Origin of the sequence: Citrobacter sp. wls619 (assembly GCF_005281345.1) — a bacterium.
Lineage (GTDB): Bacteria > Pseudomonadota > Gammaproteobacteria > Enterobacterales > Enterobacteriaceae > Citrobacter.
The window spans coordinates 1-57,671 of record NZ_SZXJ01000095.1 but is presented as its reverse complement, the minus strand read 5'-3'; the positions used below and the strand labels follow the sequence as shown (position 1 = coordinate 57,671).

The window sequence follows — 57,671 nt, the reverse complement described above, 5'->3', positions numbered from 1 at the left end:
ACCTACTAATCGCCAGGTAAATTTATGGGATTGTAGCGTAAAAAAAGAGAATTTCGCAGTCTTGCGCGGCATTGATTAGTGCGTATGATAGCGTCACTGGAGTTGTGAGTTTCGATTTTTCGCCATTAACCCCAGGAATCCGCACATGCGTATCGAAGAAGATCTGAAGTTAGGTTTCAAAGACGTTCTTATCCGCCCTAAGCGTTCTACTCTCAAAAGTCGTTCCGATGTTGAACTGGAACGTCAATTCACCTTTAAACATTCAGGTCAGACCTGGTCCGGCGTGCCGATTATCGCCGCGAACATGGACACCGTCGGGACGTTTGCCATGGCAACGGCGCTAGCCTCCTTCGACATCCTGACCGCTGTGCATAAACACTATTCTGTTGAAGACTGGGCTGCTTTCATTGCGGATTCCTCTGCCGATGTACTGAAACACGTGATGGTTTCAACCGGGACGTCGGACACTGATTTCGAAAAAACCAAACAGATTCTGGCACTGAATCCAGCGCTGAACTTTATCTGCATTGATGTGGCAAATGGCTATTCAGAGTACTTTGTTCAGTTTGTGTCGAAAGCACGTGCGGCCTGGCCGACAAAAACGATCTGTGCTGGCAACGTAGTCACCGGCGAGATGTGTGAAGAGCTGGTGCTTTCCGGCGCTGATATCGTCAAAGTGGGCATTGGCCCGGGTTCTGTATGTACCACCCGCGTAAAAACCGGCGTTGGCTATCCGCAGCTTTCTGCCGTCATTGAATGTGCTGATGCAGCGCACGGCCTGGGCGGCATGATTGTCAGCGACGGTGGCTGCACAATGCCGGGTGATGTGGCAAAAGCGTTTGGCGGTGGTGCGGACTTCGTGATGCTCGGCGGCATGCTGGCTGGTCATGAAGAAAGCGGCGGTAAAATCGTTGAAGAGAACGGCGAGAAATTCATGCTGTTCTACGGTATGAGCTCTGAGTCTGCTATGACGCGCCATGTTGGTGGTGTTGCTCAGTATCGTGCCGCTGAAGGTAAAACCGTTAAGCTGCCGCTGCGTGGCCCGGTTGATAACACCGCTCGTGATATCCTTGGCGGCCTGCGTTCAGCCTGTACTTATGTCGGTGCATCCCGCCTGAAAGAGCTGACCAAACGTACAACCTTTATTCGCGTACAGGAACAAGAAAACCGCGTTTTCAATAGCCTGTAAGAACAGGTTGTACTGTTAAACGCCTGATGGCGCACAGCTTATCAGGCCTACGCTCATGCTCAGTGTAGGCCTGATCAGGCGTTTATGCAGCCATCCGACATTTGAACTTATCCCACGCCACTCATTGCATCTCCCAGATGAAATATCGGTAAATACATTGCCACAACCAGCGTACCGATAATCAACCCCGTAATGACAAGCAAGGCTGGCTCAAGTAATGCCGCTAAATTTTCGGCCTGAGACAGCGTGTATTCGCTGTGATGTCGGGCGAGATTTTGCAGCATCGCATCCAGAGAGCCGGAAGCTTCACCGGTTCTCACCAGTTGCAAGCACAGTGGACTAAATTCACCGCTATTCTTAAGTGCCAGCCATACCGGCTTCCCGGCGCTGATATCGTGATGCACCTGTGCCAAACGTTGGGACCAATAAGGGCAGTTAAGGGTTTCAGTGACACTTTCCAGACCTTGCAGAAAGGGAATGCCCGCGTTTTGTGTTAATGCCAGTACGGTGAAGATCTGTGTGAGTTTTTGCCCTCTGACCATCGGCCCGATGATGGGGAAGTGCAGCAGTATTTTCTGGCGCAGAATAAGCCAGTAGGGTTTCTGCTTTACCAACCCGTATGTTGTTCCCAGCACCAGGCAGAGCAACCCTGCCAGCCATCCCCATCGACTGCTGTAATGTGACGCGGCCATAATCCACTGAGTGAGCGCCGGTAGCGGGGTGTTGAACGTGCGATAGATGGCGGCAAATTCAGGTAACACAAAATGCAGCATCGCCAGCACGACCATTATCGCCATGGCAAGAATGATAATGGGATAGCGTAGGGCTTTTTTAACTTTATCCGCCAGTTGCTGTTGGTTTTTTTGCTGACGGGCAAGTTCAAAGCAGCAGTCGTCCAGTTTGCCCGTTAGTTCTCCGGTGCGGATCATTGCCTGGTACAGCGGGGGAAATACGTGTTGCCACCGCGAAAGCGAGGCTGACAGCGCAATGCCTTGTTCCATATCGTAAGCCAGCGTGCGCAGTAATGCCTGCCACTGGTTGCTGGGATGCTGTTCTGCGAGCAGAGTTAACCCTGCAGAAAGCGTCAATCCCGCTTTAAGCAATGTCGCCAACTGGCGTATGGCTTCGGCACTGTTTGCTCTGCTCCAGTGCGAGGTTTTAACGCGCATACGGTTAATGCGAATCGGTGTAATTTGCTGTTGTTCGAGCACAAACAGGAGCGATGGCCGGGTATCAGCCCATAGCATCCCTGCTACAGGCTGACCTTCGTGGGTTATTCCTTGCCAGCGCCAGAGGTGTTTAGTTGACATGGGGCGTGCCCAGTACGCGGATCAGTTCTTCAAATGTCGTTAACCCTTGTTCCACAGCCTGACAGCCATCTTCGAAAAGCGTACTCATGCCCGCTTGCTGAGCATCTGATTCCACAACGTCTGCGGATGAGCCATCGGCAATACGTTGTCGCAACGCAGGCGTAATGGGCAGTACTTCAAACAGAGCGGTTCGACCATAAAACCCGTGATAGCAGTGTTGGCAACCGGGTGCCTGCCAATGCGGTAGTGGCGTAGGCCAAAGTGTTGCCGGGAGTGTTATGGGCGTATCAAGTCGTCGCCGACAATGTGGGCATAATTTTCTGACTAATCGCTGCGCAACAATTAACGTCAGCGCGGAGGCAATCATCCAGCGTGCCACCCCCATTTGCTGCAGGCGTATCAGTGTTTCACTGGTGGAATTGGTATGCAGTGTCGAAAGAACCAAATGACCGGTTTGTGCGGCTTTGAGGGCAATCTCAGCTGTTTCGCCGTCGCGGATTTCGCCCACCATAATGATGTCGGGATCCTGGCGCAGTAGTGCACGTAATACACCCTGAAAATTAAGCCCGGCGCGAGGATGAATTTGTGTCTGATTGAGCCCTTCAATGGGGATCTCGACCGGATCTTCTACGCTACAGAGATTCACATCGGGGGTGTTTCGGGTTTGTAGCGCACTGTACAGGGTAACCGTTTTGCCGCTCCCGGTCGGCCCGGTGACCAGAATCAATCCCTGCGGTTGCTGTAATGCTTGTGAAAACGCAGCCAGCTGTGCCTCATGCATGCCCAGTGCGTTGATCTCCAGCGTTTGATTAACCTGGTGAAGCAGGCGTAGCACTACTTTTTCACCCCATCGGCAAGGCAGCGTGGCGATGCGAAACGAAATGGGGTCACCTGAAATCTCCACGGTAAATTGCCCATCTTGCGGGAGTCGGTGCTCGGCAATATCCAGACTACCTAACACCTTTAATCTTGCAGTGAGAGCAATGCCCATCTCTGTGGTGACTTCCGGTAATGTGTGTAGTACGCCATCCACACGTATCCTGATCCGGTAGTGATTCTCCGCAGGTTCAATATGAATATCAGAAGCCCGTTGTGCCAATGCGGATTGAAAAGCATGGTTCAGCAACTCTGCGGCAGTTGCGCTGCTTTCTGTGATGATGGCCGGGAGCATTTTACGCGGTGCGTGCGTGTGGCCCTCCATTTGCTGACGCGTCCAGCACACAATATCGATACGCCTGGTCGTTGCAAAATGCAGTGCATCCAGCAGTTCGTGGGAAGGGGCATCCACAACGGCGATATGCACCACGTCATTGTCTGCATCCAGCAATATTCCCTGATAACGTTGGCAAAGTGCCGTTAGTTGTGTGGTATTCATCTCTTTTCCTTAGTTGGCATCAAAGCGAAAAACGTCTTCACAGGCCTGTTGCAGCGCGCTGTCATTCTGGATAGCGCAGTTGCGATTCCAGCCCGTTATGCCGTTGGCGTTGTCCCAACCGGGCGTCATGGTGATACTTAGCCCATTCAGACTTTCCTGCCCAGTAAGGCTGACGATACCTTTTTCAACGCTCATACCTGAGACATAGCGGGTGGTGGTCACAGAGGGGATCCCATTTGTTCCGGCATCACAGGTTTCTGTTCCGCCGTGCTCCAGCGCGCAGAGTTCGACGGCAGTACGGTAGGGGACAAAGGTTTGCAGCATGTCTGTCAGCGCGGCTTTGCGCAGATAGTTTTGATAAGCCGGGATACCAATAGCGCTGAGGATGGCAATGATGCCAATGACCACCATCAGTTCGATAAGCGTGAAACCTCGTTGTTTGTCCATGGTTGATTTGCTCCTTGAGTTAGCTGGCGCTACTTTGGCAAATCGAAGGGATTTTAGGCGAGGGGCAAAAAATAGAACGAGAAGGCCGGTTCAGATGAATATTACGAAATTACAGAATCAGACAACGTATTTGCGAAGGCGCTCGAATAAACCGCCGAGCGACGGCGTATACGGCTGGGGGCTGTAGGCCCGATACGCGAAGCGCCATCGGGCAGAACAGTCAGCGATTAGCGAAAACGCATCGAGAGATCGAGTGCGCGGACATGTTTGGTCAGTGCCCCCACAGAGATGAAATCTACGCCGGTTTCCGCGAATTCGCGTAGCGTTGCATAGGTGACGTTACCCGATACTTCCAGACGCGCCTGGCCATTGGTACGTTTGACCGCTTCGCGCATTTGGTCGGTTTCGAAGTTATCGAGCATGATGATGTCCGCTCCGGCTTTCAGCGCATCGTCCAGTTCATCCAGACTTTCCACTTCTACCTCAACCGGCACGTCCGGGTGCAGCCAGAAGGCTTTTTCCACGGCCTGTTTCACCGAACCGGAAGCAATAATGTGGTTCTCTTTAATCAGGAAGGCGTCAGAAAGACCTAAACGATGATTCGCACCGCCGCCGCAGAGCACCGCGTATTTCAGCGCCGTACGTAGCCCTGGCAGCGTTTTACGTGTATCCAGCAGTTGGGTTTTTGTCCCGGTCAGCAGGTCGACGTATTTACGCACTTCACTGGCAACGCCAGACAGCGTTTGCACAAAGTTGAGTGCGGTACGTTCGCCGGTCAGCAACACGCGGGAAGGGCCGTCCAGTTCAAACAGCGGTTGGTTAGCCTTGATGCTGTCGCCATCTTCAACATGCCAGTTGATGCTGACATCGTCGCCAGCAAGCTGAATAAAGACCTCTTCCACCCAGCGTTTCCCACAAAAAACACCCTCTTCGCGTGTAATGACGGTGGCATGGGAACGCATATCCTCAGGTAAAAGCTGTGCGGTGATATCGTTATTGGCATCAACTTCTCCGCCTAAATCTTCGCGCAGCGCCTGGGCAACCGCGGCAGGGATATCGAGATTTATGCGTTCCAACAGCGCGTCACGTCGGTAGTCAGGGTTATAGCGGCGAGGCGGCATGATAAAACTCCAAATTGCTAACGAATCATAAGGTAGAAACATGCTACCCTGAACCTGATATGAGCACCACCAATAAGGAGATTCTGCATGTTGTTAGACGAGGGCTGGCTGGCAGAGGCGCGACGCGTTCCCTCTCCTCATTACGATTGCCGCCCGGATGACGAAAGCCCTTCTTTGCTGGTGGTGCATAATATTAGCCTGCCACCCGGTGAATTTGGCGGCCCATGGATAGACGCGTTATTCACTGGAACAATTGATCCCAACGCCCATCCTTTTTTTGCACAAATTGCCCATTTACGCGTTTCTGCCCATTGTCTGATCCGCCGTGACGGTGAGGTCGTGCAATATGTTCCCTTTGACAAACGTGCCTGGCATGCAGGCGTCTCCTGCTATCAGGGGCGTGAACGCTGTAATGATTTTTCAATTGGTATTGAGCTTGAAGGTACGGATACGCTGGCTTATACCGATGCGCAGTACCAGCAATTGGCTGCCGTGACGCAGACGCTGATTCAGCGTTATCCGGCGATTGCCAGCAACATGACTGGGCATTGCAATATTGCGCCCGAACGGAAGACCGATCCTGGGCCATCTTTTGACTGGGCAAGGTTTCGCGCCCTGGTCACCCCCTCGTCACACAAGGAGATGACATGACGCTGTTTACAACATTACTGGTGCTGATTGTTGAGCGCTTGTTTAAGCTGGGTGAGCACTGGCAGCTTGATCACCGGATTGAGGCCTTTTTCCGGCGGGTTAAGCATTTCTCTATGGCGCGAACGTTAGCAATGACCATTATTGCGATGGCGGTGACATTCCTGTTGCTGCGTGCGCTGCATGGGCTGTTATTTAATGTTCCGCTGTTGGTGGTGTGGATTTTAATGGGTTTGCTGTGCATCGGTGCTGGCAAGGTGCGCCTTCATTATCATGCCTACCTGAATGCGGCTTCACGGAATGATGCGCACGCCCGTGAGGCGATGGCCAGCGAACTGACGCTGATTCATGGCGTGCCGCCGGATTGTGATGAACGAGAGTTTCTGCGTGAGCTACAAAATGCGCTGTTATGGAACAACTTCCGTTTTTATCTGGCGCCGTTATTCTGGTTGATCGTCGGTGGTCCATGGGGACCGGTGACGCTGGTCGGCTATGCCTTTTTGCGTGCGTGGCAGTCCTGGCTGGCGCGCTACCAGACACCGCATCAGCGTCTGCAGTCAGGTATTGATGCGATCCTGCATATCCTGGACTGGATTCCGGTACGTCTGGCGGGGGTGGTCTATGCGCTGTTAGGACACGGTGAGAAGGCGTTGCCTGCCTGGTTTGCATCGCTGGCGGATATGCATACTTCCCAGTATCAGGTGTTGACCCGTCTGGCGCAGTTCTCGCTGGCGCGTGAGCCGCATACTGATAAGGTCGAAACGCCGAAAGCAGCCGTTGCAATGGCGAAGAAAACGTCGTTTGTCGTGGTTGTGGTGATTGCGCTGCTGACCATTTATGGCACGCTGATCTAGCGCTTATCCGGCCTACAATGGAAAAAAGTGTAGGCCCGGTAAGCGCAGCGCCACCGGGCAAACATTTTAAAGCGTATCAGCAGGCGGCACGCCAAAATCCGGCATCCCGTTTTCGTCCCAGCGCACGAGCTTCAGTCGGGTGTGGCGATTCGGGTCATACAGCGGATCGCCCTCGATTTCGGTGTAATTCCTTGCGTGATACACCAGTACATCATCCCCTTCCGGCGTTTGCGTAAAGCTGTTGTGCCCGGGCCCATACTGACGGTTTTCATAGCTGGTGGTGAAGACCGGACGCGGTGACTTATGCCAGTTTTCCGGGTTGAGCGGATCGGCGTTGAGGTCAATCCACAGTAAACCCATGCAGTAGTTTTCATCGGTTGCGCTGGCGGAGTAACTGACAAACAATTTGTCTCCGTGCACCACGACGGCTGGACCTTCGTTGACCCAAAATCCCCGACATTCCCAGTCATATTCCGGATGGCTGAGCATCGCCGGCTGACCTTTAATCGTCCAAGGGTTTTCCATCTCGGCGAGATAAATATTGGAGTTCCCGGCAATATCAGGCGATTTCTGTGCCCACAAATACCACTGTTTCCCTTGATGGTTAAACGTGGTGGCATCAAGCGCGAAGGTATCAAACTGGGTTTTAATTTGCCCCTTCTCAACCCACTTACCGCTTAGCGGATCGGCATCTGCGCACTCCAACGCAAACATGCGGTGCTGGAACATACCCAGCGTATCAAGCGCCTGAGTGTGCGTGGCCGCAAAGTAGATATACCACTTACCGGCAATAGCGTGGATCTCGGGGGCCCAGATAAGCTGACTCATTGGGCCGCTGTCCGGTTTGCGCCAGACAACAACAGGTTCCGCGGTGCGCAATCCCTCCAGAGAGTCAGCTCGACGCAGCTCCAGTCGGTCATATTCAGGTACTGAAGCAATGAAATAATAGTGGTTACCGTCTCGCAGGATAAACGGATCGGCACGCTGTTCGATAAAGGGATTCGGCCACTGATTCATCAGGCTTTCCTTACATGTTCAGTCGATTTAACGTCATGGTACTCATTCAATTCACGGTAGTTGGCGCGGCGTTTTTCCAGGTCTGACTGGATTTGCTGCATAAATTCGCGGTCAACTTTCAGTAGACGAACCACGCCAGCCGTAATCAGATAACCGACGCCCGGAATAATCGTGAACAACAGCATAATGCCGTTAATCGCGGAGTCACTTTGCGCTTTAGCGCCTGCGTCGTAACCGTACCAGGAGAGCAGGAATCCCACCATCGCGCCGGCAATCGCCAGCCCCAGCTTCAGGAAGAATAGGTTGCCGGAGAAGCTGATCCCGGTAATACGTTTACCGGTTTTCCACTCGCCGTAGTCATCCACATCCGCCATCAGCGACCAGTGCAGTGGGGAAGGGATCTGATGCAGGATGTTGAGCAGGAAGTAGAGCACCATAATCATCATGGTGGCTTTCGGATCGAAGAAGTAAAACGCGCCGGAGAACACCGCCAGTACGATGTTGGTCCAGAAGAAGACTTTCAGTTTGCACCAGCGGTCAGTTAATACCTTCGCGAGCATACTGCCGATCATCATGCCGACCACGCCAAGGCTGATAAACAACGTTGCGAACTGTGTGCTTTGCTGCATAACCCAGGTGACGTAGTACATGGTGGCAGCCATACGAATAAAGCCCGGACAGACGTTGCACAAGGTTAATAGCAGGATTTTCACCCATTGATCGTTCTTCCACACGTCTTTTAGATCGGCTTTCAAATCGTCGTTCGTGGGTACCGCAGGGCGTACACGTTCGCGCACGGTTGCGAAACAAAACAGGAACATGCACATACCAATGAAAGCCAGCACGGCCATCGCCATCTGATAGCCTTTGGCTTTATCTTCCCCGCCAAACCAGTCAGCCATTGGCAGTAGCGTGAGTGAGAGTAGCAGAGTTGCAATCCCGACCAGCACGAAACGATACGACTGGCAGGCGACGCGTTCTTTCGGATCGTTGGTGATGACGCTACCGAGTGAACAGTAGGGAATGTTGATTGCTGTGTAGGTAATAGAGAGCAGGAAGTAGGTGACAAACGCATAGATAACTTTGCTGTTATACGTCCACTCCGGGGTGGTAAACATCAGTACGCTGAATAATGCGTAGGGGAAAGCCATCCACAGAAGCCATGGACGAAACCGACCATATTTACTGCGAGTACGATCGGCCATTGCCCCCATGATAGGGTCAGTAACAGCATCAATGACGCGTACAGAGAGCAGTAATACGCCGACAAGCGCAGGCGCAAGACCAAAAATATCTGTGTAAAAATAGTTAACAAACAGCATGATAGCGCCGAATATGATGTTGCATCCGGCATCGCCCATTCCATAGCCGATCTTTTCTTTCACCGACAGCTTTCTGGTTTCCATCAAGCGCACTCCATTAATGTGATATGGAGAGAATTATTGTCTGGTGTTGGTATTTTTGCGTTGCAGGATAGCGCCGCTGATATGGACTAAACAGTCATCTGTGGGAAAGTGTGAGGCAGGTAACAACCCCCACCCGATGCAGGTGGGGGAGGGAGAATTAATGCGCTTTCACGGCGCCGGCCGTTTTCTGTTTGCACAGATAGCCGATGCCAAGAATGGCTATCCATACCGGGATCAGGTACACCGAGATCGCCATGCCCGGCGTCATCAGCATAATCACCAGTACCGCAGCCATGAAAATCAGGCAGATCCAGTTACCTAGCGGGTAGAGCAGTGCCGGGAAGCGAGTGGCGACGCCCTGCTGCTGCTTTGCTTTGCGGAACTTGATGTGCGCAAGGCTGATCATTGCCCAGTTGATCACCAGTGCGGAAACCACCAGCGCCATCAGCAGGCCAAACGCAGATTCCGGCGCAAGGTAGTTGATCAGTACGCACAGTGCGGTAACCAGTGCGGAGACCAGAATGGTGTTAACCGGCACGCCGCGTTTATCCACGTTCATCAGCGCTTTTGGCGCGTTACCCTGCTGAGCCAGGCCGAACAGCATACGGCTGTTACAGTATACACAGCTGTTATAGACAGAAAGGGCAGCGGTCAGCACCACGATGTTCAGGGCGTTGGCAACAAAGGTGTCACCCAGCTCGTGGAAGATAAGGACAAACGGGCTGGTATCTGCTGTTACGCGCGTCCATGGCATCAGGGAAAGCAGTACCGCCAGGGAGCCTACATAGAAAATCAGGATACGGTAGATGACCTGATTAGTCGCTTTGGGAATGCTTTGTTCCGGGTTATCGGCTTCTGCTGCGGTGATCCCGACCAGTTCCAGACCGCCGAAAGAGAACATGATGATAGCCATCATCATTACCAGCCCGCTGAAGCCGTGTGGCAGGAATCCACCCTGGCTCCACAAGTTGCTGACGCTGGCCTGTGGGCCGCCGTTGCCGCTAAACAGCAGCCAACCGCCGAACAGGATCATTGCAACCACGGCAATGACTTTAATAATGGCGAACCAGAACTCCATCTCACCGAACACTTTTACGTTGGTCAGGTTGATGGCGTTGATGATCACAAAAAAGGCTGCTGCCGAAGCCCATGTTGGGATCTCCGGATACCAGAATTGAATGTATTTACCTACGGCGGTTAGCTCAGCCATGGCAACCAATACGTACAGTACCCAGTAGTTCCAGCCGGAAGAGAAACCGGCAAAGCTCCCCCAGTATTTGTAGGCAAAGTGACTAAAGGAGCCTGCCACCGGCTCTTCCACCACCATTTCACCTAGCTGACGCATAATCAGAAAAGCGATAAATCCGGCGATAGCGTAACCCAGAATAATCCCCGGCCCTGCAGACTGAATAACGGATGCGCTTCCGAGGAATAACCCGGTACCAATCGCGCCACCCAGCGCGATAAGCTGTATATGGCGGTTTTTAAGGCCGCGCTTTAGCTGATCGCCATGCTGTTGACTTTCCATCATGAAACCTCGTGTGTGGTTTTACTCTTCATCTTTCGAGTACTTATATTTTGAACCACGCAGTGACGCGTGTGTAAGTTTGCAATTCCGTTTGTTGTATTAATTTATTTACAGCAATGAATTATGAAATGTTGCCTAAAGACTTTTGTCTTGATCAGAATAATGTTATGCGAGCGCGAATGCACCTGCTTTATGCGGCGTGAGCGACGAGTTGAATAAAAAGAAACCATTTGTAAGCGCGAGTTTATCTACCACAAAATTTCCAATTTGAATTTTTATTCGAAAATAGTGATTGATAAATCGATAAATAAGCAGGTGAATCGGTTCAGATAATATATTTTTTCGTTTCAATTCGGTTAAAACTACCTCGGGATGGGTAAATTTAACATTTGTGCATAGTTACATGTTTGAAACGTTATTTCTGTAATGTTGTTAAAATATGCCTCCTTTACTGATTTCAATCAAAACCTGTATGGACAGAAGGTGAATACTTTGTTACTTTAGCGTCAAGAACATGAAATTGGTAAGACCAATTGACTCCGGGCAAATGGCTTAAGACAGGAAATCATGGCCTACAGCAAAATCCGCCAACCAAAACTCTCCGATGTGATTGAGCAGCAGCTGGAGTTTTTAATTCTTGAGGGGACACTTCGCCCCGGAGAAAAACTCCCACCGGAACGCGAGCTGGCAAAACAGTTCGACGTTTCCCGCCCCTCCTTACGCGAGGCGATCCAACGCCTTGAAGCGAAGGGCTTACTGCTTCGTCGTCAGGGCGGTGGCACTTTTGTTCAGAGCAGCCTGTGGCAGAGCTTTAGCGACCCACTGGTAGAGTTGCTCTCCGACCATCCTGAATCCCAGTTTGACCTGCTTGAGACGCGCCATGCGCTGGAAGGTATTGCGGCTTATTACGCTGCACTGCGCAGCACGGATGAAGACAAAACGCGTATCCGTGAACTCCATCAGGCGATCGAGCTTGCTCAACAGTCCGGCGATCTTGACGGTGAATCTGATGCCGTACTTCAGTATCAAATTGCTGTCACCGAAGCGGCACATAATGTGGTACTGCTCCATTTGCTAAGGTGTATGGAGCCGATGCTGGCCCAGAACGTTCGGCAAAACTTCGAATTGCTGTATGCGCGTCGCGAGATGCTGCCTCTGGTAAGCAGTCACCGTACCCGTATTTTTGAAGCAATTATCGCCGGGAAGCCGGAGGAGGCGCGTGAAGCGTCGCACCGTCACCTGGCATTTATCGAAGAGATTCTGCTGGACAGAAGCCGTGAGGAAAGTCGTCGTGAACGCGCCTTACGCCGCCTGGAGCAACGAAAGAATTAGTGATTTTTCTGGCAGAACGTTAACCAGAAGATGTTGTAAATCAAGCGCGAATGTAAAGCGCGGCAACTAAACGCAGAACCTGTCTTATTGTGCTCTCGCGAGCGAGAACACAATGGGACAGGTTCCAGATAACTCAACGTATTAGATAGATAAGGAATACCCCCATGTCAGAACGTTTCCCAAATGACGTGGATCCGATCGAAACTCGCGACTGGCTACAGGCGATCGAATCGGTCATCCGTGAAGAAGGTGTTGAGCGCGCTCAGTATCTGATCGACCAACTGCTTTCAGAAGCCCGCAAAGGCGGCGTGAAAGTAGCGGCAGGTGCAGGGGCCAGCAATTATGTAAACACTATTGCCGTTGAAGATGAACCGGAATACCCGGGCAATCTGGAGCTGGAACGTCGTATTCGTTCTGCTATCCGCTGGAACGCCATCATGACCGTACTGCGTGCGTCTAAAAAGGATCTTGAGCTGGGTGGCCATATGGCATCCTTCCAGTCCTCCGCAACGGTATATGATGTTTGCTTCAACCACTTCTTCCGTGCACGCAACGAGCAGGACGGTGGCGATCTGGTGTACTTCCAGGGTCACATCTCCCCGGGCATCTACGCACGCGCATTCCTGGAAGGTCGTCTGACTGAAGAGCAGATGAACAACTTCCGTCAGGAAGTCCATGGCAAAGGCCTGTCTTCCTACCCGCATCCGAAACTGATGCCGGAATTCTGGCAGTTCCCGACCGTATCTATGGGTCTGGGTCCAATCGGTGCTATCTACCAGGCTAAATTCCTGAAATATCTGGAACACCGTGGCCTGAAAGATACCTCTAAACAAACCGTTTACGCCTTCCTGGGCGACGGTGAGATGGATGAGCCAGAATCTAAGGGTGCTATCACCATCGCGACCCGTGAAAAACTGGACAACCTGGTCTTCGTTATCAACTGTAACCTGCAGCGTCTTGACGGCCCGGTCACCGGTAACGGCAAGATTGTCAACGAACTGGAAGGCATCTTCGCGGGCGCTGGCTGGAACGTTATCAAAGTCATGTGGGGCGGTCGTTGGGATGAACTGCTGCGTAAAGACACCAGCGGTAAACTGATCCAGCTGATGAACGAAACCGTTGACGGAGACTACCAGACCTTCAAATCCAAAGATGGCGCATACGTACGTGAGCACTTCTTCGGTAAATACCCGGAAACCGCAGCCCTGGTTGCTGACTGGACTGATGAGCAGATTTGGGCTCTGAACCGTGGTGGTCACGATCCGAAGAAAGTCTACGCTGCACTGAAAAAAGCGCAGGAAACCAAAGGCAAAGCAACCGTAATCCTCGCCCATACCATCAAAGGTTACGGCATGGGTGACACCGCCGAAGGTAAAAACATCGCTCACCAGGTTAAGAAAATGAACATGGACGGCGTGCGTTATATCCGCGACCGTTTCAACGTTCCTGTGACCGATGAGCAGGTTGAAAACCTGTCTTACATTACCTTCCCGGAAGGTTCTGAAGAGCACACTTATCTGCACGCTCAGCGTCAGAAACTGCACGGCTACCTGCCTGCTCGTCAGCCGAACTTCACCGAGAAACTGGAACTGCCGGCGCTGGAAGACTTCGGTGCGCTGCTGGAAGAGCAGAACAAAGAAATCTCCACCACTATCGCTTTCGTTCGTGCCCTGAACGTGATGCTGAAGAACAAATCGATCAAAGATCGTCTGGTTCCAATCATCGCTGACGAAGCGCGTACTTTCGGTATGGAAGGTCTGTTCCGTCAGATTGGTATCTACAGCCCGAACGGTCAGCAGTACACCCCGCAGGACCGTGAGCAGGTTGCTTACTATAAAGAAGACGAGAAAGGTCAGATCCTGCAGGAAGGTATCAACGAACTGGGTGCAGGTGCATCCTGGCTGGCTGCTGCGACTTCTTACAGCACCAACGATCTGCCGATGATCCCGTTCTACATCTACTACTCCATGTTCGGGTTCCAGCGTATTGGTGACCTATGCTGGCAGGCAGGCGACCAACAGGCTCGTGGCTTCCTGATTGGTGGTACTTCCGGTCGTACGACGCTGAACGGTGAAGGTCTGCAGCACGAAGATGGTCACAGCCATATTCAGTCTCTGACTATCCCGAACTGTATCTCTTACGATCCGTCTTACGCGTACGAAGTTGCGGTCATCATGCATGATGGTCTGGAGCGTATGTACGGTGAGAAACAAGAGAACGTTTACTACTACATCACCACGCTGAACGAAAACTACCACATGCCGGCAATGCCAGCAGGTGCCGAGGAAGGTATCCGTAAAGGTATCTACAAACTCGAAACCCTTGAAGGTAAGAAAGGCAAAGTTCAGCTGCTGGGCTCCGGTTCTATCCTGCGTCACGTCCGTGAAGCAGCACAGATCCTGGCGAACGACTACGGTGTAGGTTCTGACGTTTACAGCGTAACGTCCTTCACTGAACTGGCACGTGATGGCCAGGATTGTGAGCGCTGGAACATGCTGCACCCGATGGAAACTCCGCGCGTTCCGTACATCGCTCAGGTGATGAACGACGCTCCGGCAGTAGCATCTACTGACTATATGAAACTGTTTGCCGAACAGGTTCGTACTTATGTACCGGCTGATGATTATCGCGTACTGGGTACTGACGGTTTCGGTCGCTCTGACAGCCGTGAAAACCTGCGTCACCACTTCGAAGTTGATGCTTCCTACGTGGTTGTAGCGGCCCTGGGCGAACTGGCTAAACGTGGCGAAATCGATAAGAAAGTGGTTGCAGATGCAATCATCAAATTCAACATCGATGCAGATAAAGTTAACCCGCGTCTGGCGTAAGAGGTAAAAGAATAATGGCTATCGAAATCAATGTACCGGACATCGGGGCTGATGAAGTTGAAATCACCGAGATCCTGGTCAAAGTGGGCGACAAAGTTGAAGCTGAACAGTCGCTGATCACCGTAGAAGGCGACAAAGCCTCTATGGAAGTTCCGTCTCCTCAGGCTGGTATCGTTAAAGAGATCAAAGTCTCTGTTGGCGACAAAACTGAGACCGGCAAACTGATCATGATTTTCGATTCCGCCGACGGTGCAGCAACTGCTGCACCTGCTCCGGCAGAAGAGAAGAAAGCAGCCGCTCCGGCCGCTGCACCAGCTGCAGCTGCGGCAAAAGACGTACATGTACCAGACATCGGCGGTGACGAAGTTGAAGTTACCGAGATCATGGTTAAAGTGGGCGACACCGTTGCGGCTGAACAGTCTCTGATCACCGTTGAAGGTGACAAAGCGTCAATGGAAGTTCCGGCACCGTTCGCGGGTACCGTTAAAGAGATCAAAATCAACACGGGTGACAAAGTGTCTACCGGTTCCCTGATTATGGTCTTCGAAGTGGCGGGCGCAGCGCCTGCTGCTGCACCGGCTCAGGCGGCTGCTCCAGCAGCAGCGGCAGCTCCGGCGGCAACGGGTTCTAAAGAAGTTAACGTACCGGATATCGGCGGTGACGAAGTTGAAGTCACTGAAGTGATGGTTAAAGTGGGCGATAAAATTGCCGCTGAACAGTCACTGATCACCGTTGAAGGCGATAAAGCGTCGATGGAAGTTCCGGCACCGTTCGCGGGTACCGTGAAAGAAATCAAAATCAGCACCGGCGACAAAGTTAAAACCGGTTCTCTGATTATGGTCTTCGAAGTCGAAGGCGCAGCACCTGCTGCGGCACCGGCACAAGCCGCGGCACCGGCTCCGGCCGCTGCACCTGCACAAGCTGCTCCAGCTCCGGCTGCAAAAGCGGAAAGCAAATCTGACTTCGCAGAAAACGACGCTTACGTCCACGCTACTCCGCTGATCCGTCGCCTGGCGCGCGAATTCGGTGTGAACCTGGCGAAAGTGAAAGGTTCTGGCCGTAAAGGTCGTATCCTGCGTGAAGACGTTCAGGCATACGTGAAAGACGCGGTTAAACGTGCTGAAGCTGCTCCGGCAGCCGCTGCTGGCGGCGGTATCCCGGGCATGCTGCCTTGGCCGAAAGTGGACTTCAGCAAGTTTGGTGAAATCGAAGAAGTGGAACTGGGCCGTATCCAGAAAATCTCTGGTGCTAACCTGAGCCGTAACTGGGTGATGATCCCGCACGTTACGCACTTCGATAAGACCGATATCACCGATCTGGAAGCGTTCCGTAAACAGCAGAACGCCGAAGCTGAAAAACGTAAACTGGACGTGAAATTCACCCCAGTAGTCTTCATCATGAAAGCCGTTGCTGCCGCTCTGGAACAGATGCCGCGCTTCAACAGCTCCCTGTCTGAAGACGGTCAGCGCCTGACCCTGAAGAAATACATCAACATCGGTGTAGCGGTTGATACTCCTAATGGTCTGGTTGTTCCGGTCTTCAAAGACGTGAACAAGAAGAGCATTACCGAGCTGTCTCGTGAACTGACCGTGATCTCCAAGAAAGCGCGTGATGGCAAGCTGACCGCTGGCGAAATGCAGGGCGGTTGCTTCACCATCTCCAGCATCGGTGGCCTGGGTACTACCCACTTTGCACCGATTGTGAACGCGCCGGAAGTGGCTATCCTCGGTGTCTCCAAGTCCTCTATGGAGCCAGTGTGGAACGGTAAAGAGTTTATGCCGCGTCTGATGATGCCGATTTCGCTCTCCTTCGACCACCGTGTCATTGACGGTGCAGATGGTGCGCGCTTTATCACCATCATCAACAACATGCTGTCTGACATTCGCCGCCTGGTGATGTAAGCGAAAAAGCCGGCCCGACGGCCGGCTTTTTTCTGGTAATCTCATGAAGTCAGTGAGGTTATTGTGCGAAAGACAAATCGGTTGCCGTTTGTTGTTTCAAAATTGTTAACAATTTTGTAAAATACGGGCGGATAGAACGACCCGCTGGACGACGGGTATAAATTAAGAGGTCATGATGAGCACTGAAATCAAAACTCAGGTCGTGGTACTTGGGGCAGGCCCTGCAGGTTACTCTGCTGCCTTCCGTTGCGCAGATTTAGGTCTGGAGACCGTCATCGTAGAACGTTACAGCACCCTTGGCGGTGTTTGTCTGAACGTCGGCTGTATCCCTTCTAAAGCGCTGCTGCACGTAGCAAAAGTTATCGAAGAAGCCAAAGCACTGGCTGAACACGGTATCGTTTTCGGCGAACCGAAAACCGATATCGACAAGATTCGTACCTGGAAAGAAAAAGTTATCACTCAGCTGACCGGCGGTCTGGCGGGTATGGCCAAAGGCCGTAAAGTGAAAGTGGTTAACGGTCTGGGTAAATTTACCGGGGCAAACACCCTGGAAGTTGAAGGCGAAAACGGCAAAACCGTGATCAACTTCGACAACGCGATCATCGCGGCGGGTTCCCGTCCGATCGAACTGCCATTCATTCCGCATGAAGATCCGCGCGTGTGGGATTCCACCGATGCACTGGAACTGAAAACTGTTCCTAAGCGCCTGCTGGTAATGGGCGGCGGTATCATCGGTCTGGAAATGGGTACCGTGTACCATGCGCTGGGTTCAGAGATTGACGTGGTTGAAATGTTCGACCAGGTTATCCCGGCTGCCGATAAAGACGTGGTGAAAGTCTTCACCAAACGCATCAGCAAGAAATTCAACCTGATGCTGGAAACTAAAGTGACTGCCGTTGAAGCGAAAGAAGACGGTATTTACGTTTCCATGGAAGGCAAAAAAGCGCCTGCTGAAGCACAGCGTTATGATGCCGTACTGGTTGCTATCGGTCGTGTACCGAATGGTAAAAACCTCGACGCGGGCAAAGCTGGCGTTGAAGTTGATGACCGTGGTTTCATCCGTGTTGACAAACAGCTGCGCACCAACGTGCCGCACATCTTTGCTATCGGCGATATCGTCGGTCAGCCGATGCTGGCGCACAAAGGTGTTCACGAAGGTCACGTTGCCGCTGAAGTTATCGCCGGTAAGAAACACTACTTCGATCCGAAAGTTATCCCATCCATTGCCTACACTGAACCAGAAGTTGCATGGGTTGGCCTGACCGAGAAAGAAGCGAAAGAAAAAGGCATCAGCTACGAAACCGCCACCTTCCCGTGGGCTGCTTCTGGCCGTGCTATCGCTTCCGATTGCGCAGACGGTATGACCAAACTGATTTTCGACAAAGAATCTCATCGTGTTATCGGTGGCGCGATTGTCGGTACCAACGGCGGCGAGCTGCTGGGTGAAATCGGTCTGGCGATCGAAATGGGTTGCGACGCTGAAGATATCGCACTGACCATCCACGCGCACCCGACTCTGCATGAGTCCGTGGGCCTGGCGGCAGAAGTGTTCGAAGGTAGCATTACTGACCTGCCAAACCCGAAAGCGAAGAAAAAGTAATCTTCCCGCTTTTGTGAAAACGCCTCTTTGGAGGCGTTTTTTTTGCCTAAAGCTACCCGTTATTTCAGGCAACATGCCGGGTGGCGCTAGCGCTAACCCGGCCTACGGCTTAACCTCGCTTTACGGTGCTACAGGCTGCCAGTTTTTATCCGGATGGAATGTGGTTAACGCCTGCGCTTTCTGTTGCGATGCTTCGCCAAGGTTGGCCTGATAAACATTGTCATCGCCGCTAATCATAAAGCTCATCACCCCGGTGTGCCCGTAACTAATCGGCCACGCAATCATGGCAAAACCACTGGCTTTGTCCGGCAGTATGCGGAAACGATAACCGTGATAGCCTGTACCGGGTTCTTGTGGGCTGAAGGCGGGTCCCAGAGGGCTTGGCGCTTCGCCTGGTGCGACGGGCCAGTAAAGCCCATCTTTTTTACCTTCGCTACTGACAATTTTTTGCGCATACGATTTGTTCAGCGCGTAATAGCTTTGCTGCGCGTCAACGTAGGCGTGCAGTGCTTCGATGGCAGAAAGCTCGTTGCGGCCGATCGTCCGAGTGAGGATCTCCTCCTGGGCTTCGGTCATATCGAACGCCCAGCCTTTGCTGGTTTTTACCATCGGTATGGGTAACTGCCAGTCATCTTGCCCCACGTTGAGATGCGCCATGTTGTCCTGCAGCACAATGTGATGACTCACCTTCCAGTCGCGATTAAAGCGTGCCACCGCTTCCGGATCGGCCCCTTCTGGTGGCAAAAAATGTCGCCAGTTTTCACCCAGTAGCGCCGTGAGCTGCTCTTCATTTTGCTGCGCCACCGCAGCGGCAAATGCACTGGCCGCGTCTTCGGGGGAGGTGAACGCCTGTTGCGCATAGCTCACCAGCGGCAAGGTGAGCAACAGGGCGCTTAACATAATTTTTTTCATCATCGGCTCCGGTTAACGACGGCGAAATTCGTGGTGCTCAGAAAAATTCTCACGTGCCGCAGCGCGCTGCCCGCTGTTGAGGTTGCCCGCGCGACGGCTTTCCTGCCCACGCAGTTGCTGGGACTGCCACGACGGTGAGCGGCTGTCATTCCCGCTGAAGACGTTTGAATGCGTATTCTGACGGGAGGCCAGACGTTGTTGCGAGTTGGATGATTCAACGCGTTGGCGAGCGGTTTCCCTTTGCTGCTGTGAAACCGGATGCTGCTGAGCTTTTGACTTCAGCTCAGAGCGGTGCTGCTGTTGCGTCGTGGATTTATTCAGCGTCTTCTGTGCTGCTTCACGACGGCTGTTGTTTTGTGTTTCGTCATAGCCACGATAGTTATTGCGCTGGGCTATTTGATTTAGCTGTGAAGAGGCGGCTTTGCGTTGAGCATCCCGCGATGTCTGACCCGACAGGTTTGCCGGGGAGGTCTGGCTACGCTGCTGGAACTGCGTCATTGCGGCCTGACGCTGGCTGTCTCGTGTGGCAGCGGTGGTCGGTGTATGTTGAGTGGCGCTTAATCCCCCGCTAACGTTGGTCTGATGAAAACGTTGTGCGACCGCGTCGTTCTGGTAAGGCACGCCGTTACGGTATGCAGGGTTGTGCTGCCAGGCAATGTTTTGCCCTTTCAGGTTTTGTCCGGAGATATGGTTGAAATTGTTAACATCAATATTGATGTTATCTCCGTTGTGCTGGTAGCCATTACCGCCGTGAGGGCCGTCATGGTCATGATAATCATCATCATGGTGATGGTCGTCGTCATCCCAGTCGATGTTACTGAACAGCGCATAGGTCGTCGCAACGCCCAGACTATAGCCGAAACCTTTGACGAAGCTATCGGCAAACTGCTCGCCCGGAGGGGGCGGCAGATAGACAGGTGGGTAGGCGGTATTAGGCCAACTGCCGTAAACAACGGTTGGATTGTAGTTCGGCACATATACCACCTGTGGATCGGTCGGCTCAATTTTGATAACCGTCGAGGTGGGCGCGCTGCTGGTCACTTTCGTCGTTGATGATGACGGTGTCTGAACCACGGTTGTTTTCTGGGTGTTCGTGACCGTTTGCTGCGGTGTGGATTTTAGCGAGCCTGTTTGCTGAGCCAGCAAACGCAGGCGCTGTACGGCATCCATCACGTCCTGTGGCTGTGCCAGAAACGCATTCCCCAGGTTTTGTACCCAGTCAGGGTTTTCGCCCATCAGGGCCATCAGTTGCGGAAATGCCACCAGCGACTTCACGCTGGGGTCCCATGACTGGCCGGACACTGCCTGAATGGCGGCGTCACCTTGCAGTGTCGGATTATCACGCGACCACTGGACTGCCTGCACCACGTTTGACGGATACGTTGAGGCCATCAGCACTTGAGACAGTAACGGGTCAGGGTAGAGCGCAACAGGGGCAACCCACTGATCGAGTTGAGCGGTGGTATACGTGGTTGGCGCCACCGGGGCGACTGCGGGAGCCGCCGCAACGGGCGGTTGAGGCGCTACTGCCGGGGCTGGCTGCGAGGGGGCTTCTGGTGTGCGGCTGTTTACAAACAGCACGCCCGCACCGACAAATAACCCTGCACTGCACGCCAGAGCAATGATATGGGGCTTAAAGGGCAACGTCATTTTATCTCTCCCGACTCATTAAGAATCGTCATAGTCATTATGCCTGCCGCCAGTGGGTGCAGTGTTCCGTGAGTATAAAGAGACAATAGTTTAATTTTTGACGAATCTTGGGATCGTTAACGCAAGTTTATTATCAGGAAGCTAAATATTGTGACTAAACATTGCGGGCGAAATTGTCATTCCCCTTTGCCATTGCGAAGAGCATTAGACCATCCTTAACGATTCAGCCAATTTTTTATGTTGCTTTTTTGTAAACAGATTAACACCCAACGAAAATCCTGTTATTGTGCCTTTTGCGGTACCGGGCATTTACCCTACTAACTGCTGTCTCACAGGAGCGTGAAGAGAATCGCCCATCTACAAAAGCGCCGCATTATGACAATGAGAGCGAGGAGATATCGTCGTGCTAGAAGAATACCGTAAGCACGTAGCTGAGCGTGCTGCCCAGGGGATTGTGCCGAAACCCTTAGACGCAACCCAAATGGCTGCACTTGTCGAGCTGCTGAAGACCCCGCCTGTGGGCGAAGAAGAATTCCTGTTAGACCTGTTGATTAACCGCGTTCCCCCTGGTGTAGATGAAGCCGCTTACGTTAAAGCCGGTTTTCTCGCCGCTGTCGCTAAAGGTGACACTACCTCTCCGCTGATCACGCCAGAAAAAGCCATCGAACTGCTGGGTACCATGCAGGGCGGTTATAACATTCATCCGCTGATTGATGCGCTGGACGATGCAAAACTGGCGCCGATTGCCGCCAAAGCGCTCTCTTCAACGCTGCTGATGTTTGATAACTTCTACGATGTAGAAGAAAAAGCCAAAGCGGGCAATGAATATGCTAAGCAGGTGATGCAGTCCTGGGCTGATGCCGAATGGTTCCTCAACCGTCCTGCTCTGGCTGAAAAAATCACCGTTACCGTCTTCAAAGTGACGGGTGAAACCAACACTGATGACCTGTCTCCGGCCCCGGACGCGTGGTCTCGCCCTGATATTCCGCTGCACGCCCTGGCGATGCTGAAAAACGCCCGTGAAGGTATCGAGCCGGATCAGCCGGGTGTCGTTGGCCCGATCAAACAGATCGAAGCATTACAGAAAAAAGGTTTCCCGCTGGCCTACGTGGGTGACGTTGTGGGTACCGGTTCTTCGCGTAAATCTGCGACCAACTCCGTACTGTGGTTTATGGGCGATGATATCCCTCATGTACCGAACAAGCGCGGTGGTGGCTTGTGTCTGGGTGGCAAAATTGCACCGATCTTCTTCAACACCATGGAAGATGCGGGCGCGCTGCCAATTGAAGTAGACGTAAGCAACCTGAACATGGGCGACGTGATTGACGTTTACCCGTTCAAGGGCGAAGTGCGTAACCACGAAACCAACGAACTGCTGGCTACCTTCGAACTGAAAACCGATGTACTGGTTGACGAAGTGCGCGCCGGTGGCCGTATTCCGCTGATTATCGGTCGTGGTCTGACTACCAAAGCGCGTGAAGCGCTGGGCCTGCCGCACAGTGATGTATTCCGTCAGGCAAAAGATGTAGCGGAAAGCAGCCGTGGTTTCTCTCTGGCACAGAAAATGGTTGGCCGCGCCTGTGGCGTAACCGGCGTCCGTCCGGGTGCCTACTGCGAACCGAAGATGACTTCCGTCGGCTCTCAGGATACCACTGGCCCAATGACCCGTGATGAACTGAAAGACCTGGCGTGCCTGGGCTTCTCTTCTGACCTGGTGATGCAGTCGTTCTGTCATACCGCTGCGTATCCGAAACCCGTTGACGTGACCACCCACCATACTCTGCCTGACTTCATCATGAACCGTGGCGGCGTGTCGCTGCGTCCGGGTGATGGCGTAATCCACTCCTGGCTGAACCGTATGCTGCTGCCGGATACCGTCGGTACCGGTGGTGACTCCCATACCCGTTTCCCAATCGGTATCTCTTTCCCGGCGGGTTCTGGTCTGGTGGCGTTCGCGGCTGCGACTGGCGTGATGCCGCTGGATATGCCGGAATCTGTTCTGGTGCGTTTCAAAGGCAAAATGCAGCCGGGTATCACCCTGCGTGACCTGGTTCATGCCATCCCGCTGTACGCGATTAAACAAGGTCTGCTGACCGTTGAGAAGAAAGGTAAGAAAAACATCTTCTCTGGCCGCATTCTGGAAATTGAAGGTCTGCCGGATCTGAAAGTTGAGCAGGCATTCGAACTGACCGATGCGTCCGCTGAACGTTCCGCTGCCGGTTGTACCATCAAGCTGAACAAAGAGCCAATCGTTGAATACCTCAGCTCCAATATCGTTCTGCTGAAGTGGATGATCGCCGAAGGCTACGGCGACCGTCGTACGCTGGAGCGTCGCATTCAGGGTATGGAAAAATGGCTGGCGGACCCGCAACTGCTGGAAGCCGATGCTGACGCCGAATACGCGGCAGTGATCGACATCGATCTGGCGGATATCAAAGAGCCGATCCTGTGTGCACCGAACGATCCGGACGACGCGCGTCTGCTGTCTGACGTGCAGGGCGAGAAGATCGACGAAGTGTTCATCGGTTCCTGCATGACTAACATTGGTCACTTCCGTGCCGCGGGTAAACTGCTGGATGCGCATAAAGGCCAGTTGCCGACGCGTCTGTGGGTTGCTCCACCAACGCGTATGGATGCGGCACAGCTCACCGAGGAAGGCTATTACAGCGTCTTTGGTAAGAGCGGTGCGCGTATCGAGATCCCGGGCTGTTCACTGTGCATGGGGAACCAGGCGCGTGTGGCAGACGGTGCGACAGTCGTTTCTACCTCGACCCGTAACTTCCCGAACCGTTTAGGTACGGGGGCGAACGTTTACCTGGCTTCTGCAGAGCTGGCGGCGGTTGCTGCGCTGATCGGTAAACTGCCGACGGCGGAAGAGTATCAGACCTATGTGGCGCAGGTAGATAAAACGGCCGTAGATACTTACCGGTATCTGAACTTTGACCAGCTCTCTCAGTACACCGAGAAAGCAGATAGCGTGATTTTCCAGACTGCGGTTTAATTCGCGACCACATTTAGCGTAAAAACGCATCAATGCCCGAAGAAGCTGACTTCTCCGGGCATTTTTATTTCCATTCCTTATACCCGCTACACTTTTTTTCTGCCGCGCTGCTGCGATAATTACAGCAAGGTGCAATGCGGTATTGGCGCATTGCCGGGAGCAGAGGAAGACATTATGGATTACGAATTTCTGCGCGATGTTACCGGGCGGGTTTTGGTGCGTATGTCCATGGGCCATGAAGTTGTGGGGCACTGGTTTAATGAAGAAGTGAAAGATAACCTGGCCTTGCTTGATGAAGTGGAACAGGCGGCGCGTGCGGTAAAAGGCAGTGAACGTTCCTGGCAGCGAGCAGGGCATGAATACACGCTCTGGCTGGATGGCGAAGAGGTTATGGTTCGCGCCAATCAACTGGAGTTCACGGGCGATGAAATGGAAGAGGGAATGAATTACTACGACGAAGAGAGTTTATCTTTGTGCGGCGTTGAAGATTTCTTGCAGGTGGTTGCCGCGTATCGTGAATTTGTGCAACAGCGTTAATTTGCACTCGCCTCTGCCGGGGGCGCTGTGCTTGCCCGGCCTGGCACCACGATGTCATTCTCCGTTCGTAGGCCCGATAAGCGTAGCGCCATCGGGCACGGTGCCTTATTTGACGTAAGCCAACAGGCTTAAGGAGTCGCGCGCCAGCGCTTTGCATTTTTTCGCGACCGGAATCCCAATACCGCTCAAATCGCGATAGCTGTCTTCACCGAGTGCTTTCATATCGAAGGTATCGTAATTACTGAGGTCCCACTGGTTCTGTTGAGCAAAAAAGACCAGTGCGCGACGTATCTGCCCGTTGGGCAAATTCTGGTAGCCACAGTCATTTTTCAGAAAAACAAAAACTGCCGTTAAATCGGCCATATCTTCGGCTTCGGATTCACTAAGCGCGTAGCTATTTGCGCATACTGCCATCAGGCTGCCGAACAAAACTGTTCTGAAAAACGTCTTCATTGCTTCTACCACTGCATCACGGAAATTAAACGTTAGCATACTGCGAGCGAAGCGACGACCTTTATTATCAGCCGTTCACTTGACCTTCCCGTAGGGGGAGGGCTTATGCTTAAAAGATAGCCTGCTTAAGCTGCTGAATATAAGGAAATGAATATGCAACGTCGTGACTTTTTAAAGTACTCCGTGGCGCTGGGCGTCGCGTCAGCTTTACCTTTGTGGAGCCGCACCGTTTTTGCGGCTGACCGTCCTGCGTTACCCATTCCTGACCTGCTAACTGCGGATGCTTCTAATCGCATACAGCTGATTGTGAAAGCTGGGCAGTCGACGTTTGCCGGGAAAACCGCCACCACCTGGGGATATAACGGTAACGTGCTCGGACCCGCGGTAAAACTGAATAAAGGTCAGGCGGTGAGCGTGGATATCCATAATCAACTGGCCGAAGAGACGACGCTGCATTGGCATGGGCTGGAAATCCCTGGAGAAGTCGATGGCGGGCCGCAAGGCGTTATTCCGGCGGGTGGGAAGCGTTCAGTGACCTTTACCCCTGCGCAACGGGCAGCAACCTGTTGGTTCCATCCACATCAACACGGGAAAACCGGACGTCAGGTTGCGATGGGCCTGGCCGGACTGGTGCTGATTGAAGATGACGAGATCCGCAAACTACTGCTACCGAAGCAGTGGGGTATCGACGATGTGCCGGTGATTATTCAGGACAAACAGTTTTCCGCTGACGGACAAATTAATTACCAGTTGGATATGATGACCGCCGCCGTCGGTTGGTTTGGCGATACGCTGCTAACCAATGGGGCGATTTACCCACAACATGCCGCACCACGCGGCTGGTTGCGCCTGCGTCTGCTGAATGGCTGTAATGCACGCTCGCTTAATATCGCGGCTAGCGATAACCGTCCCCTGTATGTGATTGCCAGTGATGGTGGATTGTTAGCTGAGCCGGTTAAAGTGACCGAACTGCCGATGCTGATGGGTGAGCGTTTTGAAGTATTGGTGGATGTGAGCGACGGAAAAGCCTTTGATTTGGTCACTCTGCCGGTGAGCCAGATGGGGATGGCGATCGCGCCATTTGATAAGCCACATCCGGTGATGCGTATTCAACCGCTGCTTATTACCGCTTCCGGGACGCTGCCGGATACATTGACCACCCTGCCAGCGCTGCCTTCTCTGGATGGACTGACGGTGCGTAAACTGCAACTGTCGATGGACCCGATGCTCGACATGATGGGCATGCAGATGCTGATGCAAAAGTATGGCGATCAGGCGATGGCCGGGATGGATCACGGGCAAATGATGGGCCATATGAACAGCAGCAACATGCGTCACGGCAATATGAATCACGGCAATATGGGCAGCATGAAGCAGGGTGATATGAGCAATATGAAACATGGCGGGTCGTTTGATTTCCATAACGCCAATCGGATTAACGGCCTGCCCTTTGATATGAATAAACCGATGTTTGCCGCGACGAAAGGCCAGCATGAACGCTGGGTCATTTCCGGTCAGGGTGACATGATGCTGCATCCGTTCCATATTCACGGCACGCAGTTCCGCATCTTGTCTGAGAATGGCAAAGCGCCAGCCGCGCATCGCGCAGGCTGGAAGGACACCGTGCGTGTCGAAGGTGGCGTCAGCGAGGTGCTGGTGAAGTTTGACCACGATGCGCCGAAAGAACATGCCTATATGGCGCACTGCCATCTGCTGGAGCACGAAGACACCGGCATGATGCTCGGTTTTACGGTTTAAACAACGACATCTCTACGCTTGCCCGGCCAGCAGGATATTTCTTGTCGGCCGGGTCAGGCACATCCCCTGCATATTCTGCCATTGAACATAAAGTAATCGCCTTTGGGGCCGATAATCATCATGTACCCAATGTGAGTTCAATGGATGAAAAAACGTGATTAAAAATATTCGTGTTATTACCGGTATCCTGCTGGTTCTCGCCATTTTCTGTTTACTGCAGGCCGTTACGGGAAGCCTGTTTTATTCTGCGGTAAACAATGACAGGCATAATTTCCAGAACTCAGGCACCCTCAACGCTCAGCAAGAAAATCTGAGTGACAGCGTCAATACGTTGATTAAAACCCGTGTTACGGTGACGCGCGTCGCCATCCGCTTTTTAAAAAATCAGCGCGATCCCGCCTCGTTGGCCGCGATTAACACGCTGCTCAATACCGCCAGTGATTCAATGAAGAAGGCCGAAGGCTATTTCGCCCAGTATCAGGGATTACCACAGGTTACAGGGCAAGATCCGCAGATCGCCAGTGAAATGGAAAAGCAGTATCGCCAGATGCACGAAGTGATGAAATTATCGATTGAGTATCTGCGAGCGAATAACTATCAGGCTTATGGCGATCTTGATGCCCAGAAAGCGCAGGATGAGATGGAAGCGAGCTATGACCACTGGCGAAACGAGAATAATGCGCTGCTGCAGCACGCTGCTGCGGAGAATCAGCTCAGTTTTTCCCGTATGCAGTGGACGCTGGGAGGCATCGTTCTGGTTGTGCTGATCGTTCTGGGCATGATCTGGAGCGGGTTGCAACACATCCTGCTTAAACCGCTGGCGCAGATTATGGAGCATATTCGCGTCATTACCGGTGGCGACTTAACCCATAAGCTTAATGTTGAAGGTCGCAACGAAATGGGCCGACTGGCGATGGGGTTGGAAGAGATGCAACAGTCGCTGATTTCGACAGTCACAGCCGTGCGCAATAGTTCGGAGTCAATTCATACCGGGGCCGCTGAAATATCCTCGGGCAACAATGACCTTTCTTCGCGCACCGAGCAGCAGGCGGCCTCGCTTGAGGAAACTGCCGCCAGCATGGAGCAGTTGACTGCGACAGTGAAGCAGAATACGGACAATGCGAAACAGGCCACCCAATTGGCGAAAAATGCCTCTGATACTGCCGCTCGCGGCGGTCGTGTTGTTGACACCGTTGTTCATACGATGAGTGAAATAGCGGACAGTTCGCAGCAAATCGCGCAGATCACGAACGTTATCGACAGTATTGCATTCCAGACCAACATTCTGGCGCTGAACGCCGCGGTAGAAGCGGCCAGAGCCGGAGAACAGGGGCGCGGTTTTGCGGTCGTAGCAGGTGAAGTCCGGACTCTGGCAAGCCGTAGTGCCCAGGCAGCAAAAGAGATCAAAGCGCTGATTGATAATTCAACCCACTGTGTAGGCATGGGATCGCAGCAGGTTTCGGATGCCGGTAAAACCATGGCAGAAATTGTCGCGGCGGTGACCCGTGTGACCGATATTATGGGCGAAATTGCGTCTGCTTCTGAAGAGCAGAGTCGGGGGATTGAACAGGTTAGCCTCGCGGTTTCGCAGATGGACAGCGTTACCCAGCAAAACGCCGCGCTGGTAGAGGAGTCTGCGGCGGCGGCGGCCTCACTGGAGCAACAGGCCGAGCAGTTGCGGCAGGCCGTTGCGGTATTTCGTATTACCCGCGAGAAGGCGGTGAGTGGGGTACGAAAACCACCGCAGGACGCTCCGCGCCAGGAGCGCGTTGTCTCTACTACCCAGGATCAACATTGGGAAACGTTCTGACCTGAAAAAGTGCGATTTTGCTCACGCTAAAAGCCGGGTTTGTTGCCCGGCTTTTGTGTATTCAGCGCGCGTTAAAATGCGTGCGCAGGTTCTCTGAGTAACTATCAGAGGAATGCGGTCTCTTTGCTGGTATACTTCACCCACTGAATTGTTTGTATGCTGTCGCAAGTTTTGTGCTTAGTGCGAGCCACCGTCTCTCTGTCGGTGTATCAAGGTAAGTGCTTTCTTTCGATTTGCATGATGTGTTAACTGATAAAAATCAGTGAGTTATTTCTTTTATGAAACATACTGTAGAAGTCATGATCCCGGAAGCGGAGATCAAAGCGCGTATTGCCGAACTGGGACGTCAGATTAACGAGCGTTACAAGGACAGCGGCAGTGATATGGTGCTGGTAGGCCTGTTACGCGGTTCATTTATGTTTATGGCTGACCTGTGCCGTGAAGTGCATGTCTCCCACGAAGTCGATTTCATGACCGCCTCCAGCTACGGCAGCGGAATGTCCACCACGCGTGATGTTAAAATCCTCAAAGACCTGGATGAAGACATTCGCGGCAAAGACGTGCTGATTGTTGAAGACATCATCGACTCCGGCAACACGCTGTCAAAAGTGCGTGAAATCCTGAGCCTGCGTGAACCTAAATCTCTGGCGATTTGTACGTTGCTGGATAAACCTTCTCGCCGTGAAGTGAATGTACCGGTCGAGTTTATCGGTTTCTCCATTCCAGATGAGTTCGTGGTTGGCTACGGCATTGACTATGCGCAACGTTATCGCCATCTGCCGTATGTTGGCAAAGTGGTGTTGCTGGACGAGTAATGGGCTGGAGCGCCAGATGGCGCTTCGCTTATCAGGCCTATGGCGCTGATTTGCAGGCCGGGTAAGGCGTAACCGCCACCCGGCAATATCACCTTACTTATGGTTGCTGTGCTTCTGGCTGAGGTTCGACAACCCCTGTCGGTAGCGTTGTTCCAGTGTTTCGCGGCTGGTGGCCGTGACGTCCAGATCGCGCAGCAGACCATCATGAATACCGTAAGCCCATCCGTGAATCGTCACTTTCTGACCGCGTTTCCAGGCTGAACGCATGATTGTCGAATGGCCCAGGTTATAGACCTGCTCCATGACATTCAGTTCGCACAGGGTGTCCATGCGACGTTCCTGCGGCATTTCGCCCAGCAGTGAGCTGTGTTTAAACCAGATATCGCGGATATGCAGCAACCAGTTATCAATCAGCCCTTGTTCTTTATTTTCAATAGCTGCCTGGACGCCGCCGCATCCATAGTGGCCACAAATAATAATGTGTTCCACTTCCAGCACATCCACCGCATACTGAACCACTGAGAGACAGTTCAGGTCGGTGTGAATAACCAGATTAGCCACATTACGGTGAACAAACAGTTCACCGGGTTCAAGACCGGTTAAACGTTCAGCGGGAACGCGGCTATCGGAACATCCAATCCATAGAAAACGCGGATTTTGTGCATGTGTCAGCGTTTCAAAAAATCCGGGATCCTCTTCTATCAGCATCTTTGACCATAGTGCATTGTTGCTGATGAGTGTATCTATGTCTTTCATGGAGTCGTACAACCCGAAGCCAGATAAATTCGATGGGCTAATATAGGGTAACTCCAGCATTATTTAAACTATATATAAAATGTCAGAACGTAAGGTAAGTAAAAAACCATGACCATTGCTCTGGAACTTCAACAACTTAAAAAAACCTATCCCGGTGGCGTTCAGGCGTTGCGGGGCATAGATTTGCAAGTCGAAGCGGGTGATTTCTATGCGCTGCTAGGTCCCAATGGCGCGGGAAAGTCCACCACCATCGGTATTATCAGCTCGCTGGTGAATAAAACCTCCGGGCGGGTGAGCGTCTTCGGGTACGATCTTGATAAAGATACGGTTAACGCCAAGCGTCAGCTTGGGCTGGTGCCGCAGGAGTTCAACTTTAACCCGTTTGAAACCGTGCAGCAGATTGTGGTAAATCAGGCGGGATATTACGGCGTTGAGTATAAAGAGGCGGTTAAACGCAGCGAAATTTATCTAAAACAGCTCGACCTGTGGGAAAAACGCAATGAGCGTGCGCGTATGCTTTCCGGCGGGATGAAGCGCCGCCTGATGATTGCCCGCGCGCTGATGCATGAGCCAAAGTTGCTTATCCTCGATGAACCTACTGCCGGTGTTGATATTGAATTACGCCGCTCAATGTGGGGCTTTTTGAAGGATTTAAACGATAAAGGTACGACGATTATTCTAACCACCCACTACCTCGAAGAAGCGGAAATGCTGTGCCGGAACATCGGCATTATTCAGCACGGTGAGCTGGTAGAAAATACCTCGATGAAGAATCTGCTCTCCAAGCTCAAATCTGAGACGTTTATTCTCGATCTGGCGGCGAAAAGTCCACTGCCTAAGCTGGAAGGCTATCAATACCGTCTGGTTGATACCTCAACGCTGGAAGTTGAAGTTCTGCGCGAGCAGGGGGTGAACAGCGTGTTCTCGCAGCTGAGCGCTCAGGGTATTCAGGTATTGAGTATGCGGAACAAGGCGAACCGGCTGGAAGAGCTGTTTGTTTCTCTGGTTCATGAAAAACAAGGAGATCGCGCATGATGCAGCTTTACTGGGTCGCGCTGAAAAGCATCTGGGCGAAAGAGATCCACCGCTTTATGCGTATCTGGGTGCAAACCCTGGTGCCGCCCGTCATCACCATGACGCTCTATTTTATTATCTTTGGTAATTTGATTGGCTCACGGATCGGTGAAATGCACGGCTTTAGCTACATGCAGTTTATCGTGCCGGGGCTTATTATGATGGCGGTGATTACCAACTCGTATGCCAACGTGGCATCGTCGTTCTTTAGCGCCAAGTTTCAGCGCAACATTGAAGAACTGTTGGTTGCACCGGTACCGACGCACGTAATCATCGCCGGTTTTGTCGGCGGCGGTGTGGCACGCGGTCTGTGTGTGGGCATTCTGGTCACGGCTATCTCACTGTTCTTTGTTCCGTTCCAGGTGCACTCCTGGGTCTTCGTGGCGCTGACGCTGGTGCTGACGGCGGTGCTGTTCTCGCTGGCGGGCTTGCTGAACGCGGTTTTTGCCAAAACCTTTGACGATATCAGTCTGATCCCGACCTTCGTGTTAACGCCGCTGACCTATCTGGGGGGCGTTTTCTATTCGTTAACGCTGTTACCGCCATTCTGGCAGGGACTGTCGCACCTGAACCCGATTGTCTACATGATTAGCGGCTTCCGTTACGGCTTCCTCGGTATTCACGATGTACCATTGGTGACGACCTTCGGTGTGCTGGTGGTGTTTATCGCCGCGTTTTATTTACTGTGCTGGTATCTGATTCAGCGCGGGCGCGGACTGCGCAGCTAATCCCTTTTCCTCTCCCCGAACGGGAGAGGAAACTTTTGATGTTTATCACCCTTACATATTTATCACCCTGATAAACTACTTGCCTGCTAAGGAGGTAGGCGATGTTAGGTTGGGTAATTACCTGTCATGACGATAAGGCACAGGATATGCTGCAGCGTCTGGAAAAAAAGTACGGTCCACAGGTGCAGTGCCTGGCGGTGAGCTTCTGGCGTGGCCTCAGTTCAAATATGCTAAGCCGTATGATGTGCCATGCCCTGCATGCCACAGACTCCGGTGAGGGCGTTATCTTTCTGACGGATATGGCCGGAGCCGCGCCTTACCGCGTGGCTTCGTTAATGAGCCATAAACATCCCCAGTGTGAAGTGATTTCCGGTATCAGCTATCCATTGCTTGAGCGAATGCTTTCGTCGCGAGAATCGATGAGCAGTTCTGCGTTTCGCGATTGTATCGTCGCGCTTGGCGGGCCCGAAGTTTCTAGCCTCTGGCATCAACAACAAAAAAATCCCCCCTTCGTGTTGAAGCATGATTTGTATGCGTGTTAATCATTGGTATTGATGGCGCTTTTGCTACAATAGCCGGGGTTTCTCGCCTCGGTTATCGTATATGGTGATGCGCGCTCTGTTGGTTCTGTTACTCCTGGTCTCCGGTTGCGTTGCTGCGGCGTTGCCTGCTCGCTATATGCAAACCACTGAAGCGGCTGCCGTTTGGGCGCAGATTGGCAACAAGATGGTGACGGTTGGGAATATTCGCGCCGGTCAAATCCTCTCAGTAGAACCGATAGCCGCTGACTACTATGAATTCTCCTTTGGCTTTGGTACCGGGTTTATCGATAAGGGACACCTGGAGCCTGTTCAGGGCCGGCAGAAGGTTGACGATGGTTTAGGCGACCTCAACAAGCCGCTCAGCAATCAAAGCCTGCTAACCTGGAAAGACACGCCGGTTTATAATGCCCCGGACGTCGGGAGTGCACCGTTTGGCGTACTGGCGGACAACCTGCGCTATCCCATCATTAGTAAGCTCAAAGACCGACTTAATCAGACCTGGTTTCAGATCCGCATTGGTGGCAGGCTGGCTTATATCAGCGCGCTGGATGCGCAGGAAGACCACGGTATTCCCGTGTTGACCTACCATCATATTCTGCGTGATGAAGAGAATACCCGTTTTCGCCACACCTCCACGACGACCTCTGTGCGTGCGTTCAGTAACCAAATGGCCTGGCTAAGGGATCGTGGTTACACCACGTTGACGATGTATCAACTGGAAGGCTACGTGCAGAATAAAATGAACCTGCCTGCACGGGCTGTTGTGCTGACGTTCGACGATGGCCTGAAGTCGGTCAGCCGTTATGCTTATCCTGTCCTCAGGCAGTACGGGATGAAAGCGACAGCATTTATTATTTCGTCGCGTATTAAGCGCCATCCCCAGAAGTGGGATCCGAAATCGCTGCAGTTTATGAGCCTCTCCGAACTGAACGAGATAAGGGACGTGTTCGACTTCCAGTCACATACCCATTTTTTGCACCGGGTAGATGCCAATCACCGGCCGATCCTGCTGAGTCGCAGTTATCACAATATTCTGTTTGATTTTGCGCGTTCGCGGCGGGCGCTTGCTCAGTTTAACCCCCATGTTATTTATCTTTCGTATCCGTTTGGCGGCTATAACGCAATAGCCGTCAATGCGGCAAAAGAGGCAGGGTTCCACATGGCGGTCACGACGGTGAGAGGGAAGGTGAAGCCTGGGGATAATCCGTACTTATTGAAACGCCTCTATATTTTAAGAACGGATTCACTGGAAACGATGTCGCGGCTGATCAGCAATCAGCCGCAGGGGTAGGGCTATCAGGCAACCTGTACTGGAATGGCTTTTGCGGTGCGCTTCATTTCGTTATCGCCTTCAAAGTAAGCCACTTTCGGGCGCCATGTACGGGCTTCTTCATCAGACATGGTGACGAAGCTGGCGATAATCACAATGTCACCCACATCAGCACAGTGTGCAGCCGCACCGTTCACCGAGATGATTTTGGAGCCGCGTTCAGCCGCAATCGCATAGGTTGAGAAACGTTTCCCATTCGTCACGTTCCAGATATCAATAGCTTCGTTTTCCAGAATACCGGAGGCATCAAGGAAATCCTGGTCGATGGCGCAGGAGCCTTCGTAATGCAGGTCCGCCTGCGTGACTTTTACGCGGTGGAGCTTGCCTTGCAGCATGGTGCGAATCATAACGTCTATACCCTGTCGTTTACCTTGGCTAAGCAGGCGCAACAGGCCTGCTTTGAGAAATTTCTCAGGCAGTATTGCCCTATTTTTAACCCCTGTCTACTGGGCTAATGTAACGCTTTGATTATCGATCAGCCGTGCCTGGCCCAGCCATGCAGCGACCAGAATCACTGCACGCTTACTGTTTTCAGTCAGTTCCAGCAGTGTGTCGGCATCGCGGATCTGAATATCGTCGGCGCGGAAACCTTTTTCATTCAGCTCCTGTGCGGCAATAGCAATAATCTCTTCCAGCTCGCGCTCGCCAGCCTGTAATTTTTCGCCAATGCGGCTCATTACTTTGTACAAGCCAGGGGCGATTTTACGCTGCTCTGCCGTCAGATATCCGTTACGTGAACTAAGGGCCAAGCCGTCTTTGGCGCGAATAATAGGCACACCGACGATCTCAATGTCATAACCCATATCCGCAACCATTTTGCGGATCAATGCTAACTGCTGGAAATCTTTTTCGCCAAAGCAAGCAACATCCGGCTGGATCAGATTGAACAGTTTGCTGACGATGGTTGCGACACCACGGAAGTGCCCTGGACGGCTGGCGCCTTCCAGCATAGTAGACAGTCCCGGAACCTCGACATAGGTTTGTGAATCTGTCCCTTGCGGATAGATCTCAAGCGCTGCCGGCGCAAAGACATAATCCACTTTGCGCTTGTTCAGCTTCTCACAATCTTCCTGCAGCGTTCGCGGGTAGCGCACCAGATCGTCCGGTCGGTCAAACTGCATCGGGTTGACGAAAATACTGACGATGACCACATCGGCCTGGGCTTTTGCTTCATCGACCAGCTTCATGTGACCGTCGTGTAGATTGCCCATGGTGGGAACCAGCGCCACACGTTTACCTTCCTGACGCAGACGGCGAATATGCTGGCGCAGCAGCGGCAGGGTTTCAATAATTAGCACACCTTGACTCCTTTAGTTGCCTGAGGGTCTGTAGGCCAGAGAAGCCGTTTGCGCCACCATCCGGCAACGTGCACCGAACCGCCTGATGGCGCCACGCTTATCAGGCCGACATCTCGTCAGAAAAATTAGTGGAAGCTATGTTCTTCGCCCGGGTAAACGCCGGATTCCACCTCAGCAATATACTGCCGCACCGCAGCACGCATGTCGCCTGCTTCGGCAAGGAAATTCTTCGCAAATTTCGGGATATGTCCGCCGGTAATGCCAAACGCATCGTGCATCACTAAAATCTGACCATCAGTCACATTACCTGCGCCAATACCGATCACCGGAATAGATAGCGCTTCGGTGATGCGTTTTGCCAGTTCAACGGGAACGCATTCCAGTACCAGCAATTGAGCGCCAGCCGCTTCCAGTGCCAGTGCGTCATCAAGTAGCGTTTGCCCGGCATCACCGCGGCCTTGCACCTTATAGCCGCCAAAAATGTTGACGGACTGCGGGGTCAGCCCCAGATGACCGCACACCGGGACCGCGCGTTCGGTCAGCATTCTCACCGTATCGACCAGCCATGCGCCGCCTTCAATCTTGACCATATTGGCCCCTGCGCGCATCACAACCGCCGCGTTTGCAAAGGTTTGTTCTGGCGTAGCGTAGGCCATAAACGGGAGATCGGAAAGCAGCAGGCAGTTGGGTGCCCCACGACGTACAGTGCGAGTATGGTAGGCAATATCGTCAACAGTGACCGGCAGGGTAGAGTCATGACCCTGAATCGTCATCCCCAGTGAATCGCCTACCAGCATCACATTGATACCTTCGTCGGCAAAGAGTTTCGCGAAGCTGTAGTCGTAGGCCGTAATCGTCGCGAAGCGTTTCTTCTCTTGCTTGTATTTTTGCAGCAATGAGATGGTTGTCGGTTTCATAACATTTCCTGATGGTGAAAGTCATATTTAACGGCATTCTAGCAGTCACATTCAGGGGGGCAATTGATTTAAGCAATCGTTTGGCGCGAAAGCAGTAAACGCTAAAGGGGAAGGATTACTTTACCAGTGTGCAGGTTTTGCTGCACCGAGTAGGGAGAGGTGTTGATGCAGGCGGGTTCCGTCCGGGAAGGTCAGTTCAGGTGCGATTTCAAAAAGTGGCCACAGCATAAAGCCGCGGTTTTTCATATCGTAGTGCGGTACGGTCAGACGTTCAGTGTTAATCACTTCATCGCCAAACAGCATAATGTCGAGGTCCAGCGTACGCGGGCCCCAGCGTTCAGCTTTACGTACGCGACCCTGCTGTAGCTCAATGCGTTGGGTGTGATCCAGCAATTCTTCTGGGGCGAGAGCGGTATCCAGCGCCACGGCGGCGTTCAGATAGTCGGGCTGATCCTGTGGACCTAATGGCGGGGTGCGGTAAAAGGAAGAAACGGCGAGAATTTGGCTGTCCGGGATTTCACCGATCGCTTTCACGGCAGCATTCACCTGCTCCAGTGGAGAAGCTAAATTACTGCCGATAGCGATATATACCCGTCGTCTTTCAAGCTGCATCGGTGTCACCGCCTTGATGCGACCCGAAATTTGTAGGGTATACGTGATGGGTCATGCGGAACCTTCGCGGCGTGGCGCGCGTTTACGCGGGCGACGGTGACGACGACGTTCTGGTTCTTCATCAAGCTCGTTCAGCATGCCTTTTTGCTCAGGCGGAGCCGACACCTGGAATTCGCCCCACCACTGCGCCAGACGCTGCAGTTCGGCGTTATTTTCCACTTCGGCACGCAGGGCCAACAAGTCGTAGGCTGCGCGGAATTTTGGATGCTCCATCAGCTTCCAGGCGCGTTTACCCTGACGACGGGACATGCGTAATTGAAGCTGCCAGATATCACGGGTGAGCGACGTCAGGCGTTTCGGAATAGCCAGTGAACGGCAGGCTTCATCCAGCACGTCGTTCATTGCCAGCGCGAAGGCGTCGTAATAGGCCAGACCGCTTTCCTGGGCAATTTTTTGCGCGGTTTCCAGTAACGGGTACCAGAACATCGCCGCAAACAAGAATGCCGGGTTCACGCGCATATCATTGTGGATACGGGTGTCGGTATTCTTTAGTACCTGGGCAATGATGCGTTCCATCGCGCTGTCACCGTCTTCGGTGAAATAGCGGGTGATGGTTGGGAACAGCGGCTGGAACAGGCTGTACTCACGCAGTTTTTTATAGGTTTCATAACCGTAGCCTGCCTGTAACAGCTTGAGCGCTTCTTCAAACAGGCGTGCAGGAGGAATATCGTTCAGCAGTGTTGCCAGACGTGGGATCGGCTCTGCGGTTTCCGGGCTGATACGCATATCAAGCTTGGCTGCAAAGCGTACCGCGCGCAGCATACGCACGGGATCTTCACGATAGCGCGTTTCAGGATTGCCAATCAGACGGATGATACCGTCTTCCAGATCCTGCATTCCACCCACGTAATCACGAACGGTGAAATCAGCCACGCTATAGTAGAGGCTGTTGATGGTGAAATCGCGGCGCTGGGCATCTTCTTCGATGGAACCGAAGATGTTGTCGCGCAACAGCATTCCGTTTTGCCCACGCTGTGACGTTGCACGATCGGCTTCGCTGCCTTCATGATGACCACGAAAAGTCGCGACTTCGATAATTTCCGGGCCAAACATGACGTGAGCCAGACGGAAACGACGCCCAACCAGACGGCAGTTGCGAAACAACTTCCGTACCTGATCCGGTGTAGCGTTTGTGGTGACATCAAAGTCTTTCGGTTTTTTGCCCAGCAAAAGGTCGCGCACGCCACCGCCAACCAGCCATGCCTCGTATCCAGCTTTGTTAAGCCTGTACATTACCTTCAGGGCATTTTCACTGATATCTTTGCGGGAGATAGAGTGCTGCTCACGCGGGATTACCGTCATATGCGGACGGGCGACGGCAAGCTCGGCCTCGCGCTCCTCGCGGCTTAGCACCTTGCGGCAAAAATTAGCGACTCGGGTAAAAATAGTGCACCTCGGTAGTGTCAAACTTCAGTCAGAACAAGTGTTGCTGTGTAAAAATCGCGGCTAATCATAGCTCAGCATGAGTCATTTGAGAATGCCGGATTTACATTCACTGAAACCGGCACAGTCGTAAGCGCCCAATTTTGCACCGCAGTTTGCAGTAATTCTTCCACACTCAGCGCTTGCCACTGTATTGCAGTGCTCTGGCCGAGGAAACGCAACGCGTTGATGAGAACCGGGCGTGGATCGCCTTGCGGCAGGGCAGGCGCATGATTCTGCTTAGAAAGTTTAGCGCCTTGCTCGTTGAGCGCCAACGGCAGATGAATATAGTCCGGCACTTGCCAGCCGAACTGCTGATACAACGAAATTTGGCGTACCGTCGGTTCGATGAGATCTGCACCGCGCACAATCTCAGTTACCCCCTGGAAGTGGTCATCAACCACCACCGCAAGGTTATAAGCAAACAGTCCGTCGCGTCGGTGGATAATAAAGTCTTCCCGTGCAAGCTCTGGGTCGGTGTGAATATTGCCACGCAGCAGGTCGTTAAAATGTAAAACGGGATGCTGTTGCTTGATACGTACCGCTGCATTTTCCGGCCCGTGGTGTAACGCACGGCAATGACCGTCGTAAATCCCGCCAATACTCTGAACACGGGCGCGTGTACAGGTACAGTAGTAACTTAAATCTTGTTGTTGTAACCAGGCCAGAGCCTCACGGTAGGCGTCATGGCGTTGCGACTGCCACATAATTTCGCCATCCCAGTGCAGCCCGTAATGTTCCAGCTGACGCAGAATCGTCTCTGCAGCACCGGGAACTTCACGAGGGGGATCGATATCTTCAATGCGTACCCGCCAGATTCCGCGCTGTGCGCGGGCCTGCAGATAACTGCCGAGGGCGGCTACCAGGGAACCAAAATGCAGTTCACCGGAAGGTGAAGGGGCAAAACGGCCAATATAGGGTTTGTCTGTCATGTCGATGGATAAAATAAAAGAATAAGGCGGGAGAAACTCCCGCCCTGGTACTGTCGGATTAGCGTAATGCCACCCGGCATGCAACAGTCTACGGGATTAACCCGCCATCTGTTTTTCGCGAATTTCTGCCAGCGTTTTGCAGTCGATGCACAGATCGGCTGTTGGACGGGCTTCCAGACGACGAATACCAATTTCTACGCCGCATGATTCGCAGTAGCCGAAATCTTCGTCTTCTACTTTCTTCAGCGTCTTCTCGATCTTTTTGATCAGTTTGCGCTCACGGTCACGGTTACGCAGCTCAAGGCTGAATTCTTCTTCCTGTGCGGCACGGTCAACCGGATCAGGGAAGTTAGCCGCTTCGTCCTGCATATGAGTCACAGTGCGATCGACTTCATCCCTGAGTTGATTACGCCATGCTTCAAGAATACGCCTGAAGTGCGACAGCTGGGCTTCGTTCATATACTCTTCGCCCGGTTTCTCCTGGTACGGCTCCACCCCAGCGATGGCGAGAATACTCAGGGACGATGTTTTACGGTTTTGCCCTTCTTGCATGTTGCTTCTCCTTAACACGCACTATCGATCCCCATGTTCGGGGGAAAAATCAGGTCGCTATAAATAGCAGATGCTTTTCCGGATAGCAATTATCTAAACGTAACACTTGACAACCCTGTGAGGAAAAGCGTATTTGCGCACGCGGCCAGAATACTAATTAACCCGTTGTTTACACCATTACAAGGTAATGGGCAACGGCTCTTTAAGAGTCATACCATGGGCAGAAAGTTCCGCTTTATAAACCAGAATTTCGACCCCCTTTAGTTGTGCTTCGACTAATAACTGCGCATATTTTGCATCGATATGGCGCGCGGGTGAAAACCGTGTAATGGCTGAATGGAGTACCGCGAAAAATATGACGGCACGTTTACCTTCAGCCGCTACGCTCATCAATTCCCGAAGATGTTTCTGACCTCGTTCAGTGATGGCATCGGGAAAATAACCATACTCTTTTTCCGCCAACGTGACTGATTTTACTTCAATATAGCAGTCAGTCCGGGAATCTGCCTGTAACAAAAAATCAATACGGCTGCCTTCTGCGCCGTATTTTACTTCACTTTTCAACATGCTGTAGCCAGAAAGCTCCGCAATGAGTTCATTCTGAATCGCCTCTTTCGTTAAGCGATTGGCCCATAGCGTGTTAACACAAATAAAAGAATCAGATGCGGTTTGCGTTAATTCCCAGGTATGTGGATATTTCCGCTTAATATTTTCTGATGTTGAATACCAGACGGTATCACCAGGGGTTGCGCATCCGGTCATTGCTCCGGTATTTGGGCAGTGTAGCGTCAAGGTTGTGCCATCAGGTGTGATCACATCCGCTAAAAAACGTTTATAGCGCTGAATTAGCGTAGCGCGTTGTAAAGGGGGAGAAAATTGCATGAATAATACCCTTGATTATTTGCTCAGTACCCAGCGCTGTAAGGTTGAATAGCGAGTGCGCCCTCGCTCAAATGACGAGGCATAAAGCGCAAACTCCGTAACCGGAAATGACCAGCAAAAACCGGGGGGCGGGATGGCGACGGCATGGCTGGCATCGCGCAAGAGCGTGATATGCGGGTGAAAGGGCTGTGGGCTTTGGTAGCATCCGCTGCGTGCAGCTTGTGCTCGCAGCATATTGGCCAGTTGCAATAGCCCACGTGGCGGCTGGCGCATTCCCAGCCATACCACCCGCGAACGCAGCCATTGCCCGGCATCGTCCAGCCTGAGCGTAAACGACGGCTGGCGAATGCGTCCGGCCAGCTGTGATAGCGCCAGCTGTTTCTCCGCACTGACATCCCCTAAAAAAGCCAGCGTCAGGTGCAGATTGTCCGCGGCGACAGGGCGGCCCGCTTCCGGTGGAAATTGTGCGGCTCGCCAGTGGATGAGCTGCTCCCGAACCTCAGCAGGCAATTCAATGGCAAAGAACAGCCGTTTTGGCTCAGACATGATGGATACTCGGTTATGAATTAACGCGATGCTACAATGCAGCGCGAAGAATGTTAACCCTCTGGAGTCATTTGTGACGTCGTTGCCCGTTGCCGCCATAGTGCCTGAACTGCTTACTGCCCTTGATGCCTCACCGCAGGTCCTGCTGACTGCGCCGACGGGGGCCGGGAAATCGACCTGGCTGCCGCTGCAGCTTCTGAAGCATCAGGGGATTTCGGGGCGCATTATCCTGCTGGAACCGCGTCGTCTGGCGGCTCGCAATGTGGCACAACGACTGGCGGAGTCGCTAAACGAAAAACCCGGTGAAACCGTGGGCTATCGCATGCGCGCGCAAAGCTGCATTGGGCCGCAAACCCGGCTTGAAGTGGTCACAGAAGGTGTGCTCACGCGCATGATCCAACGCGATCCAGAATTGCAGGGTGTTGGTCTGGTGATCCTTGATGAATTTCACGAGCGCAGCCTGCAGGCGGATCTGGCACTGGCGCTCCTGTTGGACGTGCAGCAAGGCCTGCGGGATGATTTAAAACTGTTGATTATGTCAGCCACACTGGACAACGGGCGTTTACAACAGCTGTTGCCTGAAGCGCCTACCCTTGTTTCCGAAGGACGTGCGTTTCCTGTTGAACGGCGCTACCAGCCGCTGGCGACGCATTTACGTTTTGACGAGGCGGTTGCCATTGCTACCGCAGAGTTGCTGCGTAACGAGAGTGGTTCGTTGCTGCTATTTTTACCCGGTGTGGGAGAGATCCTGCGCGTGCAGGAGCAACTGGCAGGCCGCGTGGGCAGCGATATCTTGCTGTGCCCGCTGTATGGCGCATTATCGCTGACCGAGCAGCGACAGGCCATTTTGCCCGCGCCACCGGGGCGACGTAAAGTCGTACTGGCAACCAATATTGCTGAAACCAGCTTAACCATTGAAGGCATCCGGCTGGTGGTGGACTGCGCTCAGGAACGTGTGGCGCGTTTTGATGCCCGCACGGGATTGACGCGACTGATTACCCAACGCATTAGCCAGGCCTCAATGACTCAGCGAGCGGGGCGTGCGGGCCGTCTGGAACCCGGAATTTGTCTGCATCTGCTGGCCAAAGAGCAGGCGGAAAGAGCGGCGGCGCAGGGAGACGCGGAGATGTTACAGAGCGACCTGTCCGGGCTGTTGATGGAGTTGCTGCAATGGGGATGCTCCGACCCCGCGCAACTAAACTGGCTGGATACGCCGCCCGCCATCAACCTGCAGGCGGCAAAACGGCTGTTACAGATGCTGGGCGCGCTGGAGGGCGACAGACTCAGTGCCACCGGACAGAAAATGGCGGCGTTGGGTAACGATCCCCGTTTAGCGGCTATGCTGGTTAGCGCCAACAATAACGATGAAGCGGCAACGGCGGCGAAACTGGCTGCGATTCTGGAAGAGCCGCCGCGCGGCGGCAGTACCGATCTGGCCGTGGCGTTTTCACGAAATCAGCCCGCCTGGCAGCAGCGCAGTCAACAATTGCTGAAACGACTTAACGTTAGCAACGGGCAGCCCGACAGCACGCTGCTCCCCTCATTGCTGGCGCAGGCGTTTGCCGATCGTATTGCCCGTCGCCGTGGTCAGGAAGGCCGCTATCAATTGGCGAACGGGATGGGGGCGATGCTGGATGCTGATGATGCTTCAGCACGTCATGAGTGGCTTATCGCGCCGCTGTTGCTACAGGGTAGTGCCTCGCCGGATGCCCGTATTTTGCTGTCTTTGCCGCTGGATATCGACAGATTAGTACAGACGTGTCCTGAGCTGCTGCAACAGTCAGATACCATTGAATGGGATGAAACCCAGGGGACGCTGAAAGCGCTGCGCCGAATGCGCATTGGCCAACTGACAGTTAAAGTGCAGCCGTTGGCTAAACCGTCGGAAGACGAGTTGCATCAGGCCATGTTGAACGGAATTCGCGATAAAGGCCTAAGTGTGCTCAACTGGACGCCTGAGGCTGAACAGTTTCGGTTGCGTCTGCAATGCGCGGCAAACTGGTTGCCGGAGTACGGTTGGCCTGCTGTTGATGATGCTTCGCTGCTGTCGACGCTGGAGAGCTGGCTATTGCCGCATATGAGCGGTGTGCACTCTTTACGTGCGCTCAAAGCATTAAATGTGGCTCAGGCATTGCGCGGTTTGCTGGACTGGTCAATGCTGCAACGTCTGGAGAGTTCGCTGCCTGCGCATTACACTGTGCCGACGGGAAGCCGGATAGCCATTCGCTATCACGAGGATAATCCCCCGGTGTTGGCGGTCAGGATGCAGGAAATGTTTGGCGAAGCGAATACGCCAACCATCGCCGAGGGGCGTGTGCCGCTGGTGCTGGAGCTGCTGTCTCCGGCCCAGCGGCCGCTGCAGGTCACCAGCGATCTGAGCGCGTTCTGGAAAGGATCGTACCGTGAGGTACAAAAAGAGATGAAAGGGCGCTATCCCAAACATGTCTGGCCGGACGATCCGGCGAATACCGCGCCAACGCGGCGGACCAAAAAGTATTCGTAATGTAACTGTAGGCCGGATAAGGCGTTATTCCGCATCCGGCGAAAGAGCGGTAATAATTGAGAGATTTCTTCTTCTGTCGCCTGACGGAAGAACAGAGAATCGGGCCTTTGCGCCTGAATGTTGCGGAGAAAAAGCATGGCGGGGAATGACCGCGAGCCAATTGGACGTAAAGGGAAACCATCGCGTCCGGTGAAACAAAAGGTGAGCCGTCGTCAACTCAGAGATGACGAGTATGACGACGATTATGATGATGACTATGAGGATGAAGAACCGATGCCGCGTAAGGGTAAAGGCAAAGGGCGTAAGCCTCGTGGTAAGCGTGGCTGGTTCTGGTTGCTGGTAAAACTGTCGATCGTCTTTTTGGTGCTGATCGCGATATATGGCGTGTATCTGGACCAAAAAATCCGTAGCCGTATTGATGGCAAAGTCTGGCAGCTTCCTGCGGCGGTATATGGCCGGATGGTTAACCTTGAGCCAGAAATGCCCATCGGCAAGAACGAGATGGTGAAACTGCTGGAGGCGACACAGTACCGTCAGGTGACGAAAATGACGCGCCCTGGCGAATTTACCGTGCAGGCGAAGAGCATTGAGATGATCCGCCGTCCGTTTGACTTCCCGGACAGTAAAGAAGGGCAGGTGCGTGCGCGTCTGACCTTTGATGGCGATCATCTGGACACCATTGAGAATATGGATAACAACCGCCAGTTCGGTTTCTTCCGTCTCGATCCGCGTTTGATCACCATGCTCTCTTCGCCGAACGGCGAGCAGCGTCTGTTCGTTCCGCGCAGCGGCTTCCCGGATCTGCTGGTGGATACGCTGCTGGCGACCGAAGACCGCCATTTCTATGAGCACGACGGTATCAGCCTCTATTCCATTGGACGTGCGGTGCTTGCCAACCTGACGGCGGGCCGTACAGTTCAGGGGGCCAGTACGCTGACTCAGCAACTGGTGAAAAACCTGTTCCTGTCCAGCGAACGCTCGTACTGGCGTAAAGCGAACGAAGCCTACATGGCGCTGATCATGGATGCGCGCTACAGCAAAGACCGCATTCTTGAACTGTATATGAACGAGGTGTACCTCGGTCAGAGCGGCGACAACGAGATCCGTGGCTTCCCGCTGGCGAGCCTGTACTATTTTGGTCGCCCGGTAGAGGAGTTGAGTCTTGACCAGCAGGCGCTGTTGGTGGGGATGGTGAAAGGCGCGTCAATCTACAACCCATGGCGTAATCCGAAGCTGGCGCTGGAGCGTCGTAACCTGGTGCTGCGCCTGCTGCAACAGCAGCAGATTATCGATCAGGATCTGTATGACATGCTGAGCGCGCGCCCGTTAGGCGTGCAGCCGCGTGGCGGAGTGATTTCACCACAGCCAGCGTTTATGCAGATGGTTCGCCAGGAGCTACAGGCGAAGCTGGGCGATAAGGTTAAAGATCTCTCCGGTGTGAAAATTTTCACCACCTTTGATTCCGTGGCGCAGGACGCCGCAGAAAAAGCGGCGGTGGAAGGCATTCCGGTACTGAAGAAACAGCGCAAGCTGAGCGATCTGGAAACCGCGATTGTGGTCGTTGACCGCTTTAGCGGCGAGGTTCGTGCTATGGTCGGCGGCGCAGAGCCGCAGTTTGCGGGCTATAACCGCGCGATGCAGGCCCGTCGTTCCATCGGCTCGCTGGCAAAACCAGCAACCTATCTGACGGCGCTAAGCCAGCCGAAGCTGTATCGCCTGAATACCTGGATCGCCGATGCGCCGATTGCGCTGCGCCAGCCGAACGGCCAGGTGTGGTCGCCGCAGAACGATGACCGTCGCTATAGCGAAAGCGGTAAAGTGATGTTGGTGGATGCGTTAACGCGTTCAATGAACGTCCCGACCGTCAATCTGGGGATGGCGCTGGGTCTGCCCGCTGTTACCGAGACCTGGACGAAACTGGGCGCACCGAAAGATCAGCTCAATCCGGTTCCGGCGATGCTACTGGGGGCGTTGAACCTGACGCCAATTGAAGTAGCGCAGGCGTTCCAGACCATCGCCAGCGGGGGTAACCGTGCGCCGTTGTCAGCACTGCGTTCGGTCATTGCTGAAGATGGGACCGTGCTGTATCAAAGCTTCCCGCAGGCAGAGCGCGCCGTTCCGGCGCAGGCGGCCTATATGACGCTATGGACCATGCAACAGGTGGTTCAACGCGGTACGGGTCGTCAACTGGGCGCGAAGTACCCAGGGCTGCATCTGGCAGGGAAAACCGGGACCACCAACAACAACGTGGATACCTGGTTTGCCGGTATCGACGGCAGCCAGGTGACGATTACCTGGGTAGGCCGCGATAACAACCAGCCAACCAAGTTGTATGGTGCCAGCGGCGCGATGTCGATTTATCAGCGTTATCTGGCGAACCAGACACCAACCCCGCTGGTGCTGACACCGCCGGAAGATATTGTTGATATGGGCGTCGATTACGACGGTAACTTCGTGTGCAGTGGTGGTATGCGTACGCTGCCAGTGTGGACTACCGATCCGGATTCGTTGTGTCAGCAGGGTGAGATGCAGCAGCAGTCAGGTAATCCGTTCGATCAATCTTCCCAGCAGCCGCAGCAACAGCAGCCTCAACAGCAGCAACCGCCGCAGCAGGAGAAGAAAGATGGTGACGGCGTCGCAGGCTGGATTAAAGACATGTTCGGCGGTAACTAGCACACCGCAATAAGCTAAAAGCCGGTCAACATTGACCGGCTTTTTTATTAACACGAAAATCTTATATTTAATAAGATTTAACTCATTCTTAAGAATAAATAATTTAGTCATTATTGGTATAAAAAACAGCATATTAGATATTGTGATTGTTTAGCTTTTTTTTTGAACATCTGGACGCGTTTTGTATAGTCTGGTTTAATCATTCAACACAACAAATAATATCTAAAAATGCCGTTTTTGTTCATTTATCTATTTTATCTGTGGTTTGCAATCCCTGTCATCTCCTGGGACGATAAAGATTATTTATTTGAAATTGAATGGATTTTAACGTTTTCATCTATAAGGAACATAGTTATGAAAAAAATGAGTGTTGCGTCATTATTATCGGTGTGTATTGTTGCAGCATTATCCATGCCAGTGATGGCCAGTGATTCGGGGACAGTGAATTTTGCCGGGAAAATTGTGGCAGATACCTGTGAGGTGAATGTTGATGATTCTGGCGCTACGGTTTCGACGGTAACGTTCGCGGATACGTATCCTTCTGATTATGGTATTGACGGCAAAGTAGGGGCTTCAAAGGATTTTAAAATTGAGGTCTCTAAGTGTGACCCGTTGGTAGCGAATCTCAACCTGAAATTTAGCGGCTCTACAACCGATGCAGGTTATAAGCGGTTACAAAACGATCTGACCGGTGAGGGCAATGCAACCAACGTTGGCATCACTGTAAGCAACAATAACGGCAGTAAAGGCGATGTATTGTTTGATGGTTCGGTTCCTGACAGTGGAACAGATGTAGCCAACGATCCTGACGGGCTAACAGCGTCTGTCTTTAATTATACCGCCAATGTTATTCAGGTAGGAGATACCGTTCCCACTGCGGGTCATTATGCGGCATCAGCAACGTTCGAAGTTATGTATCGTTAGATTATAAAGGGCAGCCTTTCTGGCTGCCCTGTCTGGAATCATTAATTTCATGAATATTTTATCGAAAATATTATGTGGCTGTTTATTTGTTAGCTGCTTTTCAGCACAGGCCAGTATTGTTCTGGGTGGCACCAGAATTATTTATTCAGCGAATAAATCTGAGGTGCAAATTGCACTGAAAAATAAAGATCCGCATACGCGTTATTTAGTGCAAAGCTGGATAAGTTATCCCGATGACGTTAAGGCGCCTTTTGTGGTGACGCCTCCGGTTTATAAGCTTCAGGAAAACCGTCAGACCCTGCTACATATTATTTACACGGGGGATAAAAATGCGTTGCCAAACGATCGGGAGTCCCTTTTTGTCGCCAACGTAAAATCGGTTTCTGCGATATCCCCTGAATTAAAAGATAAGAACACGCTGCAGTTTGCGATGAAAACGCGTCTCAAGCTGTTTTGGCGTCCGGCGCAGCTAAAAGAAGCCGACGCCTTGCAGGCGTGGGAGAACATCACTTTTCGTCGTCAGGGCAGCCAGCTCATTGCGAAGAATCCAACGCCTTTTTATGTCTCATTTGGCGAGCTCGCGGTAGGCGGTAAAGCTATCCCGGTTGTTGAAACCAAAACTACGCCTGGTGCGATTTCAATGATGGTTGCTCCATTCAGTGAACAGACGTTTGCAGTGCCAAAAGGTGCGAACGGGCCTGTGACCTGGACCGCCATCAGTGACTATGGCGCCCAAACTCGCCAGCGGCAGCAGGCGTTATAAATCATGTTGGTAAGGTATGTCATTCTCTTCACTCTACAGGACGCTTCTTAACGCAACAGCGTGTATGTTGCTGACGGTAGGCCAGTCAGCAAGTGCAGATGATGAGTTCAACCTGCGTATCCTCGAGCTGGATACGCCGCTGGAAAATACCTCAACGCTAAAAAACTTCATCAGTAATAACAGTTTATTAGCCGGAAACTACCCCACCACCATTATGTGGGGCAAGGATGTTCTTGATAAGCGCACGGTAACGTATGTGCTTTCGCACGATAACGTATGTGCTTTCGCACGATAAGCAGCAGTTGTTGCCGAAGCTAACGAAAGCCGACCTGCGCGAGCTGGGCGTAAAAGTTGATACTTTGCCGGATATGAAAGATCTGGATGATAACGCCGGGATCGAAGACATCTCCCACTATATCACCGATGCGCGTTACGATTTTAATCAGGATAATCAAACCCTGAACCTCGTTATTCCCCAGATTTACCGTGACCAGACGGCAGCAGGAACCATTAATCCTAAATACTGGGATGATGGCGCTCCCGTTGCCTGGGCGAGCTACCAGTTAAGCAGTTCACAGCAGCATACCGATACGGGCAAAACGTCTTCAACCTGGCTTGGCCTGGATTCGGGCATCAATCTTGGCGCATGGCGGCTGCGTAACAACAGCACATGGAGCGATTCCTCCAGTTGGGAGGCCATTAGCACCAGCCTGCAACGGGATATTAAAGCACTGAAAAGCCAGCTTGAGATCGGTCAGACGGCAACGAACGGTGAGCTTTTTGACAGCGTGCAGATGATGGGGGTGAAGCTGGAAACCGACACCTCTATGCTGCCTACCAGCCAACAGGGGTTTGCCCCGGTGGTGCGTGGGATTGCCAACAGCGACGCCAGGGTCACCATCAAACAAAACGGTTACACCATTTATCAGACCAACGTCTCCCCTGGACCATTTGAAATCCGTGATTTAAGCCAGGTAACCTCGGGAGCCGATCTGGAAGTTACCGTAGAAGAGGCGGACGGTAGCGAGCACAGCTTTATTCAGGCCAGTGCGTCGGTGCCGGTTTTGCAGCGCGAAGGTGGTTTTAAGTATTCGCTGGCGGCCGGTACGTTTCGTGGTGACGAAGGAGAAGAAGAGCCAGGTTTTGCGCAGGGGACCGCCATCTATGGGTTGCCTTACGGCGTCACGGTCTATAGCGGGGCGTTAGGGGCGTCGTTGTATCACGCGCTATTAGCCGGAGTGGGGGCTGATTTAGGCCATTTCGGCTCTGCGTCAGTGGATGTTACAGCGGCTCGAACCTCTTTTGATGATGAGCGTGACGACGCAAATGGTATGTCGTGGCGAACACAGTACGCCAAAGATATTCCGGACACGGATACGACGGTCACGCTTGCCAGCTATCGCTACTCAACGTCGGGGTTTTATACCTTCCAGGAGGCTATCGATCAGCGTGACAGCCACATTGATGATGGCATTTATACCTATCGTCGGGAGAACAATCGCCGTAGCCGTATGCAGGTGAATCTGTCCCAGCGTCTGGGTGAATGGGGATCGGCGTATCTGAACGGCTACCAGCAAAACTACTGGAATTTGGGGGGGCATGAACGCAGCGTGAGCGCAGGGTTTAGCTCCAGCTGGCGCGATATTTCCTGGTCACTCAGCTACAGCCTGACCCGGACACCAAATGCGGATGATGACCGGCAGATGGCGCTGATGGTTAATATTCCGTTCTCGCGCTGGCTGGCAAATTCATGGGCAACGTACAGCGTGAGTTCTGCCAGCGGCGGCTATACCTCGCATCAGTTAGGGCTCGGCGGCACGGCGCTGGAAAACAATAACCTTAGCTACAACCTGCAGCAGAGCTACACCAACAATAACACCGGCTATGGCGCCAGTATGTCGGGTCGCTACCGTGGTTCTGCCGGAGAAGTGGGGATGGGTTACAACTATGCAGGAAGCAATAAACAGTGGAACTATAGCGCGAAAGGGTCGGTTGTGGCGCACGAGCACGGCGTAACGCTGGGGCAATCGGTGCGTGACGCTTTTGCCATCGTGCATATCAAAGACGGGGACAACGTCAAAGTACAAAACGGGCGCGGTATTTATACCGACTACTTCGGTAACGCTATTGTGCCAACGCTGACGGCCTACCGGCACAACACCGTATCGGTGAATACCCAGGATCGCGAAGATATCGATATTGAAGCCGCTGCGCAGGATTTGGTGCCAACCAAAGGCGCAGCTGTGTCGGCGAATTTTGACGCCAGGGTAGGGCAGCGAGCGCTGATTACGCTGCTCTATCTCGGTAAACCGGTGCCGTTTGGGGCCATTGTGGCGCTGGATAATACCACCGCGATTGTGGGCGACGACGGGGAAGTCTGGCTGACCGGTTTGCGTGATTCAGTTTCCTTCAACGTGCAGTGGGGGGAGGACGCCGGGCAGCAGTGTAAAGGGACACTTACTGTACCCTCCGAGGGTGCCGCTAACATTTTAACATCGACGGTGCATTGCCGTTAGGAGAGGGGGACAGATGGCGAATTTCTCATCACTGGCGCGTGTTCTTTTTTGCGTAACTTTACTGGGTTTGGCCGCTGAGCTGCCGTCTGCGTATGCCAGCACATGCACCGGGGACTACCAGGAAAATGGCGTAATGACGTTTCAACTCCCTGCAAGTATTCGGGTGGAGCCTGATACCGCCGTTGGGACCATCATTTATGAAGACAGTATTGAAAGCTCAAATGTTAAAATAGAGTGTCAGAGTACCGGGAACAAATATAAAGGTTACGTAACGCTAACCAGTGCTGATGCCCGCAATGGGGTGCTGGAAGGTGTCTATCAAACCAACGTACCGGGTATTGGTATTCGCATGGCCGAAACGAGTGATAATGTCCCCTCTTTTAGTTCAACTGATATCGTCACTCCGATGCATTTTTATAGTTATGGATCCAGCGGGTGGAGTGTTCTTGATACCATATTTCGTGCGTCACTTCAGTTAGTTGTTACTGGCGACATTGAAGAAGGATACATTGATACCTCAAGACTGGCAGCAGAAGAAAAGTGGGGAAATGATGTTATAGCCCAACTATTGGTTTCTCCCACGAGCATCTATATCCAGACCAATACCTGTAACCTGGTGGATAAGAATATCTATGTGCCGCTGAGAACCGTTCATGCCAGTGATTTCGATGGTCAGTATTCTGACGTGCTGACGGACGACAGTTTCAAAATCGAAATCTCAGACTGCCGGGCTGGTACTCAAATCGACTATCAGTTTAACAGCGCAGGCTCAACGGGGGTTACCGACGGTAACATTTTGGATATCGCCAGTGGAGAGAGCGCGGCGAGCGGTGTGGGTATCCAGATTCTGGACAACAACGATACTGTGCTGAGTTTTGACAGGGCTTATACCGCTGTCAGCAGCACCAGCGCTAACGAGGTGGCGGAAATCCCGCTGAAAGCACGCTACGTCAAAACCGGCGATGTCAAAGCCGGAAAAGTGGACGCCGTCGCCACTTTTGAAGTCTTTTACCGCTAATCCCTGGCGACCCGTTTTGGCGGGTTGCCTGAGCCCTGACATTTCAGCCTAATTTATTAACCCTTTCTTTTCATCTGGTTATTTCTTAACCCCTTAGTTTTAGTAGGGGCGCGTATTGCTTGCGATCGTAACGGCGTTTCGAATATTATGCTCTCGTTATAATAATAATTCTCGTTTACGTTATCATTCACTTTCATCAGAGAAATACCAATGGCGCGTCTTAAAACTGCTCAGCCAAACGCCTCACTGTGCAAAATTGCAGTCGTGGTAGCCACAGCGGTTAGCGGCATGTCTGTGTATGCACAGGCGGCGGTTCAACCGAAAGAAGAAACAATCACCGTAACTGCAGCACCTGCCGCACAAGAAAGCGCATGGGGGCCTTCGCCGACGATTGCCGCGAAGCGTTCCGCCACTGCCACCAAAACGGATACGCCTATCGAAAAGACCCCGCAGTCTGTTTCGGTTGTGACGCGTGAAGAGATGGATATGCATCAGCCTGGGTCGGTAAAAGAGGCTTTAGCCTATACCCCTGGCGCTGCTGTTTCTACGCGTGGTGCTTCCAGCACTTATGATTTCGTTATTATTCGTGGCTTCTATACACCGGGCCCCACACCAAACAATTACCTTGATGGCGTCAAGTTACAGGGTGATTACTACAGCTCTGCCGTTGTTGATCCTTATATGCTTGAACGCGTCGAACTGATGCGCGGACCAACGTCTGTACTTTACGGGAAAAGTAATCCGGGTGGCTTGATCTCCATGGTCAGCAAAAGCCCCACATCAGAGCCGTTAAAAGAAATTCAATTCAAAATGGGTTCGGATAATCTGTTCCAAACCGGTTTTGATTTCAGTGATTCCCTGGATGATGATGGTGTCTATTCTTACCGTCTGACAGGGTTGGCACGTTCTAATGACGAACAACAGGATTTCGCGAAGCAGAAGCGTTATGCCATTGCTCCCGTGTTTAGCTGGAAGCCTGATGACAGAACCAACCTGACTCTGCGAGCAAACATTCAGAATGAGCCTTCAACAGGTTATTACGGCTGGCTGCCGAAAGAAGGTACGGTTGATCCGTTACCTGATGGTTCCCGTTTGCCGGTGAGCTTTACGGACTATGCGCCGAACAATACCTATTCGCGTTACGAGCGAATGGTTGGCTACAGTTTTGAACACAGTTTTGATGACACCTTCACTGTGCGCCAGAATTTACGTTATAGCCAAATCAAAACATCTCAACAGAGTGTGTATGGCTTCGGCGCAGTGGGTAATCAATTGACCCGTCAGATTATCGTCGCCGATGAACGCTATAATGATTTTGGCGTAGATACTCAGTTGGAAAGCAAGTTTGCGACGGGAGATGTTGGACACACTCTGCTTACCGGTGTCGACTATTCACGTCTACGAAATGATATTGATAACGCCTACGGAAGTGCGCCTCCGTTAGATATGAATAATCCGGTATATGAGGATGTAGATTTCCCGGATGCGAAGCCGTTCCAGCTTAACACGCAGCACCAAACAGGTGTGTATGTACAGGACCAACTGGAATGGAATAAATGGGTTGCGACGCTGGGTGGACGCTATGACTGGTCTCAGCAGGCAACCACTATTCGCTCCAGCAATCAAAAAGTTGAACGCAACGATGAGCAGTTCACCTGGCGCGGTGGGATTAACTATCTCTTTGACAATGGTATTACGCCATACTTCAGCTACAGCGAATCTTTCGAACCGAACCCATCTAAAGCATGGGCAGCAACACCGGCTGACAACGTTGCTTACGCGCCGTCAAAAGGTAAGCAATATGAAGCTGGCGTGAAATATGTTCCAAAAGATCTGCCCGTTGTTATGACTGCAGCGGTTTATGAGCTGACGAAAACGAATAACCTGACTACCGACCCGCTTAACCCGTATGCGCAGGTTCCGGCGGGTGAAATCCGTTCTCGTGGCGTTGAATTAGAAGCAAAAGCCGCAGTGAATGCGAACATTAACCTGACAGCGTCTTATACGTATACCGATGCGGAATATACAGAAGACACGACGCTTAAAGGTAAAACACCTGTCCAGGTACCAAAAAATATGGCCTCTCTGTGGGGGGATTACACCTTCTATGAAGGCCCGCTGTCTGGATTAACGTTGGGAACAGGTGGTCGTTATGTTGGTTCTAGCTATGGTGATCCGGGAAATACCTTCAAAGTGGGGAGCTCAACAGTGATGGATGCTGTCGTTAAATACGATCTCGCACGCTTGGGTATGGCGGGTTCTAGCGTTGCGGTTAACGTTACCAACCTGTTTGACCGTGAGTACGTTGCCAGTTGCTTCGACACTTATGGCTGTTTCTGGGGCGCAGAACGTCAGGTCGTTGCAACAGCAACCTTCCGTTTCTAATTTCTCTTTGGGCACGCTTTGCGTGCCCGTTTTACAAGTTGGCCGCTATGCAGGAAAACAGATCCCATCCCGACACGACGTTTGCGTTGAATAATGTCTCCTTCCGTGTGCCTGGCCGCACGCTTTTGCATCCTCTCTCGTTAACCTTTCCTGTGGGTAAAGTGACGGGTCTTATCGGCCACAACGGCTCCGGTAAATCCACCTTATTGAAAATGCTGGGACGCCATCAGCCGCCGTCAGAAGGTGAAGTCCTGCTTGATGAGCAGCCGCTGGAGAGCTGGAATAGCAAAGCGTTTGCCCGTAAGGTTGCCTATTTACCCCAGCAGTTACCGCAGGCCGAAGGGATGACGGTACGTGAGCTGGTAGCGATTGGGCGTTATCCCTGGCATGGCGCGCTGGGACGTTTTGGCGTGGCCGACAGAGAGAAAGTGGAAGAGGCAATTACGCTGGTTGGGCTCAAACCGCTGGCGCATCGCCTGGTGGATAGCTTGTCTGGCGGCGAGCGTCAGCGTGCGTGGATCGCCATGCTGGTGGCACAAGACAGCCGTTGCCTGCTGCTTGACGAACCGACCTCGGCGCTGGATATCGCGCATCAGGTTGACGTGCTGGCGCTGGTGCATCGCTTAAGCCAACAACGCGGGTTGACGGTGGTTGCCGTACTGCATGATATCAACATGGCGGCCCGCTACTGTGATTACTTAGTTGCGCTGCGCGGCGGTGAAATGATTGCACAGGGAACGCCTGCTGAACTGATGCGTAGTGAAACCCTGGAACTGATTTACGGTATCCCGATGGGCATTTTGCCGCATCCGGCCGGTGCCGCACCCGTGAGTTTTGTCTATTAATGATTGGATTACCTCATCTTTCCCGTCGACGGCTGCTAACGGCAATGGCGCTGTCGCCGCTACTGTGGCAAATGAATACAGCCCGCGCGGCGGCGGTTGATCCACAGCGTATAGTGGCGCTGGAATGGCTTCCGGTTGAGCTGTTGTTGGCGCTGGGTGTTACACCTTACGGCGTCGCGGATGTTCCAAACTACAAACTGTGGGTCAACGAACCCGCGTTGCCGGACTCCGTCATCGATGTCGGTTTACGTACGGAACCTAACCTCGAACTGCTGACCGAAATGAAACCCTCATTTATGGTCTGGTCGGCAGGTTACGGTCCTGCACCTGAGAAGCTTGCACGTATCGCGCCGGGTCGCGGCTTTAACTTCAGCGATGGCAAAAAACCGCTGGCGATTGCACGTCAGTCGTTGCAAGAACTGGCGCAGTTGCTGAATCTGCAGACCGCTGCCGAACGTCATCTGGCGCAGTACGAACACCTGATTGCCAGTCTGAAACCGCGCTTTGTTCAGCGAGGCTCCCGGCCATTACTGCTGATGACCCTGCTCGATCCTCGCCATATGCTGGTGTTTGGGCCTAACTGCTTGTTCCAGGAGGTGCTGGATGAGTATGGGATCCGCAACGCCTGGCAGGGTGAAACCAACTTTTGGGGCAGCACCGCGGTAGGGATTGACAGGCTTGCCGCCTACAAAGATGTTGATGTGCTGTGCTTCGATCACGGTAACAACAAGGATATGCAGGCACTGATGTCCATTCCGTTGTGGCAGGCGATGCCATTTGTTCGCGCCGGACGTTTTCAGCGTGTTCCCGCCGTCTGGTTCTATGGTGCAACGCTATCGGCGATGCATTTTGCGCGCATTCTGGATAATGCGCTGGGGGGCAAAGCGTGAGTAAACGTATTGCGCTGCTCCCAACTCTTCTGCTAGCGGTTCTGTTTGTTGCTGCCTGCTGGCTGACCTGGTTTAACTTTTCCGCTGCTCTGCCGCGTAGCCAGTGGCAACAGGCTATCTGGTCACCGGATATCGATGTTATTGAGCAGATGGTATTCCATTTCAGCCTGCTGCCGAGGCTGGCGATTTCTCTGCTGGTCGGCGCCGGGCTGGGACTGGTTGGTGTACTGTTTCAGCAGGTACTGCGTAACCCGCTGGCGGAGCCGACTACGCTGGGTGTTGCCACCGGGGCACAACTGGGCATCACGGTGACTACGCTGTGGGCTATTCCTGGCGCACTCACCACGCAATTTGCGGCGCTGGCAGGGGCTTGTATCGTTGGGGCGCTGGTGTTTGGCGTAGCCTGGGGCAAACGACTTTCTCCGGTGACGCTGATCCTCGCGGGCCTGGTGGTCAGCCTGTACTGCGGGGCGATTAACCAGTTGATGGTGATTTTCCATCACGACCAGCTGCAAAGCATGTTTTTGTGGAGCAGCGGCACGCTAACGCAAACCGACTGGAGCGGAGTGCAAAGACTGTGGCCGCAACTGCTGGGGGGCGTGATGTTGACGCTGCTGCTATTACGCCCAATGACTCTGATGGGACTGGATGACGGCGTGGCGCGCAATCTCGGACTGGCGCTGTCGCTGGCGCGTCTGGCGGCGTTAACGCTGGCGATTGTGCTCAGTGCTTTGCTGGTTAACGCGGTGGGGATTATCGGCTTTATTGGCCTGTTTGCGCCGCTGTTGGCGAAAATGCTCGGCGCGCGGCGTTTGCTGGCGCGTCTGCTGTTGGCTCCGTTGATTGGCGCACTGATCCTCTGGCTCTCCGATCAAATTATTCTGTGGCTCACTCGCGTCTGGATGGAAGTCTCCACCGGTTCGGTGACGGCGCTGATTGGCGCGCCATTGCTGCTGTGGCTATTGCCGCGTCTGAAGAGCATAAGTGCGCCGGATATGAATGCCAGCAACCGTGTCGCCGCTGAGCGCCAGCACGTGCTGATGTTCGCGCTGGCAGGGGGCGCGATATTGTTGCTGGCGGTTGTGGTTGCGCTGTCGTTGGGGCGCGATGCCCACGGCTGGAGCTGGGCCAGCGGCGCAATGCTGGATGAACTGATGCCCTGGCGCTGGCCGCGTATCCTGGCTGCTCTGGTGGCTGGCGTAATGCTGGCTGTGGCGGGCTGCATTATTCAGCGTTTGACCGGTAACCCGATGGCCAGCCCGGAAGTGTTGGGTATTAGCTCCGGCGCGGCCTTCGGCGTGGTGCTCATGCTGTTTCTGGTGCCCGGCAATGCGTTTGGCTGGCTGTTGCCCGCCGGGAGCCTCGGTGCGGCGGCGACGCTGTTAATCATTATGATTGCTGCCGGGCGTGGAGGTTTTTCTCCGCACAGGATGCTGTTAGCGGGGATGGCGCTCAGTACGGCATTTACTATGTTGCTGATGATGCTGCAGGCCAGCGGCGATCCGCGCATGGCGGGCATTCTGACCTGGATGTCCGGCTCGACCTATAACGCTTCCAACGAACAGGTTTTACGTACCGGCATTGTGATGATCATTCTGCTGGCGATAACGCCGTTGTGCCGCCGCTGGCTGACGATTCTACCGTTAGGCGGTGATACTGCGCGGGCTGTCGGTATGGCATTAACACCGTCGCGAGTTGGCTTACTGATGTTGGCTGCGGGTCTGACCGCTACGGCGACCATGACAATCGGTCCGTTGAGCTTTGTGGGGCTGATGGCACCGCATATCGCACGGATGTTAGGTTTTCGTCGGGCGATGCCGCATATGCTGATTTCGGCGTTGGCGGGAGGCGTGTTGCTGGTCTTTGCCGACTGGTGCGGCAGGATGGTGCTGTTTCCGTATCAGATCCCGGCGGGACTGCTGTCGACGTTTATTGGTGCGCCGTACTTTATCTATCTGTTGAGAAAACAGAGTCGTTAATTATGCCGGGTGGCGCTTACGCTTACCCGGCC

The 57,671-nt window shown here is 52.9% G+C and carries 45 protein-coding genes and 1 pseudogene; 26 read left to right on the top strand and 20 right to left on the bottom strand.

Features of this window, described 5'->3' with window-relative positions; genetic code table 11:
* Window positions 1-145 precede the first annotated feature (145 nt).
* On the top strand, window positions 146-1,189 hold the full coding sequence (locus FDX19_RS17630; RefSeq protein ID WP_137383713.1) for a GMP reductase: 1,044 nt from the start codon (window positions 146-148) through the stop codon (window positions 1,187-1,189).
* A gap of 107 nt (window positions 1,190-1,296) precedes the next feature.
* On the opposite strand, the gene hofC is transcribed toward FDX19_RS17630, so the two are convergent.
* The 4 genes from hofC to nadC all read right to left on the bottom strand — a co-directional run bounded on the left by hofC (window position 1,297) and on the right by nadC (window position 5,442).
* Window positions 1,297-2,499 carry a protein transport protein HofC gene (hofC, locus tag FDX19_RS17625; protein ID WP_137383712.1) on the bottom strand — a complete coding sequence of 401 codons (1,203 nt, stop codon included), beginning with the start codon at window positions 2,497-2,499 and terminating at the stop codon, window positions 1,297-1,299.
* Window positions 2,489-3,874, bottom strand: a complete 1,386-nt coding sequence (gene gspE, locus FDX19_RS17620; RefSeq protein WP_137383711.1) for a type II secretion system protein GspE — start codon at window positions 3,872-3,874, stop codon at window positions 2,489-2,491. Before gspE ends, hofC begins: the two co-directional genes overlap by 11 nt.
* A 9-nt stretch (window positions 3,875-3,883) precedes the next feature.
* Window positions 3,884-4,321, bottom strand: coding sequence for a prepilin peptidase-dependent pilin (gene ppdD / locus FDX19_RS17615; protein ID WP_137383710.1), 438 nt, complete (start codon window positions 4,319-4,321; stop codon window positions 3,884-3,886).
* A gap of 227 nt (window positions 4,322-4,548) precedes the next feature.
* Window positions 4,549-5,442, bottom strand: coding sequence for a carboxylating nicotinate-nucleotide diphosphorylase (gene nadC / locus FDX19_RS17610; protein ID WP_137383709.1), 894 nt, complete (start codon window positions 5,440-5,442; stop codon window positions 4,549-4,551).
* A gap of 87 nt (window positions 5,443-5,529) precedes the next feature.
* On the opposite strand from nadC, the gene ampD reads away from it, so the two are divergent.
* On the top strand, window positions 5,530-6,093 hold the full coding sequence (gene ampD / locus FDX19_RS17605) for a 1,6-anhydro-N-acetylmuramyl-L-alanine amidase AmpD (RefSeq protein ID WP_137383708.1): 564 nt from the start codon (window positions 5,530-5,532) through the stop codon (window positions 6,091-6,093).
* Window positions 6,090-6,944 carry a beta-lactamase regulator AmpE gene (ampE, locus tag FDX19_RS17600; protein ID WP_137383707.1) on the top strand — a complete coding sequence of 285 codons (855 nt, stop codon included), beginning with the start codon at window positions 6,090-6,092 and terminating at the stop codon, window positions 6,942-6,944. Before ampD ends, ampE begins: the two co-directional genes overlap by 4 nt.
* Window positions 6,945-7,010: 66 nt before the next feature.
* On the opposite strand, the gene FDX19_RS17595 is transcribed toward ampE, so the two are convergent.
* The 3 genes from FDX19_RS17595 to aroP all read right to left on the bottom strand — a co-directional run bounded on the left by FDX19_RS17595 (window position 7,011) and on the right by aroP (window position 10,898).
* On the bottom strand, window positions 7,011-7,961 hold the full coding sequence (locus FDX19_RS17595) for a family 43 glycosylhydrolase (RefSeq protein WP_137383706.1): 951 nt from the start codon (window positions 7,959-7,961) through the stop codon (window positions 7,011-7,013).
* On the bottom strand, window positions 7,961-9,367 hold the full coding sequence (locus tag FDX19_RS17590; protein WP_137383705.1) for a glycoside-pentoside-hexuronide (GPH):cation symporter: 1,407 nt from the start codon (window positions 9,365-9,367) through the stop codon (window positions 7,961-7,963). Before FDX19_RS17590 ends, FDX19_RS17595 begins: the two co-directional genes overlap by 1 nt.
* A 157-nt stretch (window positions 9,368-9,524) precedes the next feature.
* The gene (aroP, locus tag FDX19_RS17585) at window positions 9,525-10,898 is read right to left on the bottom strand and encodes an aromatic amino acid transporter AroP (RefSeq protein WP_170974398.1); all 1,374 of its coding nucleotides are present in this window, start codon (window positions 10,896-10,898) and stop codon (window positions 9,525-9,527) included.
* Window positions 10,899-11,462: 564 nt separating this feature from the next.
* Here aroP and pdhR point away from each other — a divergent pair.
* The 4 genes from pdhR (at window position 11,463) to lpdA (ending at window position 18,556) form a co-directional block, all read left to right on the top strand.
* Entirely contained in the window at window positions 11,463-12,227 is a 765-nt protein-coding gene (gene pdhR / locus FDX19_RS17580; protein ID WP_137383704.1) for a pyruvate dehydrogenase complex transcriptional repressor PdhR, read from the top strand.
* A 164-nt stretch (window positions 12,228-12,391) separates the two neighbouring features.
* Window positions 12,392-15,055: a pyruvate dehydrogenase (acetyl-transferring), homodimeric type gene (gene aceE / locus FDX19_RS17575; protein WP_114683482.1), complete on the top strand. Its 2,664-nt coding sequence runs from the start codon at window positions 12,392-12,394 to the stop codon at window positions 15,053-15,055.
* Between the two features lie 14 nt (window positions 15,056-15,069).
* The gene (gene aceF, locus FDX19_RS17570; protein WP_137383703.1) at window positions 15,070-16,956 is read left to right on the top strand and encodes a pyruvate dehydrogenase complex dihydrolipoyllysine-residue acetyltransferase; all 1,887 of its coding nucleotides are present in this window, start codon (window positions 15,070-15,072) and stop codon (window positions 16,954-16,956) included.
* Window positions 16,957-17,131: 175 nt separating this feature from the next.
* A complete protein-coding gene (gene lpdA / locus FDX19_RS17565) occupies window positions 17,132-18,556 on the top strand; it encodes a dihydrolipoyl dehydrogenase (RefSeq protein WP_003018686.1) in 1,425 nt (474 codons plus the stop codon).
* A 120-nt stretch (window positions 18,557-18,676) separates the two neighbouring features.
* Here lpdA and FDX19_RS17560 read toward each other — a convergent pair whose 3' ends face one another.
* Window positions 18,677-19,471 carry a DUF2950 family protein gene (locus FDX19_RS17560; protein WP_137383702.1) on the bottom strand — a complete coding sequence of 265 codons (795 nt, stop codon included), beginning with the start codon at window positions 19,469-19,471 and terminating at the stop codon, window positions 18,677-18,679.
* A 9-nt stretch (window positions 19,472-19,480) separates the two neighbouring features.
* Window positions 19,481-21,118 carry a DUF3300 domain-containing protein gene (locus FDX19_RS17555; protein WP_137383701.1) on the bottom strand — a complete coding sequence of 546 codons (1,638 nt, stop codon included), beginning with the start codon at window positions 21,116-21,118 and terminating at the stop codon, window positions 19,481-19,483.
* A 403-nt stretch (window positions 21,119-21,521) separates the two neighbouring features.
* Here FDX19_RS17555 and acnB point away from each other — a divergent pair, with 403 nt between their 5' ends.
* Together acnB and yacL are read left to right on the top strand one after the other, a co-directional pair.
* Complete coding sequence (gene acnB / locus FDX19_RS17550; RefSeq protein WP_137383700.1) at window positions 21,522-24,119, top strand: bifunctional aconitate hydratase 2/2-methylisocitrate dehydratase; 2,598 nt, start codon at window positions 21,522-21,524, stop codon at window positions 24,117-24,119.
* A gap of 174 nt (window positions 24,120-24,293) precedes the next feature.
* A complete protein-coding gene (gene yacL, locus FDX19_RS17545; RefSeq protein WP_137383699.1) occupies window positions 24,294-24,656 on the top strand; it encodes a protein YacL in 363 nt (120 codons plus the stop codon).
* Between the two features lie 105 nt (window positions 24,657-24,761).
* Here yacL and FDX19_RS17540 read toward each other — a convergent pair whose 3' ends face one another.
* Complete coding sequence (locus FDX19_RS17540; RefSeq protein ID WP_001295568.1) at window positions 24,762-25,109, bottom strand: YacC family pilotin-like protein; 348 nt, start codon at window positions 25,107-25,109, stop codon at window positions 24,762-24,764.
* A 153-nt stretch (window positions 25,110-25,262) separates the two neighbouring features.
* Here FDX19_RS17540 and cueO point away from each other — a divergent pair, with 153 nt between their 5' ends.
* From cueO to hpt, 3 genes are all read left to right on the top strand, one after another.
* Window positions 25,263-26,867 (top strand): multicopper oxidase CueO, encoded by a 1,605-nt coding sequence (cueO, locus tag FDX19_RS17535; protein WP_137383698.1) that lies wholly within the window; start codon window positions 25,263-25,265, stop codon window positions 26,865-26,867.
* A gap of 154 nt (window positions 26,868-27,021) precedes the next feature.
* Window positions 27,022-28,677, top strand: coding sequence for a methyl-accepting chemotaxis protein (locus FDX19_RS17530; RefSeq protein WP_137383697.1), 1,656 nt, complete (start codon window positions 27,022-27,024; stop codon window positions 28,675-28,677).
* Window positions 28,678-28,955: 278 nt separating this feature from the next.
* Window positions 28,956-29,492, top strand: coding sequence for a hypoxanthine phosphoribosyltransferase (gene hpt, locus FDX19_RS17525; RefSeq protein ID WP_003018658.1), 537 nt, complete (start codon window positions 28,956-28,958; stop codon window positions 29,490-29,492).
* Window positions 29,493-29,585: 93 nt separating this feature from the next.
* On the opposite strand, the gene can is transcribed toward hpt, so the two are convergent.
* Window positions 29,586-30,248 (bottom strand): carbonate dehydratase, encoded by a 663-nt coding sequence (gene can / locus FDX19_RS17520; protein WP_008786227.1) that lies wholly within the window; start codon window positions 30,246-30,248, stop codon window positions 29,586-29,588.
* A gap of 108 nt (window positions 30,249-30,356) precedes the next feature.
* Here can and FDX19_RS17515 point away from each other — a divergent pair, with 108 nt between their 5' ends.
* The 4 genes from FDX19_RS17515 to FDX19_RS17500 all read left to right on the top strand — a co-directional run bounded on the left by FDX19_RS17515 (window position 30,357) and on the right by FDX19_RS17500 (window position 33,883).
* A complete protein-coding gene (locus FDX19_RS17515; RefSeq protein WP_048212670.1) occupies window positions 30,357-31,283 on the top strand; it encodes an ABC transporter ATP-binding protein in 927 nt (308 codons plus the stop codon).
* On the top strand, window positions 31,280-32,050 hold the full coding sequence (locus FDX19_RS17510) for an ABC transporter permease (RefSeq protein WP_003829467.1): 771 nt from the start codon (window positions 31,280-31,282) through the stop codon (window positions 32,048-32,050). The genes FDX19_RS17515 and FDX19_RS17510 overlap by 4 nt, the downstream gene beginning before the upstream one ends.
* 101 nt (window positions 32,051-32,151) lie before the next feature.
* On the top strand, window positions 32,152-32,592 hold the full coding sequence (locus tag FDX19_RS17505; protein WP_137383696.1) for a PTS sugar transporter subunit IIA: 441 nt from the start codon (window positions 32,152-32,154) through the stop codon (window positions 32,590-32,592).
* A gap of 61 nt (window positions 32,593-32,653) precedes the next feature.
* Window positions 32,654-33,883, top strand: a complete 1,230-nt coding sequence (locus tag FDX19_RS17500; protein WP_137383695.1) for a polysaccharide deacetylase family protein — start codon at window positions 32,654-32,656, stop codon at window positions 33,881-33,883.
* Window positions 33,884-33,888: 5 nt separating this feature from the next.
* On the opposite strand, the gene panD is transcribed toward FDX19_RS17500, so the two are convergent.
* From panD to thpR, 9 genes are all read right to left on the bottom strand, one after another.
* Complete coding sequence (gene panD / locus FDX19_RS17495; protein ID WP_137383694.1) at window positions 33,889-34,269, bottom strand: aspartate 1-decarboxylase; 381 nt, start codon at window positions 34,267-34,269, stop codon at window positions 33,889-33,891.
* A 96-nt stretch (window positions 34,270-34,365) separates the two neighbouring features.
* On the bottom strand, window positions 34,366-35,220 hold the full coding sequence (gene panC / locus FDX19_RS17490) for a pantoate--beta-alanine ligase (RefSeq protein WP_137383693.1): 855 nt from the start codon (window positions 35,218-35,220) through the stop codon (window positions 34,366-34,368).
* Between the two features lie 125 nt (window positions 35,221-35,345).
* Complete coding sequence (gene panB, locus FDX19_RS17485; RefSeq protein ID WP_137383692.1) at window positions 35,346-36,137, bottom strand: 3-methyl-2-oxobutanoate hydroxymethyltransferase; 792 nt, start codon at window positions 36,135-36,137, stop codon at window positions 35,346-35,348.
* A gap of 120 nt (window positions 36,138-36,257) precedes the next feature.
* Window positions 36,258-36,749 (bottom strand): 2-amino-4-hydroxy-6-hydroxymethyldihydropteridine diphosphokinase, encoded by a 492-nt coding sequence (folK, locus tag FDX19_RS17480; protein WP_137383691.1) that lies wholly within the window; start codon window positions 36,747-36,749, stop codon window positions 36,258-36,260.
* Between the two features lie 51 nt (window positions 36,750-36,800).
* Window positions 36,801-38,195, bottom strand: coding sequence for a polynucleotide adenylyltransferase PcnB (gene pcnB, locus FDX19_RS17475; protein WP_212734722.1), 1,395 nt, complete (start codon window positions 38,193-38,195; stop codon window positions 36,801-36,803).
* Window positions 38,196-38,266: 71 nt separating this feature from the next.
* A complete protein-coding gene (gene gluQRS, locus FDX19_RS17470) occupies window positions 38,267-39,163 on the bottom strand; it encodes a tRNA glutamyl-Q(34) synthetase GluQRS (RefSeq protein ID WP_137383689.1) in 897 nt (298 codons plus the stop codon).
* Between the two features lie 96 nt (window positions 39,164-39,259).
* Window positions 39,260-39,715 (bottom strand): RNA polymerase-binding protein DksA, encoded by a 456-nt coding sequence (dksA, locus tag FDX19_RS17465; protein ID WP_003829221.1) that lies wholly within the window; start codon window positions 39,713-39,715, stop codon window positions 39,260-39,262.
* Window positions 39,716-39,892: 177 nt separating this feature from the next.
* Complete coding sequence (gene sfsA, locus FDX19_RS17460) at window positions 39,893-40,597, bottom strand: DNA/RNA nuclease SfsA (RefSeq protein WP_137383688.1); 705 nt, start codon at window positions 40,595-40,597, stop codon at window positions 39,893-39,895.
* A gap of 15 nt (window positions 40,598-40,612) precedes the next feature.
* Window positions 40,613-41,143: an RNA 2',3'-cyclic phosphodiesterase gene (gene thpR, locus FDX19_RS17455; protein WP_137383687.1), complete on the bottom strand. Its 531-nt coding sequence runs from the start codon at window positions 41,141-41,143 to the stop codon at window positions 40,613-40,615.
* A 73-nt stretch (window positions 41,144-41,216) separates the two neighbouring features.
* On the opposite strand from thpR, the gene hrpB reads away from it, so the two are divergent.
* From hrpB to fhuB, 10 genes and pseudogenes are all read left to right on the top strand, one after another.
* Window positions 41,217-43,646, top strand: coding sequence for an ATP-dependent helicase HrpB (gene hrpB, locus FDX19_RS17450; protein ID WP_170974397.1), 2,430 nt, complete (start codon window positions 41,217-41,219; stop codon window positions 43,644-43,646).
* A 135-nt stretch (window positions 43,647-43,781) separates the two neighbouring features.
* Window positions 43,782-46,319 (top strand): bifunctional glycosyl transferase/transpeptidase, encoded by a 2,538-nt coding sequence (gene mrcB, locus FDX19_RS17445; RefSeq protein WP_137383685.1) that lies wholly within the window; start codon window positions 43,782-43,784, stop codon window positions 46,317-46,319.
* A 354-nt stretch (window positions 46,320-46,673) separates the two neighbouring features.
* The gene (locus tag FDX19_RS17440; protein ID WP_121584218.1) at window positions 46,674-47,243 is read left to right on the top strand and encodes a fimbrial protein; all 570 of its coding nucleotides are present in this window, start codon (window positions 46,674-46,676) and stop codon (window positions 47,241-47,243) included.
* Between the two features lie 49 nt (window positions 47,244-47,292).
* Window positions 47,293-48,006: a molecular chaperone gene (locus tag FDX19_RS17435; RefSeq protein ID WP_137383684.1), complete on the top strand. Its 714-nt coding sequence runs from the start codon at window positions 47,293-47,295 to the stop codon at window positions 48,004-48,006.
* Between the two features lie 16 nt (window positions 48,007-48,022).
* Window positions 48,023-50,522, top strand: a pseudogene (locus FDX19_RS17430) (fimbria/pilus outer membrane usher protein).
* 13 nt (window positions 50,523-50,535) lie between these two features.
* On the top strand, window positions 50,536-51,540 hold the full coding sequence (locus FDX19_RS17425; protein ID WP_137383683.1) for a fimbrial protein: 1,005 nt from the start codon (window positions 50,536-50,538) through the stop codon (window positions 51,538-51,540).
* 210 nt (window positions 51,541-51,750) lie between these two features.
* Window positions 51,751-53,925: a ferrichrome porin FhuA gene (gene fhuA / locus FDX19_RS17420; protein ID WP_137383682.1), complete on the top strand. Its 2,175-nt coding sequence runs from the start codon at window positions 51,751-51,753 to the stop codon at window positions 53,923-53,925.
* A gap of 47 nt (window positions 53,926-53,972) precedes the next feature.
* The gene (gene fhuC, locus FDX19_RS17415; protein ID WP_137383681.1) at window positions 53,973-54,770 is read left to right on the top strand and encodes a Fe3+-hydroxamate ABC transporter ATP-binding protein FhuC; all 798 of its coding nucleotides are present in this window, start codon (window positions 53,973-53,975) and stop codon (window positions 54,768-54,770) included.
* Window positions 54,770-55,660 (top strand): Fe(3+)-hydroxamate ABC transporter substrate-binding protein FhuD, encoded by an 891-nt coding sequence (gene fhuD / locus FDX19_RS17410; protein WP_137383680.1) that lies wholly within the window; start codon window positions 54,770-54,772, stop codon window positions 55,658-55,660. Before fhuC ends, fhuD begins: the two co-directional genes overlap by 1 nt.
* Window positions 55,657-57,639 (top strand): Fe(3+)-hydroxamate ABC transporter permease FhuB, encoded by a 1,983-nt coding sequence (fhuB, locus tag FDX19_RS17405; protein ID WP_137383679.1) that lies wholly within the window; start codon window positions 55,657-55,659, stop codon window positions 57,637-57,639. Before fhuD ends, fhuB begins: the two co-directional genes overlap by 4 nt.
* Window positions 57,640-57,671 lie beyond the last annotated feature (32 nt).

Coding starts and splice junctions, on each gene's coding strand:
- pdhR (WP_137383704.1), top strand. CDS start 11,463: ATGGCCTACAGCAAAATCCGCCAACCAAAACTCTCCGATGTGATTGAG.
- panD (WP_137383694.1), bottom strand. CDS start 34,269: ATGATTCGCACCATGCTGCAAGGCAAGCTCCACCGCGTAAAAGTCACG.
- folK (WP_137383691.1), bottom strand. CDS start 36,749: ATGCAGCTTGAAAGACGACGGGTATATATCGCTATCGGCAGTAATTTA.
- FDX19_RS17595 (WP_137383706.1), bottom strand. CDS start 7,961: ATGAATCAGTGGCCGAATCCCTTTATCGAACAGCGTGCCGATCCGTTT.
- thpR (WP_137383687.1), bottom strand. CDS start 41,143: ATGTCTGAGCCAAAACGGCTGTTCTTTGCCATTGAATTGCCTGCTGAG.
- FDX19_RS17630 (WP_137383713.1), top strand. CDS start 146: ATGCGTATCGAAGAAGATCTGAAGTTAGGTTTCAAAGACGTTCTTATC.
- FDX19_RS17560 (WP_137383702.1), bottom strand. CDS start 19,471: ATGATGAAAAAAATTATGTTAAGCGCCCTGTTGCTCACCTTGCCGCTG.
- ppdD (WP_137383710.1), bottom strand. CDS start 4,321: ATGGACAAACAACGAGGTTTCACGCTTATCGAACTGATGGTGGTCATT.
- can (WP_008786227.1), bottom strand. CDS start 30,248: ATGAAAGACATAGATACACTCATCAGCAACAATGCACTATGGTCAAAG.
- fhuC (WP_137383681.1), top strand. CDS start 53,973: ATGCAGGAAAACAGATCCCATCCCGACACGACGTTTGCGTTGAATAAT.
- lpdA (WP_003018686.1), top strand. CDS start 17,132: ATGAGCACTGAAATCAAAACTCAGGTCGTGGTACTTGGGGCAGGCCCT.
- FDX19_RS17505 (WP_137383696.1), top strand. CDS start 32,152: ATGTTAGGTTGGGTAATTACCTGTCATGACGATAAGGCACAGGATATG.
- panB (WP_137383692.1), bottom strand. CDS start 36,137: ATGAAACCGACAACCATCTCATTGCTGCAAAAATACAAGCAAGAGAAG.
- FDX19_RS17510 (WP_003829467.1), top strand. CDS start 31,280: ATGATGCAGCTTTACTGGGTCGCGCTGAAAAGCATCTGGGCGAAAGAG.
- FDX19_RS17555 (WP_137383701.1), bottom strand. CDS start 21,118: ATGACGTTGCCCTTTAAGCCCCATATCATTGCTCTGGCGTGCAGTGCA.
- FDX19_RS17425 (WP_137383683.1), top strand. CDS start 50,536: ATGGCGAATTTCTCATCACTGGCGCGTGTTCTTTTTTGCGTAACTTTA.
- hofC (WP_137383712.1), bottom strand. CDS start 2,499: ATGTCAACTAAACACCTCTGGCGCTGGCAAGGAATAACCCACGAAGGT.
- aroP (WP_170974398.1), bottom strand. CDS start 10,898: ATGATGGAAAGTCAACAGCATGGCGATCAGCTAAAGCGCGGCCTTAAA.
- aceE (WP_114683482.1), top strand. CDS start 12,392: ATGTCAGAACGTTTCCCAAATGACGTGGATCCGATCGAAACTCGCGAC.
- sfsA (WP_137383688.1), bottom strand. CDS start 40,597: ATGCAATTTTCTCCCCCTTTACAACGCGCTACGCTAATTCAGCGCTAT.
- fhuD (WP_137383680.1), top strand. CDS start 54,770: ATGATTGGATTACCTCATCTTTCCCGTCGACGGCTGCTAACGGCAATG.
- yacL (WP_137383699.1), top strand. CDS start 24,294: ATGGATTACGAATTTCTGCGCGATGTTACCGGGCGGGTTTTGGTGCGT.
- aceF (WP_137383703.1), top strand. CDS start 15,070: ATGGCTATCGAAATCAATGTACCGGACATCGGGGCTGATGAAGTTGAA.
- mrcB (WP_137383685.1), top strand. CDS start 43,782: ATGGCGGGGAATGACCGCGAGCCAATTGGACGTAAAGGGAAACCATCG.
- ampE (WP_137383707.1), top strand. CDS start 6,090: ATGACGCTGTTTACAACATTACTGGTGCTGATTGTTGAGCGCTTGTTT.
- ampD (WP_137383708.1), top strand. CDS start 5,530: ATGTTGTTAGACGAGGGCTGGCTGGCAGAGGCGCGACGCGTTCCCTCT.
- fhuA (WP_137383682.1), top strand. CDS start 51,751: ATGGCGCGTCTTAAAACTGCTCAGCCAAACGCCTCACTGTGCAAAATT.
- FDX19_RS17515 (WP_048212670.1), top strand. CDS start 30,357: ATGACCATTGCTCTGGAACTTCAACAACTTAAAAAAACCTATCCCGGT.
- FDX19_RS17540 (WP_001295568.1), bottom strand. CDS start 25,109: ATGAAGACGTTTTTCAGAACAGTTTTGTTCGGCAGCCTGATGGCAGTA.
- FDX19_RS17590 (WP_137383705.1), bottom strand. CDS start 9,367: ATGGAAACCAGAAAGCTGTCGGTGAAAGAAAAGATCGGCTATGGAATG.
- hpt (WP_003018658.1), top strand. CDS start 28,956: ATGAAACATACTGTAGAAGTCATGATCCCGGAAGCGGAGATCAAAGCG.
- gluQRS (WP_137383689.1), bottom strand. CDS start 39,163: ATGACAGACAAACCCTATATTGGCCGTTTTGCCCCTTCACCTTCCGGT.
- dksA (WP_003829221.1), bottom strand. CDS start 39,715: ATGCAAGAAGGGCAAAACCGTAAAACATCGTCCCTGAGTATTCTCGCC.
- FDX19_RS17440 (WP_121584218.1), top strand. CDS start 46,674: ATGAAAAAAATGAGTGTTGCGTCATTATTATCGGTGTGTATTGTTGCA.
- FDX19_RS17500 (WP_137383695.1), top strand. CDS start 32,654: ATGGTGATGCGCGCTCTGTTGGTTCTGTTACTCCTGGTCTCCGGTTGC.
- gspE (WP_137383711.1), bottom strand. CDS start 3,874: ATGAATACCACACAACTAACGGCACTTTGCCAACGTTATCAGGGAATA.
- cueO (WP_137383698.1), top strand. CDS start 25,263: ATGCAACGTCGTGACTTTTTAAAGTACTCCGTGGCGCTGGGCGTCGCG.
- nadC (WP_137383709.1), bottom strand. CDS start 5,442: ATGCCGCCTCGCCGCTATAACCCTGACTACCGACGTGACGCGCTGTTG.
- FDX19_RS17435 (WP_137383684.1), top strand. CDS start 47,293: ATGAATATTTTATCGAAAATATTATGTGGCTGTTTATTTGTTAGCTGC.